Origin of the sequence: Aliidiomarina sp., from assembly GCF_022565475.1 — a bacterium.
In the GTDB taxonomy this organism is placed as follows: Bacteria; Pseudomonadota; Gammaproteobacteria; order Enterobacterales; family Alteromonadaceae; genus Aliidiomarina.
The window spans coordinates 57,672-115,342 of sequence record NZ_JAIUMR010000007.1; the positions used below are offsets into that span (position 1 = coordinate 57,672).

The window sequence follows — 57,671 nt, forward strand, 5'->3', positions numbered from 1 at the left end:
CAAATACCATCTAAGTGGAGAGGGCAAGAGCTTCACCGCCGAAGAGTTTGCCGATTATTTGGCAGAACTATGCGATCGCTATCCGATCGTGTCGATTGAAGACGGTCTTGATGAAAGTGATTGGGCTGGTTGGAAAACGCTTACGGAAAAACTGGGTGAGCGGGTGCAATTGGTTGGCGATGACTTGTTTGTCACGAACACGAAGATTTTACAGCGTGGTATCAGTGAAGGGATCGGTAACTCCATCCTGATCAAATTTAATCAGATCGGCAGTCTAACGGAAACCTTGAATGCTATTCGCATGGCGCGGGAAGCGGGTTTCACCGCGGTAATTTCGCACCGCTCGGGTGAAACGGAAGACGCGACCATCGCTGATTTAGCGGTTGGCACGGCTGCAGGGCAAATTAAAACCGGTAGTCTTTGTCGCTCAGATCGGGTGGCGAAATACAATCAATTGTTGCGTATTGAGTCGCAACTTGGTGATGTGGCTTATCGTGGTCTGCAAGAAGTAAAGGGCCAGTAAGGTCCCGATTGTGACGCGCCAAACCGATATATTTCCACAACTTGGCTATGGCGGTGATTATACCGAGCTGTGTAATGCGCTTTTCGAAGCGGAGTTGGTGTATTTGGCGCGCTCACAAGAAACTCGCTTTCAAACCCATGGTGCTGCGTTGCAGCGCCGTTTGGCTAGCGTTCCCCAATATGTGCGCAAAACTGCTGCGGCATTGCTCGAAGCACAGCTCGAGCCGGCTATTCCTCTCGCACTCGACGTTCAAAGTGCCTGTTGGCTTGCCAAGCAGCGCAGTAAGCCATGGCTACCGAGTGAGGCAAGTCGTGAGCTTGCCGCTTGGTTAAACAAACACGCAAAACTTGCTTTACCCTTACCTGTATTCGTCCTCGATGAAGCTACGCAAACCATAAGTATTCGTCTTGATTCAGTGGACCAGCTTGCACTTACACAAGAAAAACTGCATCTTAACTATTATGGTTGGTTCGGCCTTGATGGTGGTCATTTAGATGCAACGACAGACGGTGTCACTTTGCATCTTTTGAAGCCGACCAAAGCCGTATTGGCGGCTGCATGTGCTGGTCATCGCTGGCGAGCGGGCAATAAACTGCCGCCGCAGGCATTAGACTTGCGTAGCTTATTATTGTCAGCGTCGATTGATTGGCAGCGTTTAGGGGAGATTCGGCGATGCGCGTTGTAACCGCAATTCTAATACTATTGGTATTAGCGTTACAGTATCGGATTTGGTTTGGCCAGCACGGCGTCAAGGATTACCGAGAACTGCAAAATGATCTCGCCCGTCAGGAGCAAATTAACGCAACCTTGCAACAGCGAAACCAACTGATCGAAGCTGACATTAAAGATTTACGCAATGCTTTAGAGGCGGTTGAAGAACGGGCTCGCAACGAGCTTGGTTTCGTGCGTCCTGAGGAAACTTTCTTTCGACTCATCCCCATGCATGAAGAGGAAATTGATTGATGATAGGGATTATACCTGCTGCAGGTATAGGTCAGCGAATGGGAGCGGAGATTCCCAAGCAATATCTTCAATGTTGTGGAAAAACCATCTTAGATCAGAGTATTTTTGCGTTACTGCAAGATCCTCGTATTGAGCGTGTTTGGGTTGCTTTGCAGGACGAGGATCAATGGTGGTCAACCTCTCATTTTGCCGCCGATTCGCGAGTACAAGTGACACTTGGTGGCGCAACTCGCGCGCAATCTGTGCTTACCGCACTGCATGCAGCACAAGACTCTGGGGTTGCCGCTACAACATTGGCAGCAGTGCATGATGCGGCGCGGCCGGCATTGGCAGCAGAGGTGTTAGCGCGACTTCTTGATGCGGCCGAAGGGTCGCCAGAGTCGGGTGCATTATTGGCTTTACCGGTGCGTGATACAGTTAAGCAAGCAATGACGCAAAGCGCACAGAGCTCGAAGCCTGTTAGCGCGCAAACATTAGATCGGGAAAAGCTCTGGCTGGCGCAAACGCCACAGGTTTTCCAATTGGGGCGGTTAATACAAGCGCTCGAAGCTGGACTGGCGGAGAATGCCGCGCTGACTGATGAAAGTTCAGCACTGGAATTTTGCGGTGAAAAACCGTTACTCGTGATGGGTAGTCGCCAAGCCATGAAAGTGACTGACCCGGAAGATCTTGCCTTGGTCGAGTATTATTTAAAACAGTTAAATAGGTCTTTTATATGAACATGCGTATTGGTCAAGGCTTTGACGTGCACAAATTTGGTGGTGACGGACCAATTCGATTGGGCGGTATTAGCATCGACTGCGATCACGGGCTATTAGCGCATTCAGATGGCGATGTATTATTGCATGCCATTGCTGATGCACTTCTCGGTGCGATTGGTGGCGGTGATATCGGCGTTTGGTTTCCGGACAATGATCCGGAGTTTGCGGGTGCCGACAGTGGTCTACTGCTACAAAAAGTTTGGCAAGAGGTTTGCCTGCAGAACTATCAGCTCGTCAACATGGATGTTACTGTGATTTGCGAGAAGCCCAAAATAAACCCGCATCGTCAGGCGATACAAGAGCGCATCGCAACTCTCCTCGCTGTCGCTCCGCAGCAAATTAACGTGAAAGCAACGACCACAGAAGGACTCGGTTTTACGGGCCGAAAAGAAGGAATCGCGGCGATGGCCACGGTGCTTTTGGCAGGTGCGGTGGTATGATTTCATGGCCGCAGTTGCAACCTTCAACGACAATTTCTGGCACATATAAAGCGCAACCTAGTGATTTTAAGGTGCGTGAAATTCTCGGCTTCACACCAACGACTGACGCGAAAGGTCAGCATCACTGGTTGTATGTCCGCAAAACCCAGCTCACGACTGTCCAAGTCGCGAAGCTTATCGCCAAACTGGTGGACGTTCCGGTGCGCGAAGTCGGTTACTCTGGTCTGAAAGACAAAGTTGCTGTCACGGAACAATGGTTTTCGGTGCAGTTACCCGCATTATCGAACCCAGATTGGTTTGCACTGTTTGCTACAGCACTGGCAAATCATGGCCCACATTTCGCGGATGCCTCTGTTGAACTTGTTGAAGCACTGCGCAGTGGTAAGAAACTGCGCCGTGGCAGTCACAAGCAGAATCGTTTTGAAATCGTACTGAGCGCGGTGACCGATCTGGATGCCCTTATCCATCGTCTGCAAGCTAATACGATTTGGGTGCCAAACTACTATGGCGAACAACGTTTTGGTTTCGGCCAAGATAACATCCGCCAAGCTGAGCAGATGTTTGCCGGTAAACGAATTAAAGACCGCAATCTACGCAGTATTTTGCTGTCCTCGGCGCGGTCTTGGGTGTTCAATCATTACCTTGCTGAGCGCATGGCGTTGCATGGTAGTGACCTCATCGAGGGAGATGTATTTCTGCTTGCGGGCAGTCACTCCTATTTTACCGCTGATATGATTGATACGGTTATTCAACAACGCTTTGACGAAGGTGACATTCAGGTCAGTGGCCCCTTGGTTGGTGATGGTGACAGCCCTGCAACTGCGGCTGCACTGGCTTTTGAACGACAGATTGCCGAGCGTTTCCCAGCATTAGTGAACGGGTTAAAAGCAAGTCGCGTGAAGCCAGAACGACGTGCACTTTGGTTACAACCAACAGACTTAGAGGTCACGCCAGTGACAGCGGATTCTGTTTGCCTTGCCTTTACTTTACCCGCTGGTTGTTTTGCGACGAGTGTCTTGCAAGAGCTGGGCGATTTTCAAAGTCCGCCACGCAAGCATGGAGAAGAATGATGAAGATCCTTTTGAGTAACGATGACGGTGTGCGTGCGCCGGGCCTCGCAGCCTTACATCGAGAACTGAGTAAAATTGCTGATGTGGTTGTCATCGCGCCCGACCGCAATTGCTCGGGGGCGAGTAATTCGTTGACCTTGCATAATCCATTGCGAGTGGAACAACTTGAGAATGGCTTTTATTCGGTCAATGGCACGCCAACCGACTGTGTCCATATTGGCACGAACTCGCCACTTGGTGAGGAGCCGGATTTGGTTGTTTCGGGTATTAATGACGCCCCAAATATGGGGGATGACGTCATTTATTCTGGAACTGTCGCGGCAGCAACCGAAGGGCGTTTTATCGGTTTACCTGCGATTGCGGTATCCATGGGTGAGCACGGGCATGACTATTATGAAACCGCAGCACGGGTTGTCGCGGAACTCATTACACGGCTACAGAAGCAACCACTGCAGTCTGATTTTGTGTTGAATGTGAATGTACCTTACGTTGCCTACGAGCAGTTGAAAGGTTGGAAATTGACTCGCTTAGGGCGTCGCCACCGCGCCGAACATATGGTTCGCGGCAGCGACCCATGGGGGCGAGAAATATTTTGGTATGGGCCGGTCGGACCGCAACGTGACGATGGTCCGGGGACCGATTTTTCTGCTGTCCGAGACGGTTTTGTTTCGATTACACCATTGACGGTGGATATGACAGCACGCGATGATCAAGAGAAAGTTCAGGAGTGGTTAGATAAGTCCTTATGAAAGTTACCAATCACCAGGGTGTAGCGAAGCGACTAGCGGCAAAATTGCAAACGCTCGGAATCACTGATTCATTAGTTTTACAGGCAATTGCCACGACGCCGCGCCATGAATTTATGCCCGAGTCGTTAGCGCACCAAGCTTACGACAATACCGCTTTGCCAATCGGTAATGGACAGACGATTTCACAGCCCTACATGGTTGCGAAAATGACTGAATTAGTGCTTGCTGGCGCACCCAAGTCTGTGTTGGAGATCGGAACCGGCTCCGGTTATCAAACGGCAATTCTGGCGCAGTTGGTGGATAAAGTTTTCTCTGTCGAACGTATAAGTTCATTGCAGTATCAAGCTCAGCGTCGCTTGAAACGAATGGATTTGCATAATGTCGCATTGCGCCACGGTGACGGCTGGCAAGGGTGGGCGAGTAAAGCGCCGTTTGATGCCATTTTAGTCACTGCAGCAGCTGCTCGAGTGCCAGAATTACTATTGCAGCAATTAAACCCTGAAGGTGGTCGATTAATTATCCCTGTTGGTGAACAATCGCAGGAACTTTTGTTGATTCAGCGTCAAGGTGACGAGTTTCAGCAGCGCAGCGAGGGTGCGGTTAAATTTGTACCGCTCATTGCAGGAGATTTAGCTTGAAGATATTTACCGCCTTGTATGACAAAGCACTGATATGGTCTCGTCATCGGCGCGCACCTTCGATTCTTGCCGGAGTCAGCTTTGCAGAGTCGGTCATATTTCCAATCCCAGTTGATGTGATGCTCGCTCCAATGGCGATTGCTCAACCGAGTAAAGCTTATTATTTTGCGTTCCTTACCTCCCTCTTCTCTGTGCTTGGTGGTATTGCGGGCTATTTGCTTGGGCTTATAGCGTTTGAGCCGCTAGTTCTACCCGCACTCGAATATTTCGGCAACGTCGGTACCTTTGAAACGGCTCAGCAATGGTTTAATGATTGGGGTTTTTGGGTTATCTTCCTCGCTGGGTTTTCACCGATCCCCTATAAAGTATTCACGGTGACTGCAGGGGTCATGTCGATCGCATTTTTGCCTTTTGTCATTGCATCCATAATCGGTCGGAGCATGCGCTTTTTTCTTGTCGCTTGGTTGATGCGCTGGGGTGGTCCGATTATGGAGAAACATTTACGCCAGCATTTAGACACGATTGGCTGGGTTATTGTTGCTTTGGCTGTTATTGTATATTTATTAATACGTTAACACTGAAGCAAAGGAGTCTGCGTGCGGCGATATAGCAGCCAAAGTCCGACTAAACTGAACGGTATCTGCAAGCGATATCGCGAGTTTGCTTTGCTCGTTGCGGCTGTTACTTTGACGGGTTGTGGCAGCACGCCTAGTCCCGCACCGGTCGATCAAGTCTATCGTGGTTATAGTGTTCACGACTATGAACGCGCATCGCTGAGTGCTGACACGTATCAAGTTCAGCGCGGAGAAACGCTCTATTCAATCGCTTTTCGTGCCAATATGGATATGCGCGAAATTGCCCGTTTAAATAACCTACAAGAGCCCTATACCATTTTCGTCGGTCAGACGTTGCGTTTGCGGCCGGCACAGGGCGTTTCAGCACCTGCAACACGGACAGCAACTGGCGCTAACAATTCAGCTACAAATAGCACGAATGGTATAGTAAAACCTGTTGCCAGCGGTTCAGAGAACGAGTATGGTGTAACGAGCGAATCAGAAAAAACGACACCAAAACAGACCACTAGCACGGCAAATCAAACGCCCACTGCGGTGCCGCCAGCACCTCGGGTGGTGGCGACTCCGCCACAACAGCGACAGCAGGCTAGTGGCCAGATTCGGTGGCAATGGCCAACCCAAGCAAGCGTGGTTCGACGATTTAATAGTCAGGAACCGGGTGGTCGCGGCCTCGAATTTGCAGGGCAGCGTGGTGAAGCAATTTATGCTGCAGCTGCGGGTCGAGTTGTCTATGTTGGTTCCGCGTTACGAGGATACGGTCAGTTAATAATTCTGAAACATAATGATGATTATATTACTGCTTACGGTCATAACGATGAAATATTGGTGCGTGAGCAACAATGGATCGAAGCAGGGCAACACATAGCCACAATGGGAAGTAGTGGTAGGGATGATGTACGTTTGCGCTTTGAATTGCGTTTTCGTGGTGATTCGGTCAATCCGGAAAATTATTTGCCAAGAAATCGCTAAGTTAAGCACACGCGTTGGAGGGGTTGTAAATGCGAGACGAGCACCAGAACGAAGAAGAAAATGACGTCTCTGAAGACCTGGAATTTTCAGGAGACGCGACTGCGGATAGTAGCCGCGAAGAGATCGATGCGGAGCTTGAAGAAGCGCTTGCCAATAACTCAAAATATCAACGTAAGCTCGATGCAACTCAGCTTTATCTGAATGAAATTGGCTTTTCGCCACTGCTAACCGCAGAGGAAGAGGTTTATTTTTCACGTTTAGCGTTGAAAGGCGATGCGAAAGCACGTCAACGTATGATTGAAAGCAACCTTCGTCTCGTTGTGAAAATTGCTCGCCGCTATCAAAATCGGGGGTTGGCGTTACTCGATTTAATCGAAGAAGGAAATTTGGGTCTGATTCGAGCTGTTGAGAAATTCGATCCTGAACGCGGTTTTCGTTTTTCAACCTATGCCACGTGGTGGATCCGGCAAACCATCGAACGTGCGATTATGAATCAAACCCGCACCATCCGCTTACCCATTCACGTTGTTAAAGAACTGAATATTTACCTGCGTGCAGCGCGCGAATTAGCGCAAAAACTCGAGCACGAGCCAACCGCTGAAGATATCGCCCATAGCCTTGATTGCCCAGTCGCAGATGTGAATAAGATGCTCCGACTGAATGAGCGTATAGCGTCCGTAGATACACCCTTGTCTGGTGAAGGCGAGAAAGGGTTGTTGGATATTATTGCCGATGAAAGTGAAATCGGTCCGGAAGGTATTTTACAAGACGATGATTTACGCGAACGCTTGCTTGGTTGGCTTGATAGTTTGACGGCTAAACAAAAAGAAGTACTTGCACGCCGTTTTGGTTTGCTTGGCTATGAACCAGCGACGTTGGAAGATGTCGGTTCAGAGATTGGTTTAACACGTGAACGTGTTCGCCAAATTCAAGTTGAAGCATTGCGTCGATTGCGAGAGATGATGCAGCAACAAGGGTTGTCAAACGAATCAATATTTTCCGGAAATTGATCGCGAATTATCGGTGACATTAAACACTACAGGCGCTCAATCGAGCGCCTGTAGTCGTTTGAGTTCGTAAAGTAGCTCGAGTGCTTGTTTCGGACTCAGCTCGTCGGGGTTGACCTGCTGTAACCGCAACCACAATGGATGCTGATCTTGTTCAATCGGCAAGCCCAAACCAAGTTGTGTTTCGCTGGCTTCATCAAGGGATGGTTCCGGCGTTTCCTGATCGCGTTGTTCTAACTGACCAAGTTGAGCTTTGGCACGTTGTAGAACACGCTCAGGGATGCCGGCGAGCCTAGCCACTTGAATACCATAACTGCGACTCGCGGCGCCAGCTTTGAGATGATACAAGAAAGCCACTTGCTCGCCATTTTCTGTTGCGTCGACGTGACGATTTACCGTTGCAGGTAATAGGTCTGCAAGTGCGGTAAGTTCAAAATAATGGGTCGCAAAGAGTGTCATGGCGCCGGTTTCACCCAAAGCTTCCGCACATGCCCAGGCCAAAGCAAGGCCGTCATAGGTTGACGTTCCACGACCAATTTCATCCATTAAAACGAGGGAATGGCGTGTTGCATTGTGCAATATATTGGCTGTTTCAGTCATTTCGACCATAAACGTGGAGCGACCCGAAGCCAATTCATCAGCGGCACCGATCCGGGTGAAGATAGAGTCGATAGTGCCAAGCTGAGCACTCTCAGCAGGAACAAAACTTCCCGTATGCGCAAGGAGAGCGATCAAAGCAGTCTGGCGCATATAGGTGGACTTACCACCCATATTCGGGCCGGTAATGATCTGCAAGCGCTGGTCGTTTTGGAACACCGTATCATTGGCGATAAAGGGTTGATCAGAGACCTGTTCAACCACGGGGTGGCGTCCATGGCGAATAGTCAGGGAATCGCTGGTGTCAAACCTTGGCCGGCAATAATTTAACTGCAGAGCGCGTTCAGCAAAGCAGCAGAATACGTCTAGGCGAGCAAGTTGCGTTGCCATTTCCTGCAATGGACCGAGCGTTTCATTCAAGCGGCACAGCAACTGCTGATAAAGCTCTTTTTCTAATGCCAATGCGCGGCTTTGGCTCTGCAAAACCTGTTCCTCAAAGGTTTTGAGTTCCGGAATAATATAGCGCTCGGCATTTTTTAAGGTCTGGCGACGTTGGTAGTCGGCAGGTACTTTATCGGCTGCAAGTCGACTCATTTCGATGTAATAGCCATGTACCTTGTTAAAGCCGATTTTAAGAGAACTAATGCCGGTGCGTTCACGCTCTCTTTGTTCAAGGGCCTGCAATTGCTCGGTGCCACCGGCACTGAGCTGACGATAATGATCAAGCTCGTCATGGTAGCCATCGCGAATGACACCGCCATCACGAATCAACACCGGTGGGTTGTCCATGAGTGCGCGCTCAAGCTCTTCGTGCAATTGCTGAAAATCTGCGAAGGGTTGAAAGCGATGATCAATGCGGTAATCAAGGAAAAGTTGATTGAACTCTGGCAAGGCCGCTAGAGCGGCCCGTAACCGAGTTAAGTCACGCGGACGGGCACTGCCTAACGCCACACGAGACAAAATGCGTTCAATATCGCCGATATCCTTATATTTTGCAGCGATTGGTTGCCACGCGTTGGTTTCAATCAATGCTTCAACTTTATCTAATCGGTCATTAATGCGGGCATGATTGCGTAATGGTCGATGCAGCCAGCGTTGCAATAACCGGCTGCCCATTGCTGTTTGTGTCCGATCTAAGACCGCAGCGAGGGTGTGTTGTTTGCCGCCTTGCAAATTCTGCGTCAACTCTAAGTTTTTACGGGTGATACGATCCAGTGAGATTGCTTCGTCGCTCTGTTCTTGGCGAATGGCGCGAATATGCGGCAAACTTGCCCGTTGCGTATCCTTCATATATTGCAAAACACACCCTGCAGCAGCGATGCCGAGATGTTGGCTAGCGATACCAAACCCTTGTAGGTCATGGGTTTTGAACTGTCGGCATAAAGCATCAAAGGCGCTGTCGGGACTGAATTCCCATTCCGGACGCCGACGCGTTTTGCTGTGGCGTGGAGCAAGATCACCGATAGCCAGTGATTCTGCATGCAGCAACTCGGCCGGATTTAACCGTTCGAGCTCGCTGCGAACTGCATCCATACTGTGCAACTCGGCAATGACAAAGCGACCACTGGCAACATCGAGACTGGCAATCCCCCAATATTGAGGATCTTGACAGTGCAAAGCCACCAGAAGATTTTCTTGATCGGGTTCAAGTAAGGCTTCATCGGTAACTGTGCCTGGTGTCACAATACGCACAACTTTGCGCTCAACGGGACCCTTACTCGTGGCTGGATCGCCAACTTGTTCACATATTGCGACAGACTCGCCCATCTTAATTAAACGGGCTAAGTAGCCTTCAACCGCATGGTATGGGACACCTGCCATTGGAATCGGCTTGCCATTCGACTGACCGCGTTGGGTGAGAGAAATATCAAGCAGGTCAGCAGCTCGTTGCGCATCGTCGTAAAATAATTCGTAGAAGTCACCCATCCGATAAAACAGCAAAATATCGGGATGTTGTGCTTTAATCGCCAAGTATTGCTGCATCATTGGTGTATGCTGAGGAGCTGATTCTGCCATGAGTCCCTGTTATTCTTATGGTCGATGGAAAACGCTATGATCGCGTTTTCAAGCGGAAAATCCAAGTCTAAATCCTATAGGATCTGATATGAGTGCGCAAAAAATCCCCGCGATTGCCGATTCGGTCGGCCAACTTGCTAAATTATTGAATGAGCGCGATTGGCTTATGGTCACCGCCGAGTCATGCACGGGTGGCAGTGTGGCCGCTGCTTGTACCGATCGGCCGGGCAGTTCGACTTGGTTCCAAGGCAGTGTCGTTAGCTATAGTAATCAAGTAAAAACCGATGTGCTCGGTGTGCCAGATGTGGTCATTGAACAGCACGGGGCTGTTTCAACTCAGTGTGCCGAGGCAATGGCGCGCGGCGCTCAGCTTTTACTGCAAGCTGCAGTTGCGGTGAGCACGACGGGAATTGCTGGGCCTGATGGCGGCAGTCGGGCGAAACCGGTTGGAATGGTGTGTTTCGGCTTTGCGATCGGTAAACAGTTATACAGTGATACGCAGTACTTTAAGGGTGATCGGTCGCAGATTCGAGCCCAAGCAAGTGCCTATGCGCTTTCTAAACTGTCCTCGTATCTTATTGATAAATAAATTTTAATTATATTTTTTCGGATTTTTTTGTGCGAAATTGCCAAACAAGCTTGATACTGTATAGATAAACAGTATACTACTGAATATAAATTACAGGATTGTTAGCTTGGCAATGTTTGTTACGTGTTCAGTGTCAGTAGCACGCAAACGAAATCAATACCTTTCAATCACAGAATTAGCACAATGCGGAGCGTCAAATAATGAACGAGAATAAACAGAAAGCGCTAGCTGCGGCGCTCGGTCAAATTGAGCGGCAGTTTGGTAAAGGTGCGATTATGCGTTTAGGTGATAATCGTGCCATGGATATCGAAGCGATCTCAACTGGTTCTTTAAGTTTAGATATTGCGCTTGGCATTGGTGGTTTACCTTGTGGCCGTGTCATTGAAATTTATGGGCCAGAGTCGAGCGGTAAAACAACCTTAACACTGCAAGTGATTGCCGAAGCGCAGAAACAAGGTAAAACCTGTGCGTTCGTCGATGCGGAACACGCACTGGATCCTGTTTATGCAGAAAAACTTGGTGTGAAAGTTGACGAGTTGCTGGTTTCTCAACCGGATACAGGTGAGCAAGCGTTAGAGATCTGTGACATGTTGGTTCGTTCTGCTGCGGTTGATGTGATTATTGTCGACTCGGTAGCAGCGTTAACGCCGAAAGCAGAAATTGAAGGTGAAATGGGTGACTCGCACATGGGCCTGCAAGCTCGCCTGATGTCGCAAGCGCTGCGGAAACTAACCGCAAATATCAAAAAATCGAATACCATGTGTATTTTCATTAACCAAATTCGAATGAAAATCGGTGTGATGTTTGGTAACCCAGAAACCACAACCGGCGGTAATGCACTTAAATTCTACGCTTCGGTGCGTTTGGATATTCGCCGCACCGGCTCGTTGAAAGAAGGTGATGAAGTGGTGGGTAACGAGACTCGCGTTAAGGTGGTGAAGAATAAAGTTGCACCACCATTTAAAGAAGCGAATTTCCAAATTATGTACGGAACTGGTATTTCAAAAGAAGGTGAGTTGATCGATTTAGGTGTCAAACACAAACTCATTGATAAAGCGGGTGCCTGGTATAGCTACAAAGGCGACAAGATCGGTCAAGGTAAAGCGAACTCAATGAAGTTCTTGTCGGATAACCCAGCCATTTCAGGTGAAATTGAGAAACAGTTACGTGATCTGTTGTTATTAAAGCCAGTTATCGCTCAGGATGATCCGGCAGTCGCAGATGCAGCCGATACGGTAGAATAATCTCGGTTCATTCGCTGAGTAAGTTCTTTTTCAGAGCCACGAAACATTTTCTTAGCTGTTTCGTGGCTTTTCGCTTTTTTTAACGGCTGATAGAGCCTATTCCACTAGTTTGTTTATCTCGCTTGTGGCATGATTTTCACATTCTTTTAACTTTTGCTAAATAGAATATCATCATGCCTATTTCGACTGCATCGTTTCAACGTCTGCGCATGGAGCAAGTCATGCGTTCATCTTGGTCTATTCCGCTATTATTTCTTCTTTCACTGATCGTTTTGGCTTCTTGTACACCGAGAGATTCGGGGAACGAGGGCAATGACGTCAGTCAGCGCGTGGAACGATTAGAAAAGATTTATGATGACTATTTCCAAGCCAACCTTGCGTTGAACCCATTGCAAGCCACATTGATGGGTCAAGGTCATGAACACAGTCAGTTGCCGGATATCTTTAGTGCTGAACATCGTCAGCGTCAACACATGTTGGAAGAAGAGTTTTTGGCTGCAATCGAGCGTGTTGATATTAGCGGTTTTGCGGAAGATGATTATCTGACCTACCAACTTTTTCGCCGTGACCGATTAGTCAGCTTAGAAGCGATGAAGCACCCGGAACATTTATTGCCGATTAATCAGTTTTACAATGCACCAAGTCAATTGGCGATGCTTGGCTCAGGTACTAGTGCACAGCCATTTCAGACGGTTGCTGATTATTGGCAGTGGGCTGAACGGATGGAACAATTTCCGACCTTGTTTGCCGGTATTATTCGTAACTTGCGCGAAGGCCTTGATGAGGAAGTCATCTTTCCTGCAGTCGTCGTTCAGCGTTTACTGAATCAGATCGATGCGCACGCATTGGACGTCGATGATTATAGTTCAAGTCTATTTTGGCAGCCGATAGCGAATATTCCAGAACACTTTTCAGCAGAGGATAGAGAGGCGCTCAACACTGCTTATCAGTCATTATTACAGTCAGTGGTGTTGCCTGCTTACCAAGATTTGTCTGATTTTTTACGCAATGAGTATTTGCTGCACGCGCGTACCTCTACATTTGGTATTGGTACCTTACCCGGCGGCAAGGATTGGTACGATTTTGCCGTGCGTTTTCATACAACAACACAGCTGAGTGCAGAAGAAATTCATCAGATTGGCTTGCACGAAGTTGAGCGTTTACATCTAGCGATTACACAAGTGATGGCGGATGTTGGTTTCGAAGGTGATTTAGACGCCTTTTTTGCATTTACACGTGATGATCCGCAGTTTCATTACGCCAGTCGTGAAGCCATGCTGGACGACTATCGTGCTTTCGCTCGCGAAGTAGAAACGCGCACGGATCGCTTATTTTTTCCCGAGCGTTTACCTCGTGCAGATTACGAAATACGGAAAGTCGAGCGCTTTCGCGAGCAGAGTGCGAGCTCTGGTAGCTATTCGGTGCCTTCTGAAGATGGTTCACGGCCGGGTATTTTTTACTTGAATACGTATGACCTGTCAGCGCGTCCGACTTGGGCGAAAGGTGCGCTAACCTTGCACGAAGCCATTCCGGGTCATCACTATCAACTCGCGCTACAGCGAGAAATGGAACATTTACCGCCATTTCGGCGCTATGGGGTGGAGACAGCCTTTAATGAGGGGTGGGGCTTGTACGCTGAATCGCTTGGTGATGAGCTCGGTGTTTATGGTCCCTACGACCGCTATGGCCAATATGTAGCGGAACTGTGGCGCGCTATTCGCTTAGTGGTGGATACTGGTATTCATGCGAAAAACTGGTCGCGGCAAGAAGTGCTCGACTACATGTATGCAAATGCACCAGTACAAGAGGCACGAGCAGTCTCAGAAGCCGAACGCTTCATGGCGTTACCCGGTCAGGCGTTAGCGTATAAAATCGGTCAATTACAGATTCAAGCGTTACGTGATCAAGCTGAGGAAGCATTAGGTCAAGACTTCGATGTGCGGGAGTTTCACTGGCAAGTTCTTCGCCATGGTGCTTTACCGCTTGATTTACTGAGTCAGCAGATCGAGGCGTGGATTTCCGAAGAGCAAGCGAAAAGCAATGGATAGAAGCAAGCATGTTGAACACAGATTAACAGCGCAAGTGAACGCTGTTGTCGATTTAAACCGCATACATGAAGTGCTTGATGGTTGGTAAAGAGCCCCAAGGAGTTTTAGACATGTCGAGTACAAATAAACTGGTTGTTGGATTGGCGCTAGGTTCCGGTGCAGCGAGAGGCTGGGCGCATATTGGTGTGATCCGTGCGCTAGAAGAAATGGGCATTGATATTAACGTGGTGACCGGTACGTCTATCGGATCATTAGTTGGCGGTGCTTATGCAGCGGGTAAACTTGATGAGCTGGAAAAGTGGGTGCGGGGAATGGACCGTTGGGCGGTATTTAATTTGCTCGATTTTGGCTTCAATACGGGTGGGATGCTCGGTGGCGAGAAAGTGTTTAATCACGCCCGTGAACGATTTGGTGCAACGGATATCCAAAGATTGCATCGCCGCTATGCGGCAGTTGCGACTGATTTGTATACCGGAAAAGAAATTTGGTTGAAAAAAGGCGATTTGTTCTCGGTTGCGCGTGCAAGTTGTGCGATGCCGGGGCTTTTGGCACCGAAATCGTTTGATGGCCGCTGGTTGGTCGATGGCGCCCTGGTTAATCCAGTACCGGTTTCGCTAGCGCGCGCGTTGGAAGCAGACTTCGTGATTGCGGTGCACTTAAATTCTCAAGTTCATGTTGATGATAAAACACCTGCGGCGGATCAGTCACCGCAAAGTGGGCGCGATAAAAGCGCAAAGGAAGCCAAAGAAGCTAGTGACCAGAAATTTGACGATGACGATCAGAACGCATTTCAAAGCTTTCTGGCGCGCAGTGGCAACTTTATGTCCGATGTTCGCAAGAAGTTTAGTCGCGAGCCGAAATCGCCAAGCATGTTGGGCGTGATGGCGGGTTCGATTGATATCATGCAAGAACGTATTACCAAAGCAAGAATGGCCGGTGATCCTCCGGACATTCTGTTGCAACCCAAGCTGGGTGATATAGGTTTGCTGGAATTTGACCACGGAAGTGATGCGATTGATATTGGCTATGAGACAACGATTCGTCTTAAAGATTTGATTCTTGATGAACTGAGGATTATGAAAAAACGTCGAAATGGTGGCCCACGCCGCGACTAATCGCCGTAACATTACGGAACCACTGCAGGGGCATCGCTAGGCGCAATAAAAAAGGACAACCTTAGTCGGTTGTCCTTTTTCGTTGCGCTGAAGGGGTTATTCAGCGTTTTGCTTCATCTCATCTTCCATGTTTTCGAAGGTGTTTTGAATATCACGCTCGGGATCTTGGGTCAGCTTACTCACCAGCACGATAGCAATTGTCGCAAGGAGAACACCCGGGACCATTTCATATAAATGTGTACTTAACGGTGCGCCGTTAATCGGCACGTAAATCCAGAATAATACGGTCAGGGCACCGACCACCATGCCAGCTAACGCGCCCCAACGGTTCATGTACTTCCAGTAGAGACTAAGAATAATCAGTGGTCCGAATGCGGCGCCGAACCCAGCCCACGCATTGCCGACTAAGCCGAGAATAGTGTCACGCGGCACCCACGACAAGCCGATTGCCACCAAGGACACCAGTAGTACTGAAACTCGGCCAGCGAACACTTGAACTTTGTCGGAAGCCTCTTTGTGTAAGAAGCTTTTATAAAAGTCTTGAGTAAGCGCACTCGATGTCACCAATAATTGCGATGAAATTGTACTCATAATCGCTGCTAAAATTGCCGCCAAAAGGAATCCGCCTACCAATGGGTGGAAAAGAATTTGCGAGAGGACGATGAAGATCGTTTCGGCATTGGCCAAGGAACCGTCTGGGCTCATGTACGCATTACCAGTCAAACTACCACCATAGACTTGGACGTATGCCGCACCGGCGATACCGGTTAACATGGCGCCAATAATGGCGACAATCATCCACGTCATGCCAATCCGACGAGCGACCTTAAAGTCTCGAACGGATTTAATCGCCATAAAACGCACAATAATGTGCGGTTGACCAAAGTAACCAAGCCCCCACGCAAGCAGCGAAACCACGCCTAAAAAGGTTGCACCGTAAAATGGATCGAGCATGCCAGGGTTCAGGTTCTCGACTTGGCTCACGACCTCACTGGTACCGCCGAGCACAGAGAAGGCGACGAGCGGCACCATAACCAAAGCGATGAACATAATGCAGCCTTGAACGAAGTCGGTCATGCTGACTGCCAAAAAACCACCAATTAAAGTGTATGCAACCACCACACCGGCGGTTAATAGCAAGCCATAGTGATAATCCATACCAAATGCATTTTCGAACAAGGTGCCGCCAGCGACGAGCCCTGATGAGGTGTAAAGGGTAAAGAAAACAATGATGACCACTGCGGAGACAAGACGTAACAGGCGTGAGTTGTCTTGGAAGCGGTTTTCGAAGAAGTCAGGAATGGTAATCGAGTCTTTCGCCATGTAGGTATACATGCGTAAGCGCGGTGCAACGACACGGTAATTGATGTAAGCACCGGCGACGAGGCCGATTGCGATCCAAACTTCAGAGAAACCGGCGACAAAGAAGGCACCGGGAAGCCCCATCAGCATCCATCCACTCATGTCTGATGCGCCCGCGGAAAGGGCTGTCACGCCGGGGCCTAAACGGCGCCCGCCAAGCATGTAATCGGATAAATCGCTGGTTGACTTGTAATAGCCATAGACGCCAATGGCGAGCATTGCGACAAAATAAAGCGCAAGTGAAATCAGTGTTCCTGTTTCCAAAATGAAGACTCCTGTTGTGTGGCGTTTTTATTATCGTTTTCGCTAACGTTAGTATGTGGAGTTCAGAAGGTTTAGCAAGCGAATTGCTACAAAACTTTTGCTAAACAGCCCGAACCAAGGTTCGATATCGTTCTAACCGGCAACACGCTAACAAAATGTGTGCCTGTTCTCAAGGTCACACCGACTGGACGTCTAGTTATAACGCCGAAACGTCTTAACTCGACGACGTGCGGGTGTTCCGTTGTAGTTCTGAGGTTAACATCATTTCTGTATATTGTTCTTTCGGTGCATCAAAGACATCGGCAACGACACCATATTCGAGAATCCGACCATCTTCCATGATGATCACCTCATCAGCCATGTGGCGCACGATTTCCGGGCTTTGTGAAATAAAAATATACGACATCTTTAAATCGCGCTGTAAATCGAGCAACAGATTAATGATTTGAGCACGAACCGATGAGTCCAACGTCGCCAAGGCTTCATCGGCTACCAGTAGTTTAGGTTGTAAAATAATCGCCCGGGCAATACTGGCCCGCTGTTTTTGTCCTGTGGACATCATATGGGGATAGAACACCATGTGTTCAGCAAGCAAGCCAACCTGCTGTAGCGTACGCATGATTCGCTCTTGCCGTTGCCGCGCATTCAACTTGGTGTTGAAGAGTAATGGCTCTTCCAGCTGTCGACCTAAGGTCAAATGGGGGTTCAACGACGCATCGGCGTCCTGAAAAATCATCCGGATATGCTGAGCACGTTGCTGATAATTACCCGGTTGCAGCTCTTCGTCAGCAAATAGAATTCGGCCTGACGTCGGTGAGCTAGCGCCGCTGATAAGCGCTGCTAAGGTTGATTTTCCGGAACCATTGGTACCCATGATAGCCATGGTCTTGCCTTGTTCGAGTGTGAATGAAACACCGTCAAGGGCAACAAACTCTTTAACTTTAAATAAGCCTTCGCGTTGAGAGTAAACCTTGCGTAATTCTTCCACTTGCAATAATGCGCTCATATTAGTCCTCCAGATTAACCGGATGATGGCAAGCAAAGTGGTGATCACGGAGCTTGGTTTGACTGGGAAAGTTGATGCACTCAGGTTTTGCGTACGGACAGCGCGGGCCAAGGCGACAGCCAATCGGTAGATGCTGTAACGTCGGTTCAACGCCAGCTAAGGTTGGTAATTTTGTTCGCGGTTCGGACTCCGCTTGGCGATACAAGGATGTACTTAAAAGGGCCTCAGTATAGGGATGATGCGGTCGGGTTAATAATGCGTCCGCTGCACCAGATTCCATCAGCTGGCCACTGTAAATCATCGATATGCGTTCGGTTTGCGGCATGATTGCGCCCAGATCTTGGCTGATCATCAACATCGACATGCCGTAACGCGCATGGAATTGTGCAAGCAAGCGATAAATTTGCTGGCGAGTTGCTGGCTCCATGGTGGATGTGGGTTCGTCGGCAATGAGTAACTTCGGGCGATGGGCAATGGCGCTGGCAATCATGATTTTCTGTGCGGCGCCTTCGGAGAGTTCGTGGGCATAAGATTGCATCATGTCTGCGTGGTTTTTAATACCGACCCGATGCAGCAGGGTAATTACCTTTTGTTTGCGTTGACCACGCCGTTGCCACCAAGAACCGGTTAAATCACGGTCGAGAACCGCTTCACTGAGTTGTTCACCAATGGTGATATTCGGATCAAGATAGCTTTTTGCATCTTGGAAGATCATCGCAATATCAACACCGATGATGTTTCGGCGTTGCTGTGGGGTTAAATTGAGTAAATCAGTGCTTTCAAACCAAACACGATCGGCGGTGACTTGCCAGCGAGGACTTAAAAAGCCCATGATGGCGCGAGCAATCAGGCTTTTTCCGGAACCGGACTCGCCCACCAAGGTATGGATTTCACCTTCGTTAATTTGCAAATTCACACGATCCAGCACGTTGACGAGACCGGTACTCGTTTGCGTGCGAATGGTGAGGTTACGAATATCCAATAACATGGTTATTGCTCCAGCTGCTTTTGAATGGCTTGACGCAAGGTTTCGCCCACTAGGTTAACGCTGACGAGGGTCAAAAATAGGGCGAGCCCAGGAAGTGCCATGACCCAAGGTGTGACGTATGCAACTTCTAAGCTTTGGGCCAGCATGGATCCCCATTCAGGCGTGGGTGCTTGGGCGCCGAGGCGCAGGAAGCCCAATGCAGTAATATCAAAGATCGCGACCGAGAGTGCGATGGTGAACTGAATAACCAGTACCCGAACAATATTGGGGAAGAATACCATGGTCAGAAGATAAACATCGCTGACCCCATTCAAGCGGCTGGCGGTCACATAAGGCTTGCGCCGTTCATCATGAATGGCATTGCGGGTAACGTGCAAAAATTGCGGGATCATCACCAGACCAATGGCGAGTAGGGCATTGCTAAGGCCGGGGCCGGTAATGGCAATGACAACTAAAGCCAACAACAGTGAAGGAATTGACATCAAGACGTCGAGAATATGCTTTAACGTCGAACTTTTAACGCCAACGGTCATGGCCGCCACCGCACCAAGTAACATGCCAATTGTAGCGGAGATCAAAACGACTAGTAGAGGTAAGGCGAAGCTGTAACGAGCGCCATAGATGAGTCGCGTGATCATATCGCGACCGAGCTCATCGGTGCCAAGTAAAAAACGCACATCACCCGCTGTTGACCACGCGGGCGGCAGTGAGATGGCATCAATAAATTGTTGATTGGGTCCATACGGGGTCAGTAAGGGGCCGAAAACACTCAAGAAAATGATGAAACTCAGTAAGTAGAGTGCGCCCATCGCAAATGCATTGCGACGAAACTCGAGCCACACGCGTTCGAGCGGTGACGGCATCCGTTCTTCATAATACAAGTTAGGACGAGGCATAGAGATCTTTCCTCACTTGTGGGTAACGCCAGGCGTGAAAGAGGTTCAGGAGCACATGGCTAACAAGGATCAACAAGCCGATGATCAGCAAGCCCCCTTGAATGACTGGGTAATCGCGCTCGAAAATACTGCGTACTAACCAATTGCCTATACCGGGCCAAGAGAAAATCACTTCAACAATCAGTGTATTGGCGATTAAGAGGCTCATGAGACTACCCAGTTGGCGAATCACTTGTTGCATCGCATTGGGAATGGCATGGGACCAAACAACGCGTCGGGTGGACATCCCTTTTGCGTACGATGCGACAATATAATTTTTAGTTAAGACTTCGAGCATACTGTTTCGGGTGAGACGAATCAGTAGCATCATGGGCATTACGGCTAAAACAATGATGGGTAGAATCATGTGTTGCAGGGCACTCAAGTAGGCGCCGGAAAGATTATCGGGCTGGGCAAGTGCAATGTCGATCACGATCGAGCCGGTGACCGCCGGAATTTCATAGAGAGGATTAATTTGACCGGCGATTGGTGTTAAACCGAGATGCACGGCAATCACCAGGATTGCAAGCTGAGCAAGCCAAAACACAGGGACTGAATAGCCGGCAATACTGCAGCCAAGAATGAGTATATAGCTTGCTCGCCCAGGCTTAAGTGCGGCTAACACGCCGAAACTAACGCCGGGTATCCAAGCCAGTAATAAGACGAAAAAAATGACCTCGAAACTGGCGCCAAAACGAACTTTAAGCTGCTCAAAAACAGGCGCACCGTCTAATAATGAACGGCCCCAATCGCCGTGCAACAAATGTTGAACATAGGCGATGTACTGGGCAACGACGCCACGGTCGAACGCACGCGCTGCGAATGCGTCGGCATAGTCTGGATGGTCGGGGAATAGCCCGCTGCTATTGGTCATTGCCTCGCCGGTAAACCAATAACTCAGACAAAAAGTAAACAGCGTCAGCGCAAACACCGTAAAAATTAACAAGATGCATTGTCGCAGTAAGTAGCGAGTCATTAGTCGTGCTCCTTCGCGTTAGCCTGCTCGGGAGCTTGATCCGGCTTCAAGCGACGGGCGTGACGGAGCTCGATGCCGCCGAATGGCAGTAGCTCCAAGCCCTCAATGAAGTCACGACTGGCTTGAAAGCGGACTGAGTGCGCAATGGGTAAAAGCGGTACTTCGGTGGCCAGATATTCTTGTGCTTGTTGATAAAAATTTTGCCGAGTCGTCAGCAGCTCGGTGCGAATCGCTGCGTCGAGCAACTCGTCGAACATGGGATCGCACCATTGCGCACGGTTGTTGCCACTGAGTTTTGCCGAACAACTGAGTAGGGGGCGGAAAAAGTTGTCAGGATCAGCGTGATCTGCTGACCAACCGATTAACACGCTGTCGTGTAGGCCTTCAGCAAGACGCCGTCGAAAGGTACTCCACTCATAACTGACAATGGTGGCGCGGACACCAATGCGAGCAAGATCAGATTGGATTCGTTCGGCCATTAATCGTGCATTGGGATTATAAGCGCGTTGCACCGGTATCGCCCATATATCCATATTAAAGCCATCGGCATATCCTGCTTCTCGGAGCAGTTCACGCGCTAGTTCAGGATCATAAGTGTAGGCCTCAGGCAATGGATGATGCGCCCAAGAGGTATTCGGCAGAATAGAATCAGCTCGGACCGCATGTTCAAAATAGACCGCACGAAGAAGAGCATCTCGATCCACCGCGTGGGCTAAAGCTCGGCGAACTAAGGGATCATCAAACGGTGGTCGTTCCGTATTAAATGCCCAAAATGCAGTGTTCGGACTGACTGCAGCTTGTAATTTGATGTAATCGCGTTGTTGTAGCCATTCAACATCGCGAGCGGGCGGATAGGGTGAAATATCGCAATCCTGAGTGAGTAGCATGAGCATCCGCTTGTGATCACTTTGGGTGATCCGAAAGACCAGTTGCTCACTTGCCGCTGGCTCACGCCAATAGTTCTCATGGCGGCTATAACGGACTAAGACGTCTTTGCGAAATTCGCGAAACCGAAATGGGCCAGTACCGATCGGTAGTTGGTCAATTAGTTCAGGCGTGCCAGCGGCGAGCATCTGAGCGCCATATTCTGCCGACAAAATAATGGCAAAATCGGAGGCTAAGTTGGCCAAAAAGGAGCTGTCCCGCTGTTTTAAACGTATTTCAACGGTGCGTTCGTCAAGCGCGTCGACGGACTCGATTAAATTATGAATACCACTGGCGGTAAAAAATGGATAACCGCGCCCTGAGACATAATGGAAAGGGTGCGATGGCTCAAACCAGCGGCGAAAACTAAAGACGATGTCTTCAGATTGTAATGGGCGTGACGGGCTGAAATACGCAGTGTCGTGAAACTCGACGTCATCGCGCAGGGTGAATGTATAACGCAAGCCGCTTTCGTCGACGGACCAGCGTTCAGCTAGCGCTGGAACGTAACGATTGCTGCGGTGGTCATATTCAATAAGCCGGTCATACAATTGTGCTGCTGTCATATCGAGCGTTGTTCCCGACGTTACTAACTGCGGATTGAACGACTCTGGGTTTCCTTCAGCACAATAGAGTAGACCTTGGGCGTTCATGTTGGCTGCTTCTTGCGGATTGCAAGCGGTCAACGCTGGCAGCGTTAAGAGTGCTGCCACCATGGTCAGCCAACGCGCATTAGTCTTCACTTTGCGTGCCTTCTAGCAGCTGATACTTCTTCAAATAACCACGCAGCTGATGATAGGTTAGCTGTAGCGCTTCTGCGGTCTTTTTTTGATTAAACTGGCAGTGCTGCAGTGCTCGATTGAGCAACTCGATTTCGAATTCTTGTGCCACTTGCTTAAAGTCCAGCGGTTGACTGAAGTCTGTCGGAAAACTCGATGAGTTCTCAGGCGCCGTTGTTGCACTAGGGGGCGCCTCCGTCAACGGCGCACTTGCACCATTGGTCAGCGCAGGTGCTGCGGTCGATTTCGTGTTGGGTCGCCAAGGACTTTCAAACGGATTGAGGATAATCTCATTGACCGGCAGCTGGGCGCTGTTTAATCGGTAAAGACTGCGTTCGACCACATTTTTTAACTCGCGCACATTGCCTGGCCAATGGTAGCTCAACAGCGTTTCTCTTGCTTTGCTGGTGAACCCAGAGAAACAGTCGAGTTGCAGCTCGCGCGCCATTTGAATGGCAAAATGTTCGGCGAGTAAAATAATATCGTCTCGACGCTCGCGTAGTGGAGGCAGCGTAATGACGTCAAACGCGAGCCGGTCGAGCAAATCGGCACGAAACTTATTCTGCGCTGCAAGTGAGGGCAAATCTTCGTTCGTCGCCGCAATCAATCGAACATCGACTTTGACTGGACGGGTGCCACCAACGCGCTCGAACTCACCATATTCAATGACACGCAGCAACTTCTCTTGGACGAGTGGCGACGTCGTCGCCAGCTCATCGAGAAAGAGCGTACCTTTGTCTGCGCGCTCGAAGCGACCTTCATGGCGTTTGCTAGCGCCAGTAAATGCGCCCGATTCATGGCCAAACAATTCACTATCGAGCAGGTTGTCGTTGAGAGCCGCGCAATTAAGTTTTAAGTAGGGTTGGTCCCACCGCAATGAAAGGTAATGTAAGCGCGCCGCAATGAGCTCTTTACCGGTACCACGTTCGCCGATGATTAAGACTGGCTTATTTAATGGGGCAGCACGCGAGACCTGCTCTAAGACTTCGAGAAAGCTATTGGCCTCGCCGATAAGGTTTTCGTTATCACGAAACCTAGACATAGTTATGTTCCTGATTGGCTAATTTCACTAATTATTAGTCTAATTATTTAATTTTCACAAAAGTGATTTATGTATTACTTTTCTATTAAACTATAAAACGCACGTTTTTTCAGCTGGTTATGAAAAAATAAAAAGTTGGCATCGATTTTGTATATATATCAGTGACGCCACTGTTTGCAGTTTGTAGCGGGGCAGTCGACCAGAGTATGGTTGTTTCAACCGCAATGGATAGAGCCCGCAAGGGCAAACAGAAAACTTTTGTTACGAGGTACAAGTTATGGGTATTTTTTCACGCTTCACCGATATCGTAAATGCAAATTTAAATGCGTTACTCGATAAAGCCGAAGATCCACAGAAAATGGTGCGCCTGATCATTCAGGAAATGGAAGACACATTAGTGGAAGTTCGTTCCGTTTCAGCTAAAACTTTGTCAGAGAAAAAAGACTTAGTCCGTCAGTTGACTCGTTTAGAAAATGAAATCACTGAATGGGAACGTCGTGCTGAGTTAGCTTTAAGTAAGGACCGCGAAGATTTAGCGCGCCAAGCGTTGCTGGAAAAGAGCAAGTTGCAGGATACGCTGGATAGCTTACAAGCGGAAATTAACCGGGTCGATGATCACATCGAACGTTTAAGTGGTGAGATTGGCCAGCTACAAGAAAAGCTAGCTGATGCGAAAGCACGTCAGAAGTCAATTTTAATGCGTGAGCGCACCGTTAGTTCACGTCTTAACGTGAAGAAGACGTTAGACAGTGGCAAAGTTGACGATGCGCTGCATAAGTTTGAACGTTATGAAGCGAAAATCGATGATCTCGAGTCGCAAGTTGAAGCTTATGATATGGGTAAGAAGACTTTGGCTGACGAGTTCCGTTCGTTAGAGAGCGAGAATAAAGTGGATGCCGAACTAGAAGCTTTGAAAGCACGCTTAAAGAAAGATACTGCGAAAAAAGAAGACAAAGCATAAGATGTTAAACGTTGCCGCAAGGGTTGGTTGATCCTTGAATCACCAACCCTCTGCGAACCACGGCATGTGTCTGACTTGAGACAAGAATTAAAATGAGACAAGCATGACAAATATACAACATCACTTCGGTGATTTGACAGAGGTGGCACCATTTATGGACGTTGCAATTTTAGGCATGTTAATGACCCCCATCATTCTCTTTTTGATTTTCGTTGCGCCGATTTGGGTGATTCTCCATTACCGCAGCAAACGGAAACTGAATGAAGGGATGAGTAATGAAGATATGGATCGGGTGCGAGACTTGGCACGTCAGGCTGAAGAGATGCGTGATCGGATTCGAACCTTAGAAAGTTTATTAGACGCTGAGCACAGCAACTGGCGCAAAGAGTCACGTTAAGGAGACGACCATGAGTACTCCGAGAAAGCGAGAGCTATTAAGAGACGATACGCAAGGTAAGATCGGTGGCGTTTGCGCCGGCATCGCCAACTATTTTGGTTGGGAGCTTTGGGTCGTTCGAATTATTGCAGTGACGGCGTTGATATTGGCAACGAAAGTGACCTTTGTGGCATACGTGATAGCCTGGGTTGTCCTCGATAAACAATCGAAAGTAAAAAAGTCAGCGGCGAGTTATAGCGATGAAGAACAAACCATTCGTGAGGAAACGCGAATTGAACGGACTTCAGATGGCCGCACGATCGAAGTGAAAACCCGGGTGTGGGAAGCGGGAAAAGCACCGCATCAAGCCATGGATGATATTGAGCTTGAATTTGCTCGGATGGAAAAGACTTTACGCACAATGGAAACTTATGTGACATCGTCTGAATTTAGAGTACTTCAGGAATTTAAGTCACTGTAGAATTTTGCTTCTTACTTATAATTGAAGCCGACGCTCAGAACTGGGCGTCGGCTTTTTTGTGTTCAGCGTCGATTACCGATGTTGGTGATTTATGGAAAGAAAACCTTACAGATTTCGGTGGTACGAACAGTTGCCGATGATTGCCGCCTACGCTCGCTCTACCGTAAGCTTGCTTGCATCAAAATAAGAATAACAACATTGGAACAACAAGGTATGAAGGCAATGAAACCGTTACATCTGGAATCCTTAGTGATTCATGGCGGCGATGCACAACAGGATCCACATGGTGCATTGGTGAGTCCGCTGTATCAAACGTCAACGTTCGTTTTCCCTGATGCGGAAACCGGCGGGCGTCGTTTTGCGGGTGAAGAAGCGGGCTATATCTACAGTCGCCTCGGTAATCCAACCGTGAACCTTTTGGAGCAGCGTGTCGCCGCGTTAGAGGGTATGGAAGCAGGTGCAGCAGCCGCAACCGGAATGGGCGCTGTCGCAGCGGCGACGATGGCTTTTTTAAAGGCCGGTGACCATGTGATCGCTTCAGACTGTATTTATGGCTGCAGCTTTGCGCTGTTTTCGCACCTTTTTGAGCGGTTCGGTGTAAAGGTGTCATTTGTCGACCTCAGTGACTCCAAAGCTTTCGCCGCAGCGTTCCGAGCCAATACCAAACTCGTTTTTTTAGAAACCCCCGCAAACCCGCATTTAAAGCTCATTGATTTAAGCTCAGTAGGCGAAATTTGTGCCCGTCACCCCGACGTTCGTCTGATTGTCGATAACACCTTTATGACGCCGTTATTGCAGCGGCCGGGAGACTTTGGTGCGCACCTCGTGGTACACAGCGCCACTAAGTACCTCAATGGTCACGGTGATGTTGTCGCAGGTGTCATTACCGGTAGCCAAGAAGACATACATTTAATCAAGATGACGACGTTGAAAGACATGGGGGCGACCATGTCGCCGCACGATGCATGGCTGATTACGCGTGGTCTAAAAACACTTGCGTTGCGAATGCAACGTCATTGCGAAAGTGCAACGGTTGTGGCCGACTTTTTAGTTAAACATCCGGCGATTGAAAAGGTTTACTTTCCCGGACTGAATGATCATCCTGGCCACGAATTAATTGGCACTCAGATGAAATCTGCTGGCGCTGTTATTGCATTTGAATTGCGCGGTGGTTATCAAGCGGGTGTGCAGCTACTGAATCGCCTGAACATGATTCGTGTGGCGGTAAGTTTAGGCGACGCCGAGTCATTGATTCAGCATCCTGCGTCGATGACGCATTCGCCGTTAACACCTGAAGCGCGCGAGCAAGCAGGGATTACGGACGGTCTTATTCGTATCAGTGTAGGGCTAGAGCAGGTCGACGATATTATCGCCGACTTATCGCAAAGTCTTAGCCAACTAAAACATTCAACCGCCAGCGCCAACGGCGCAAGCGTATCGGAGGTTGCACAAGTATGAGTAAAAAAGAAAGTAAATACGTCTCGAAACAGCCGGACAGTGACGGCATTATTCACTGGACGGCGGAAGAAAATCAGATCTGGCATGATCTCGTTGCCCGTCAACTTGAGATCATTCCCGGCAAAGCTTGTGACGAGTATATGGAAGGCCTGCGTTTACTTGATATGCCCAATGATAGAATCCCGCAATTACACGAGATCAATAAAGTGTTGCAGGAGACGACCGGCTGGCAAGTTGCGCAAGTACCTGCGTTAATTCCGTTCGACGAATTCTTCCGTTTGTTAGCAAATAAACAATTCCCGGTGGCGACGTTTATTCGTTCACGTGAAGAATTTGATTATTTGCAGGAGCCGGATATTTTCCACGAGATTTTTGGCCATTGTCCGTTGCTGACGAATCCAGCATTTGCGCACTTTACGCACCAATATGGCAAGCTCGGTTATGCTGCAAGCCCGAAAGAACGGGTTTATTTAGCTCGTTTGTACTGGTTTACTGTTGAATTTGGCTTACTTAAAACTGCCGATGGCTTGCGTATTTATGGCGGCGGAATTCTGTCATCACCCGGTGAGACCCGCTATGCATTAGAAAGTGATAAGCCTGAACGCAAGCCGTTACGGCCGTTAGATGCCCTGCGTACGCCGTATCGGATCGACATCATGCAGCCGGTGTATTACACCCTCGATAGTGTCGATCAGCTATTCGAAATTGCAGATATGGACATGATGGCTCTGGTTGAAGAAGCGATGGAGCTTGGTCTGTTTGAGCCTAAGTTTCCGCCGAAGAACGCAGCTTAAATTTTTACCTTTAACAAACATAGAAATTGGAAATAGAAATGTCAGATTTATCAACAATGAAATGTGAAGCTTGCCGCGCTGACGCCCCGAAAGTGAGTGACGATGAGTTGGCCAGCTTAATTCGTGAGATCCCTGATTGGGCTGCGATTGTGCGCGATGACGTCATGCAGCTTGAGCGTGTCTATAAATTCAAAAACTTCAAACAAGCACTCGCGTTCACCAATAAATTGGCTGAGCTTGCTGAAGCTGAGTTCCATCACCCAGGAATTTTTCTGGAGTGGGGTAAAGTCACCGTGACTTGGTGGACTCACGCCATTGGTGGCTTGCATAAGAACGACTTTATCATGGCCGCCAAAACGGATGCCTTGCTAAACGACTAAGGCTATTCATCACGTCAAACATGCATGAAATTCGAGAGACAGCATGTCACTGCGGTGGCCTGCTGTCTTTTTTCGTAGTAGCCCTGTATAATTTTATTTACAGTGCAGTATAGCTGCGATGCTTATGATGGTACCCCGATGCGTTTGGAAATTACTTGTCGTGATCGTTTAGGCCTATGCCAAGATGTGTTGACGATTCTGCGTGAGAATGAAATCGACTTGAAGGGCATTGAAGTTGATCCAGTAGGGAAAATATACCTCAGTTTCCCTGATATTGAATTCAGTGATTTTCAATTAGTGATGTCGAAAATCCGTCGTATCCCCAATGTTGAAGACGTTAAAACCATTCCCTATATGCCCACTGAACGTGAGCACTACGAATTCAACTTACTTTTGAGTACGTTACCGAATCCTGTGTTTTCTTTGGATTCACGCGGCCGTTTTGATGTAGTTAATTCAGCCGCTGCGGCGTTACTCGATGCGGATAAAGATGCATTGAAAGGTGCTCCAGCCAATGAATATGTTGGCAGTTTTAATTTGACTAAATGGCTCGACAAGCAAGCACAAGAGGCCAGTATTGAGTATCTTCAGCTCGGTAGTGCGAACTATCGAGCGACGCTGTTGCCAATTTGGGTGAATGATGCCGATGGCACGCCCAATTTTGCGGGTGCGGTGATTCACTGTCAGTCTGAGCCGCTACCGTTGCGCGTTCGCGACGGTGAGCAACAATCGCCATTCAGCCAGATACTTACTCAGCACGCGGCAATGAAACGTTTATTGAAAGATGCTGAGCGCATGGCACAACTCGATGTTCCGTTATTAATTGAGGGCGAAACTGGGGTTGGTAAAGAACTGATTGCACGTGCTTGCCACGAAGCTGGAAATCGCAGTCAACAGCCATTTCTGGCGGTCAACTGTGGTGCCTTACCTGATAATGTCGCCGAAGGAGAGCTGTTTGGCTATGGTGCTGGGGTATTTCCTCATCATCCCCAAGGTAAGAAGGGCATTTTCGAACAAGCGCAAGGCGGCACGGTTTTACTCGACTCTGTGGGTGATATGTCACCGGAGTTGCAAGCTAAGTTACTACGTTTTCTCGAAGACGGCCGTTTCCGCCGGATTGGCGAGGAACAAATGGTTCGGGTCGACGTGCGCTTAGTTTGCTTGTCACGTGGTGATTTATTTGAGCGCGTTGAAACCGGTGGATTTCGCGAAGATCTCTTTTATCGCTTAAACGTGTTGTCACTGCAATTACCACCACTGCGCGACCGCAAGGGTGACGTTACCTTGCTTGCCGAACATTTTCTGCACAAATACAGCCAGCAATTACAGCGTTCACCCGTTCGCTTAACACCAAGTTGCCGTGATTATTTAGCTAGTTACACGTGGCCGGGTAATATTCGGCAGCTCGAAAATACCTTGTTTCGTTCCATTTCCATGCTCGAAAAAGAAGTCCTCGAGCCGAATGATATCAAGTTACCGGAAATGTCGGTGGTCAATGATCAGTTAGCCATTGATATTGAAGACGGCGGATTAGAAGACGCGGTTAAGCGTTTTGAAAGTACGTTATTGCGGCGACTCTATCCCAGTTATCCATCTACCCGCCAGCTGGCGCGCAAGTTAGGATTAAGTCATACCGCGATCGCAAACAAGTTGCGAGACTATGGCATTGGCAAACAACGTAAACGTTAAACCCATTCGCTAAGAAAAAGCGGTGTACAGTTTTAGATACACCGCTCCTGCGCTATCGTAAAGAAAGGTTTACATTTAACTCGCGCAATGCCTTGTGGACTAAGGATGTAAACTAAAGATTACAGCTGGTTTCTTTTTGTTCGGCGATGAATCCGCTCGCGGACACTGGCCTTACTTGGAACATTAACGCTATAACAGAGTCGGAATTTTACATCTGCCCACTAGAGGCAACGTTATTGGTGCATGCACGGGTAACGTACAACTGAAGAATAGAGAGAGGAAGTAATTATGACTGACCATATCAATCCATTGGGTACTGACGGTTTTGAATTTGTTGAATATACCGCAGCAGACCAAAAGGGCATTGATGCTCTGAAACAACTCTTCGTGCAATTAGGCTTTACTGAAGTCGCAAAACACCGTCGTAAAGACGTGTGGTTATACAAGCAAAATGACATCAACTTTATCGTCAACGGACAACCGTCCTCGCATGCTGAGGCGTTCGCGCGCGAGCACGGCCCGAGCGTGTGCGGTATGGCGTTTCGCGTCAAAGACGCAAACCACGCGATGGCGCATGCCATGGCTAATGGTGCGAAAGAGTTTAAAGCGGATGTTGGCGCTATGGAGCTTAACATTCCAGCGATCTATGGTATCGGTGAGAGCGCGTTGTATTTCGTTGACCGCTACGGCAAGCAATCGATCTATGATGTTGACTTCCGTTTTTATGACAACTGGGAAGAGAGCATGAATAGCTTCCAAGTGGGCATGGACTATGTCGACCACCTCACGCATAACGTCTTCCGTGGCAACATGGACCTGTGGGCCGGTTTTTACGAGCGCATCGGTAACTTCCGCGAAATTCGTTATTTTGATATCGAAGGCAAGCTGACTGGATTAGTGAGCCGTGCGATGACGTCACCGTGTGGCAAGATTCGCATTCCAATTAATGAGTCACATGACGATAAGTCACAGATTGAAGAGTATCTGAAAGACTACAACGGTGAAGGTATTCAGCATATCGCGTTATCGACCGACGATATCTATACAACGGTGCGGACGTTGCGTGAACGGGGCATGGAGTTTATGCCAACGCCGGATACTTATTACGACAAAATCGACGAGCGCGTTGAAGGCCACTCTGAAAATGTCGATGACTTGCGTGATTTACGTATTTTGATTGACGGTGCGCCAATGAAAGATGGCATTCTGTTACAAATCTTTACCAAAACCGTTATCGGTCCTGTGTTCTTCGAGATCATCAGTCGGAAAGGTAACGAAGGCTTTGGTGAAGGTAACTTCAAGGCCTTGTTCGAGTCGATCGAAGAAGACCAAATTCGTCGTGGAGTATTAACTGATGCGTAAATGGATCTCATTTCCGAAGCAGGTGGGTACGGCTTCGCGCCAAGCTCATGCTGACTTTCCGGAAGAGGCGATCTACGAGCGTGAAGCCGGCCGAAGTGGTTTCTTCGGCCCCGCCACACATTTCCATCACACCCATGCACCAACCGGTTGGAGCAATTGGGAAGGACCATTGCGTCCGCGTTGCTTTGACTTCAATAAACTGACGGGTGTGGACTCAGCTTCGCCTTGGATTGCCGAAAACTTATTGTTCAATGCACACTGCAAATTCCGCATTTGGCACCTTCATGAGCCGATGAAAAAGCTGGCGCGGAATGCCGACGGTGATGATTTATTGTTCGTTCACGAAGGCGCTGGCGAGTTATTTTGTGACTATGGCCATTTGACCTTGCGTGACGGTGACTATGTGGTAATTCCGCGCTCGACCAACTGGCGGATTGAGCCAACGGCACCGATGCAATTGGTGATGATTGAAGCCACAAATGGCTCGTATCAGTTACCCGAGAAGGGCTTGGTTGGAAATCACGCAATTTTTGACCCTGCGTGTTTAGATGTGCCTGAGATTGATGATGCGTTTAAGGCGCAGTACAGCGAAGACGAGTGGCAAGTTGAAGTCAAACGTCATGGTCAAGTCTCGGTCGTAACATTCCCGTATAACCCGTTGGACGCTGTCGGTTGGCACGGTGATTTAGCGCCGGTACGGATTAATTGGCGCGAGTTTCGGCCATTGATGAGTCATCGTTATCACTTACCACCATCAGCGCACACAACCTTTGTGGCTGACCGTTTTGTGGTCTGTACCTTTGTGCCACGTCCGATTGAAAGCGATCCGGGTGCGCTGAAAGTACCGTTCTACCACAATAATGACGACTACGATGAAGTGTTGTTTTATCACGCAGGTGACTTCTTTAGCCGTGACAACATTGATCGTGGTATGGTCACTTTCCATCCGGCCGGCTTTACCCATGGACCACATCCAAAGGCGTTTAAAGCAGGGCAGGAATACAAGAAGAAATTCACTGACGAAGTCGCTGTGATGTTAGATACGCGTGATGCGTTGGAAGTTGGCGAAGCCGCAAACGCGGTGGAGAACCCTGACTACGTCTACAGCTGGCAGGAGAAAAAATAATGAAGTTAGCGACTTATCGTGATGGCAGCCGCGATGGCAAGCTCGTCATCGTTAGCCGCGATTTAACGCGCGCGATCGCAGTTCCGGAAATTGCGCGGACGTTGCAGTCTGCACTCGATAATTGGGAACAACTGCAGCCGCGCCTGAATAAGGTTTATAACGCATTAAATGAGGGAACGTTAGAAGACGAATTCGCATTTGACGAAACCGCTTGTGCGAGCCCATTACCACGCGCTTATCATTGGGCCGACGGCAGTGCGTATGTTAATCATGTCGAATTAGTCCGCAAAGCACGTGGTGCTGAAATGCCGCCCAGTTTCTGGGAAGATCCGCTCATGTACCAAGGTGGCTCGGATGCATTTATTGGCCCGCGTGAAGACATTCCATTGGGTTCAGAAAGTTGGGGTATCGACTTTGAAGGTGAAGTTGCGGTCGTGACGGGTGATGTACCCATGGGCACCCAAGCTGCAGACGCGCGGTCGTATGTACGCTTATTAATGCTCGTTAACGATGTCTCTCTACGTGGCTTAATTCCAAACGAGTTGGCAAAAGGCTTTGGTTTCTACAACTCCAAGCCAAGTTCAGTGTTCTCGCCAGTTGCGGTAACTCCGGACGAACTGGGTGGCGCATGGCAAGAAGGGAAAGTGCATTTGCCACTGCGTTCGACCTATAACGGTGCGTTGTTCGGTTATCCGAATGCGGGTGAAGACATGACCTTCAATTTTGATCGCCTGATCCAGCATGCGGCCATGACGCGTCCGCTATGTGCCGGTACGATTATCGGCTCCGGTACAGTATCGAATAAGCAGGGTACGGATCACGGTAGTGCTGTGAGTGAAGGCGGTGTCGGCTATAGTTGTATTGCTGAAGTACGCATGATCGAAACCATTCGCGATGGCAAACCAAGCACCGCTTTCATGAAATTTGGTGACACCATTCGAATTGAAATGCTCGATACCGATGGCCACAGTATTTTCGGTGCGATCGACCAACAGGTCGTTGAGTACAAAGGACCGAAGGCGTGATCCCGAAACTCTATGGCTACTGGCGTTCGTCGGCGAGCTATCGCGTTCGGATCACTTTGGCACTGAAGGGTATCGACTATGAGTATGTGCCGGTGCATTTGCTGCGCGATGGTGGCGAACAAAAATCCGTCGCTTATCAAACGTTGAACCCGGCCCAACTCGTACCGACCTTGGAGATTGTTGATGCGGTGGCGAATCAGCCACTAAAACTAAATCAATCCTTGGCGATTATTGAGTACTTAGATGTGCGCTTTCCAGAGCCCAAGTTAATTCCGGACGATCCAGTGCAAGCTGCGGTGGTGCGTATGCTGGCCTTGGATATGGCGGCGGATTTACAGCCAGTGACGAATTTGCGCATTTTGCAAGCACTGACGACAACCTTTGGGTTGCCGGAAAGTGCCAAGGGTGAATGGATTCAGCTCTGGGTCACACGCACGTTTGCCGCATTCGAGAAGCGTCTACGTGATACTGCGGGTAGGTATTGTGTCGGTGACACCGTGACGTTAGCCGATGTTTGCTTGATGCCTCAGGTTTACAATGCTCAGCGCTTTAAGGTCGACTTAACACCGTATCCGACCTTGCTACGTGTCGTTGAAAATCTCGAAGCACTGCCTGCGTTTCATGCTGCAGCGCCAGAACAGCAGTCCGATGCCAACACTTAACGCAAATATCGTGAACATTACCTAAGAATCGCCCAGCATGACTTATCATTGCTGGGCGTTTTTGCTTTAATAAAGTGTTTCGATTCTATTGAATAACCGAACACCAAATCCTGTGTCAGGCTTTGTAAACAAGGAAACGATAATGAAAAGACAACTTGCAGTTGCGATAAGCGCAGCATTTTTTGCTGCTGCCTGTGCGAGTAGCGGAGCAGGGCAGCAGGCCGCTGATGCCGCATGGTATACCAGCGAAACATTAACACCGAACACAGTGCCGGTTGGCCTCGGTCCACAGGCGACTGACGGTAATTTCCACATGACGCAAATCATGGCAGATCCGGACTGGTTAGGTCGTTTCCCGGAGCAAGCCTATTGGTCATGGGACGGTCGCAGTGTATTGTTTAATCGCAAACGCGAAGGCAGCCCGCAGCGTGATCTTTACCTGCGAGGATTGACTGCGGGTGGTAACGGTGAACAAGTTGCGCTGGCGGAATTACATGCCCATGCTTATCGCAATGCGGTCCAGAACGCAGATCGTAGCCTGCGTGCCTATGTATTTGAGCGCAATATTTTTCTACTTGATAACACCAATGGTGATGTCCGTCAGCTTACTCGTGACACACAGAACAAGACAGATTTACAGTTTTTAGCTGACGGCCGGCTTAGTTTCCGTAGTGGTAACGACTTTTATGCGATGAACTTGAGCACGGGCTACACTGAGTTGGTGTTGTCATTACAAACTCAAGACGAGCCAAAAGCTTTGGAAGAGCCCAAAGATATTTTGGCGCAAGAAGAAGTGGACTTAATCGTGTATAACCAAGTCCAGCGTCGAATTCGTGAAGAACGGTTTCAAGATCAACGCGCCTTGGTTGCGGCCAACGCAGCTGTGGCTCCAGCACCGATTTATTTAGGACGTGGGGTTCAAGTTGCAGAAGTCAGTTTGTCTCCGACCGCGGATCGTGCGTTGGTTGCAGTAACACAACCGCAAAGTTGGCGTGGTGACGGTGATTTAATGCCACGTTACGTGACAGAAAGTGGTCGTATCGAGAATCAAGATGTTCGTCGTCGAGTCGCTGATGCCAAACCGGTTAATCACACTTTATACCTAATCGATATTGCTTCTGGTGAAAAGACTGAGCTGAGCTACGACACCTTGCCGGGTTTTGACGAAGATGTTTTGAAGTCGGTGCGGGAAGAGAATTACGCGGCAGAAGGCAAGACTTACGTGAGCGAACCGAAGCCGCGCGCGATTGAAGTGATGGCGCGTTGGTCTGCTCAGGACGGTAATATTAACTGGAAAGCCGACGGTTCTGCGGTCGCCATCATGCTGCGTGCATGGGACAACAAAGACCGCTGGATCGCAACAGTCGATTTTGCTGAAGGTCAATTAGTGAGTCAGCACCGTCTCCACGATGAAGCGTGGATTAATCGTGATTTCAATGCGTTTAATTGGTTGCCGAATCAAAACGCGTTGTGGTACCTGTCGGAAGAGAGCAACTATTCGCATTTATATGTGAAAAACCTCGACAACAATCGCGTCAGTCAGCTTACTTCGGGTCGCTACCTCGTCGATCAAGTGACTTTGAATGCAGCTGGCGATACTTTCTATTTTCAAGCGAACAAACCACATCCGGGGATCTTTGAAATTTATCGGGTACCTGTTAGCGGTGGTGAGGTTGAACAGTTAACTGACCTCGGCGGCATGACCTCGTATCAGCTTAGTCCCAACGAAGATCGTTTGTTGCTGACGCATTCGAGCGTTCATCAGCCACCTGAGGTGTATGTGCAAGACGCCCAACCGAATGTGGCGGCAATGCGTTTAACCGAAACCGTGTCTGCTGAGTTTGTCGCAAAACCTTGGCCACTGCCGGAGATCGTGCCGGTTCCGTCGAGCCATGTGGACGATCCAATCTATAGTCGTGTTTATGTCCCCGCTGATTTTGACGCTGAGCGCGCAGAGCAATACCCTGCGGTGGTGTTCATTCACGGTGCCGGTTATTTGCAGAATGCCCATGCAGGTTGGTCAAATTACTTCCGTGAATTTATGTTCCATAGCAAGCTGACGGAACAAGGCTATGTGGTACTTGATCTCGATTTCCGCGGCTCTGCGGGGTACGGTCGTGATTGGCGCACAGCGGTTTATCGTCAAATGGGCTGGCCTGAAGTTGAAGACTTAGTCGACGTCGTCAACTGGTTAGGTGAGCACCGCAATGTCGACGTTGAGCGTGTCGGCACTTATGGTGGCTCTTACGGCGGCTTCTTGACCTTTATGTCGCTGTTTAATGAACCAGGTTTATTCAAAGCCGGTGCAGCATTGCGTCCAGTGACCGATTGGGCCCATTACAATACCGGCTACACCTCAAATATCTTGAATTTACCGCAAGACGATATGATTGCTTATCGTCGCAGTTCACCCATTTACTTTGCCGAAGGGCTGGAAGATGCGCTGTTGATCAGCGCACCAATGGTTGATGACAATGTGTTCTTTCAAGACTCGGTGCGTTTGGTGCAGCGGTTGATTGAGTTAGAGAAAGAGAACTTTGAAACGGCAATCTTTCCTGTTGAACCGCACGGTTTCGTGCAGCCTTCAAGTTGGCTTGATCAATATCGTCGTATCTACAAATTATTTGAAGATAACCTGAAGTAATTGCTACGAAGGTATGATTAAAATAGGGCAGCGTGAAGCTGCCCTATTTTTTTGCCAAGGAAACTGTCGATCATGTCAAGCTTGTCCGCTGCTGACCAACGATTAATGCGACTCTTGAAAATCAGTATGATTACCGGTGTCTGTTTATTAGTGCTCGGTCATATCGTGCTCAGCGCCACATTTCTGAATGACAACATTGATCACCGTGGTTACATGCTCGGCGCTGGGATGAGCGCGATCGGTATTATTTTATCGCTGCCGACGAAAATCTACCTGACTATTTTGTTAATGGAATACGAAGAGAAAAACAAAGCAGAGCAATCTGACCCGAGCGAGAGCGGCACGGGTCAGTGATGCGCTTTATTTTTTGATAAAATCAATCGGTTTACGGCGCAGGCCGGGAACTGCCAAAGCGCCACCAATGGCGCCACCTAGATGCGTTAAATAGGCTACTTCTGCACCCAGCCAATCTTGATAGCCACTATTCATGGTCATATCAACGACGAGTTTGACAACCACCGCTGCCAATACTGCGAAGCCAAGCTTATTGCCTTGCTTGGTCATCACCACACCGGCATAAACAGCAATGCCATGGAGCACCCCTGACAAGCCAACAAAGAGATATTCCTGACTGACTGCAACGGGAACAATGGTGGCGAAAAGGGCGCTGATGACCATGACGTTGACTAGCAGTCTGCCTTGTAATTGCTGACGAAAAATAACGGCCAACAAGAGCAATGCAGCAAGGTTGAGCAGAAGGTGTTGCAAATTTAAATGCACAAGATGTGTGGTAAATATTCGCCACGGTTGTGCCAGTAAGCCGTTTTCACTGAGCATGAGGTACGTGTGCCAGTGCGGCTGAAATTGAATGAGCAAACAAATTAGTGCAATCGCTACAGGAGCGATGAGAAAACGAAAAGGTATAGATTGCTGCATTCGATATCCTGTAAACGTTGCGAATTTTCCTAAGCTTCGTATGATACCCTTAATCATCCATAAATCGCAAAACGAGCTGTTGTTATGAAATTAGTGAAAAATAGCCCATCAATGATTTCCAAGCCGATGTGGCTCAGTCTTATTGCCAGTGCCGTATGGCTTTCTGCTTGTACGCCAGCGCCGGAAACCACCACGAATATCGCAGATCCGGAAGCTGCGACCGGGCGCAACGTGAATGAGGTGGCCTATGCACACAACTTTATGGTCTCAGCGGCCAATCCCTATGCTACAGAGGCGGGATTAGAGATATTACGTCAAGGCGGCACGGCCATTGACGCGGCGGTTGCCGTGCAAGCCATGTTGACCTTAGTGGAGCCACAGTCTTCGGGCATCGGTGGCGGTGCGTTTATGCTGTATTGGGACAACAGCAGTCAGCAGCTGTATAGCCTTGACGCTCGTGAAACGGCGCCGATGGCGGCAACAGCAGATTTATTTCTTGACGATCAAGGGCGGCCGCCGAGCTATTTAGAGGCTTTGGTGGGCGGCCGCTCAGTGGGGACGCCGGGAGTGATGCGTGGTTTAGAAGCGGCGCATCAACGCTGGGGAACCCAACAATGGGGTGATTTGTTTACCAGTACAATTGAGCGTGCAGAGGAAGGTTTTATTGTCACACCGCGTTTAGCTCAGCTCGTCGAAATGGAGTTAAATCCGGGCCTCACTCAGCTCGGTGCTGCGCGTGATTACTTCTGGCCGAATGGTCAACCGCTGCAGGCAAATAGTCGCAAGCAGAATCCGGAATTAGCGGAAACCCTGCGCGCCATTGCCGAGCAAGGTGCGGATGCCTTGCATCAAGGGCCAATAGCAGAAGCTATTGTAGCCGCGGTGCAAAACAGTGAAGTACAGCCTGGATTGTTAACGCTGGACGATCTTGCCAGTTATCAGCCGGTGTGGCGGGAGCCAGTTTGCGGTAGCTACCGTGTTTTCGAGATTTGCAGTATGGGACCACCCAGTTCAGGCGGTATTACCATGTTACAAATTATGGCGTTACTCGAGCCGTTCGACCTGCATACGCTTGAGGTTAATGGCGAAGAAGCCTTGCACTTTTTTACGCAAGCGTCACGTTTAGCCTTTGCCGATCGTAATCGTTATATCGCCGATGCAGACTTCATGGAAGTGCCGATTTCAGCGCTGCTCAACCGCGACTACTTAGACAGTCGCGTGGCGTATATCGGTGGCACCGACATGGGTCATGCCTTACCGGGCTCACTCGAGGACCTGTTGCGTGCCGACGACCAGTCGCCAGAATTTCCAAATACGAGCCATTTTAGTATTGTTGACCAATATGGCAATGCAGTTTCGGTGACCACCACCATTGAGTTTGGTTTTGGCTCAGGGGTGATGACCAATGGCTTCCTACTGAATAATCAGCTCACAGATTTCTCGTGGGTGCCGGAAGTCGACGGTGAACCGGTGGCCAACCGCGTCGAACCGGGGAAACGCCCGCGTAGTTCAATGGCTCCGGCCATTGTTTTTGACGAAGCGGGGCAGGTTTTACATGTGGTCGGCTCGCCAGGTGGCCCGCGGATTATTAATTATGTCACGCAAACCATGATTGCTTTGTTAGATTGGAACTTAGACATGCAGGCGGCGATAGACTTGCCAAAAATTACCAACTTGAATGGCGCTACGGCGCTGGAACGGGGTACTAATCTAGAGCGTTTGTTACCGCTCTTTGAAGCCCGCGGCCATGATGTTGAAGTGCGCGACCTGAATAGTGGATTACACGGTATCTCAATCCGCGATGGTCGTTTAGAAGGCGGCGCCGATCCGCGGCGAGAGGGCACAGCAAAAGGAGATAGTGATGAGTGATACGATTTTTACGAAGATTATCAACCGTGAAATACCGGCCGACATCGTCTACGAAGACGAATTAGCGTTGGCATTTAAGGATATTAATCCACAGGCACCATTTCACTGTTTGATTATTCCGAAAAAAGCGATTGCGACGGTGAACGACATTGGCAAAGGCGATCGTGAAATTGTCGGCCACTTGTACTTTGTTGCCGGTGAAATTGCGCGTGAGCATGGTTTCGCTAATGAAGGTTATCGCGTGGTCATGAACTGTAATGAGTTCGGTGGCCAAACCGTTTACCATATTCATGTTCACTTGTTGGCCGGTAAACCGATGGGGTGGCCGCCTTATCAGGACAAATTGAAACGAACCAATCCGATAGAAGCCTAATTGCAGAACCTTAGGCCCCGAAAGAGAAAACCCCAAGTCCAATGACTTGGGGTTTTTGCGGGATTAGTCGATCGCTCTTAAAATCAATCCTTTCAGATACCAACCTTCGGGATAATGAATATGTACCGGGTGATCTGCCGATTGTTGCGTCCAAGCGACGATTTGCAGGTCGCGATTGGCGTCGAGACAGGCGTCGGCAACAACCTTCTGAAAAAGGTCAGAACTTAACAGCCCAGAACACGAAAACGTTAGCAGTACGCCACCCGGTGCTAAAATTTTCGCCGCTAAACGGTTAATATCTTTATACCCGCGACAAGCCCGATTTAAACTCGCTTTTGAGTCAACAAATTTGGGTGGGTCGAGCACGATAACATCAAAGGTTTCGCCTTGTTCAGCATAGGTGCGGAGCTGTTCGAATACATCGGCTTTGACATGTTTTACGTTCGCCTGTTCAAGGCCGTTCAACGCAAGATTGGTCACTGAGGTGTCAAGTGCTGACTGTGACACATCGACATTAACAACCTCTTTAGCACCGGCCGCCGCTGCGTAGAGTCCAAAACCACCCGTGTAGGCAAAACAGTTCAATACGCGCTTGCCTGCCGCATACGTTTGTATTGCTTTGCGGGCATCACGTTGGTCTAAGTAGTAACCGGTCTTATGACCAGAAACAACGTCAACAGCCAGTTTTAAACCATGTTCAGTAATGACGATGGGTTTGGACGGTATGTCACCGATGCGGGCTCCGGTCGCCAAAGGAAGACCTTCTTTCTTTCGTACATCAACGTCGGAGCGCTCGTAGGCTGTACAATCCGGATAAAGCTCCGCGAGCACCGCGAACAAGGTTTCTTGATGATACAGAGCGCCGGCTGTCAACAACTGACACACCAATGTATCGACGTAACGGTCAATGGTGATACCCGGTAGCCCGTCAGACTCGCCCGCTATCAATCGATAGGCATTAGTTTGCTGACCGACCAATACATCGCGAGCCGCCTGTGCGGCTACGATGCGTTGCTTGAAAAATTCGCTGTCGATGACCACTGCTGGATCAAACGTCCACACGCGAGCGCGAATCTGTGAATGCGGTGAATAGGCGGCACGGCCGAGAAACTCGCCTTTGTCGCTGACGACGTCCACCGTGCTGCCGAGCGTAGGCTTGCCTTGTACTTTCGCTACGGCACCGCTAAAGATCCACGGGTGGCGGCGACGCAACGACTTTTCACGACCAGTCTTAATGACAATGCGATCTGCCATTACATCACCCGCTGGCCAGGTTGAGCGCCGTCCTGAGGATTCAAAATGTAGATTTCACTGCCACCTGGGCCGGCCGCCAAAACCATGCCTTCGCTCATACCAAAGCGCATTTTCCGTGGTTTGAGGTTAGCGACCATCACAGTGAGTTGACCAATCAGTTGTTCCGGCTGATAAGCTGCCTTAATACCGGCAAAAACTTGACGTTTTTGGTCACCAATATCCAAGGTTAATTTCAGGAGTTTATCCGCGCCTTCGACGTGCTCTGCGTTCTCGATGCGAGCAACGCGGAGGTCAACTTTAGCAAAATCGTCAAACTCGATTTCGGCTGCAATGGGTTCAATATTCACTTTGGCTTGCGCCACAGCGGCTGGCGTGGCGGCTGCACTGTTATTTTCTTTTGATGCTTCAAGCATGGCTTCAATTTTCTCAGTCGGTACGCGTTGCATTAACGCTTTGAATTTATTGATGTTATGACTAGTGAGCGTTTGCTGTACGCTGTCCCAAGTGAATTTGTCATTGAGGAATGCTTGGGCATCGTTTGATAACGCCGGAACCACAGGGGTTAAATAAATCATTAATAAGCGGAAGAGGTGAATGCCCATGGAGCAGACATCATGCACTTCATTTGCTTTGCTTTCGTCTTTGGCGAGCTGCCACGGCTCTTTGTCGGCAATGTATTCATTGGCGCAATCGGCAAGCTTCATGATATCGCGCATGGCCTTGGCAAACTCGCGATTTTCATAGGCGCTCGCAATATCGTCAGCAGCCGCTTGGAAGTCGCGCAGCATGGCTTCGTCATCGATGCGTGGTGACAGTTGGCCGGCAAATTTCTTGCTGATAAAGCCGGCGCAGCGGCTGGCAATATTAACGACTTTGCCAACCAGGTCAGCGTTCACCCGTTGGGCGAAATCAGTCAAGTTTAAATCCAAATCATCAATGCGGCTGCTCAGCTTAGCCGCGAAGTAATAACGCAAATACTCTGGATCTAAATGATCAAGATAAGTCCGCGCCATGATGAAAGTGCCTTTTGACTTCGACATTTTGGTGCCGTTCACGGTAATAAACCCATGTGCCCATACGCTCGTCGGCTGACGGAAGTTTGCACCTTTCAACATAGCCGGCCAGAAAAGGCTATGGAAGTAGATAATATCTTTGCCAATAAAGTGATAGACCTCGGCGTCGCTGTCAACACGCCAGAAGTCGTCGAAATTCAAGTCGTCACGTTGTTCGCAATAGTTTTTGAAGCTGCTCATGTAGCCGATCGGTGCGTCCAACCAGACATAGAAATATTTGCCTGGCGCGTCTGGAATTTCAAAGCCAAAGTAAGGCTTATCACGACTAATGTCCCACTGCTGCAGCCCTTGCTCGAACCACTCATTGAGTTTGTTGGCCATTTCCGGTTGCAACGAGCCTGAACGAGTCCACGCTTTGAGCATATCGCCAAAGGCCGGCAGGTCGAAAAAATAGTGCTCAGATTCACGTAACTCGGGAACCGCACCGCTAACCGCTGAACGTGGGTTCTTCAGATCAGTGGGCGAGTAGGTCGCACCACAAACGTCACAGTTATCGCCATATTGGTCTTCGGCACCGCAATCAGGGCACGTACCCTTAACAAAGCGATCTGGCAAAAACATTTCTTTCTCTGGATCATAGAGCTGCTCGATGACTCGAGTGTGAATATACCCACTGTCACGTAAACGGGTATAAATGAGGTTCGCCAGTTCGCGATTCTCAGGACTATGGGTTGAATAATAATTATCGAAAGACACGGCGAAATCAGCGAAGTCACGTTGGTGCGCGACATTCATTTCTTCGATCATCGCTTCGGGTGTCATCCCGAGTTGCTGAGCTTTCAGCATAATTGGCGTGCCGTGGGCATCATCGGCGCAGACGAAATGACACTCGTTGCCATACAGGCGTTGAAAACGCACCCAAATATCCGCTTGGATATAACCGAGGAGATGGCCGATATGAATTGGGCCGTTCGCATAGGGCAGTGCATTAGTAACTAAAATGCGACGCGAATTCTTAGTCTGCGCTGTGGTCGAGGTATCTGCCATAGTATCTACCGTGTGTCCTGTAAATAGAGCTTGCCGATCGTCTGTCGCGGCGGTAAACGCGAGCCGAATGGATAAGCTGAAATTCAATAACGAAAACGTGCGCCATGATAACGGAATTTTGCTGACTTTTCATCAGTTCAGCGTAGCTTATAAGGCTATTAATCACTATGATGATAGTTATTCAATGATACATTCCTACGGATTCTGTTAAATGCCGAATTCGTTGTTCACGACTAGATAGGAAGCCGAACATGTCCACAGCTGTATTGGCGGCATGCCAAGCATTACGTAGCGATATCTTCCCGCACGGATTTCGTCCCGAATGGATTTCCCTTGATAACCAGCACGCGACTTTAACCTTACCATTTGCGGCGAAATCTGCCGCGTTTGAATTGCTTCAGCAATTGCGTTCTGATTACCCGCAATTCAATGATCTCCATTGGTCGGTGCGCATTGACGTCGAGGCGTTACCGGCGAAAACCGCTACGGTTCCGCAGGGCTCAAGCGCACCGCACGTAAAGAATGTCATTGCTATAGCTTCCGGTAAAGGCGGTGTGGGTAAGTCCGCTGTGACCTTAAATTTGGCCTTGGCACTGAAAGCGCAGGGCGCGCGCGTGGGTATTTTGGACGGTGATATTTACGGACCGTCGTTGCCGACTATGTTTGGTAATCACACCGAGAAGCTCACGTTCACACCAAATCGGAAAATGCTGCCAGTAAATTGTTGGGGTATCGAAGGTAACTCGCTCGGTTACTTGGTTGACACAGAGGCGGCTGCAATTTGGCGCGGACCCATGGCGAGCCGGGCGATTGAGCAGTTATTGTTCGATACGCAATGGTCGAAACTGGATTATTTATTGATTGATTTACCGCCGGGAACGGGGGATATTCAATTAACCTTGTCACAAAAATTCCCGTTAACTGCCGCTGTCGTGGTAACAACGCCGCAAAATATTGCCTTGGCTGATGCACAGAAAGGCATCGCTATGTTTAATAAAGTGGATGTGCCTGTGGTCGGTTTGTTGGAAAATATGAGCTACTATGAATGTACGGAATGTGGTCATCAAGCGCATATTTTTGGCTCGCAAGGAGGTGATGATTTGGCAGCGAAATACCAAGTGCCCGTCATCGGTCATTGGCCGTTAACCACAGCATTACGAGAAAGCCTCGATGAAGGTATACCCTTGTCGCAATCGCAACCAGAGCATCCCTTGTTGGCCATCATGGCGACGACTGCACAGCAATTGGCAGCGAATGCATGGGAATTATTAACTGAGCTTCCAACAGAATAACAAAAAGGACAAACAGGCATGCGACTAACGGATGGCCAAATAGAACAATACCTTGCCGACGGCCTTATCGGCATCGATCCTGCGCCGAACCCGAAAGACATCACCGGTGTCACGGTCGATATCCATTTAGGCGATAGTTTTCGCGTTTTGCAAGATCATGCCGCGCCGTATATCGACATCAGCGGTCCGCGTGAGGAAATCGATCTTGCTATTCAACGGGTCATGAGTGACGAAATAAAATTGGCCCCGGGTGATGCGTTCTTTATTCATCCAGGCGAGTTTGCATTGGCCGTGACGCATGAGTCAGTGACATTGCCGGCAGACATTGTGGGTTGGCTTGATGGGCGTTCGTCACTTGCGCGTTTGGGGCTGATGGTGCATGTGACTGCACACCGGATTGATCCAGGTTGGTCAGGGCAAATTGTCCTCGAGTTTTTTAATAGCGGCAAACTGCCATTAGCGTTGCGGCCTTTAATGAAGATAGGCGCGTTAAGCTTCGAAACTTTGGGTGAGCCTTGCTTACGTCCTTACAGTCGACGGCTTGACGCGAAGTATAAAGATCAACGTGGCGCTGTTGCCAGTCGCATTAGTGCCGATAAGAATAGATAAGTATGTTTTTTTCCACAGGGAATTATATAAGGAATGCGGCAACTAGCCTTTCACGACTATCGCCGAACCATATTAAGGCGAGCTATATTAGGAATGTTGGCAATTGGGATTATTGTCAGCTTAACCTCTGTGGTGCCGCTGTATAAACAAAGCCAGACTTATATTGATCGTTTGCATTACGCCTATGCCGGTGCGCAATCCCAAGCTATTCATTATCAAATTTTGCGCTATCAAGACATCGCCAGTCAATTTGCCTCGCGTACGGAAATTCGTTATCGATTGGAATTATTGAATCGCGGTGAGATTGATTTGCAAAACGCGCGTGCTTTCAGCGAACCTCGTCTTGCTGATGCGATCCGAATTACACCCGACGTTGTAGCATCCCTGCGCTTGAGCCGACAGGGTGAGATTGTTAGTCAACATGTGTTTACTGCAGAACCGAATTTGCAGCGCTTCTTAGAGACTTCATTGACGTCTTTTCGTCTTGACCAAATAGAATTTTATCCAGCTACGGACAGCGATACTGTAACAATGAAAGATCTTCTGATCAGTGTGCCAGCTCCCATTCGGGATGATGAAGGGGAGTTGATTGGTACCGATTTGCTAGCTTTCTCGACGGTTGGATTTCACGCGATTGCTAATCAGTTGACGAAGTTCGGTTCCCAGATGCAATTGTTTGTTATTCGCGGTTCTGGAGATCGTGTTTTTCATGTTAACACACCGAATCTTGATGATGAGACGGTGATTGAAATTATTACTGGCTCTGATTTACCGTTTCCAACATCGGTGCTGATGGCTGGCGTTCTCACACCGACTGTCTACCAAAATGGTGACTCACACACGCTATTTTTGGTAGGGATCCCTAATAGTGATTGGCAGTTGGTGATTAGTGCAGCTAACGCGGAGTTATATAAAGAACACTACACCACAATTATCCTGGTCAGTGCGGTTTTGTTCATTGCAATTATATTCGGTGTTTGGGCAGTACGGCGGACGATCCGCCCCGTTATTAATGATCTTACTGAGTTAGGTAACGAACTGACTTTAAAAAACCGTCAGCTTGAGCTTGCCGGTCAAGTTGTTGATCATACCCATGAAGCGATTGTTATTACCGATGTCGATTTGAACATTCAACGCGCCAACCAAGCGTTTTTACGTTTAATTGGAATGCTGAATCAGCCGATTCAGGGAATGCACCTGAAAGATTTAATGCTCATTGAAAAGCTTCCAATCCAGTTAGAACAAAAGATTAGCCGAACTTTACAGCTTAAAAATACGTGGCAAGGTGAACTCTGGTATCAGGCGCGCGATGGTCGTTCTATTCCAGCTTTGCAGAGCATAAGTACGATTCGCGATAATCAGGGTCAAATTGTTCAATTAATCCATATTTTCAATGATATAACTCAACAGAAAATAACAGAAAACCTCATTTTGCGGAAAGCAGAAACCGATCAGTTAACGGGCTTGGTTAATCGCGATGGTTTACTGAAAGGGCTCCAACAACGCGTTGCAGCATTACAACACGAAGAGACGATTGCAGTTTTGTTTCTCGACTTAGACAAGTTTAAGCCAGTAAACGACACCTATGGCCATCAGATTGGCGATACGCTTCTGCAAGCCGTTGCCGCGCGTTTACTTGACTTGGTGCGGAAATCGGATTTAGTCGCTCGGCCGGGTGGCGATGAGTTTGTCGTTGTATTGCAGGGCCCTGCGGTGCATCAACGCGCGACTCAGTTGGCCAACGATATCGTTTCTAAGCTCGGTGAACCCTTCGCGGTTGAAGAATTGAGGATTCATGTTGGAGCATCTGTTGGTGTGGCATTTTATCCGGAACATGCTGCCACAGCGGATGAACTTCTGAAGCAGGCCGACATGGCGATGTATGCAGCAAAACAGGCGGGTAGAAACTGTGTGCAGATCGCTGATGCATCAGGATGATCATTAAAAACTCCCCAGCGTTGGCATAAGCGATGCACTGGGGACTTATTTAATTAAGGATTATGCCGGTCAAACCATTCAACAATGCGTTCGAGACGATCGACTAGGTTGATCGGTCGGCCACTCCGGCTAAGGCCATGCCCCTCACGGTCATAGACAACTAATTCGACGTCAACATCATTCGCTTTTAATGCATAAAACCATTCCTCACCTTGGCCAATCGGCGTAATGTGGTCATGATTACTATGAATAATTAACGTTGGTGTTTTTACGCGATCTGCATACTTTAGCGGCGAGCGTCCCCAATAATAGTCGAAGTTCTGCCAAATTGTTCCACCAAACTCTTCCATCATGGACAACGGCGGGAATGCTTGTGTACCCGCTTCGGAAATCCAGTTACTGACGCTACGTTGGGTAACGGCTGCACGAAAACGCTCAGTTTGCGTAGTCGCCCAATTAGTCAAAAAGCCACCGTGGCTGCCACCGGTAATATATTGGCGCTCCGGGTCGAGCCAATTGAAACGATCGAGGGCGGCGTCGAGCGCATAGATGTTGTCCCGGTAATCGGCACCACCATAATCAAGACGAACTTGACTCGCATGATCATGACCGTAGCCTGAGCTACCGCGGTAATTAACGAACACAACCGCATAGCCACGCGCGCTGAGAAGCTGCATCTCAGGGAACCATTGATGTCCCCACATCCCACCTGGACCACCTTTGATGTTCAGGACTACTGGATACGATTCGCCTTCCTGACGGTTTAGCGGCGGCAGGAAGAACACATCGAGGCGGTCGCCGTGTTCATTTTCTGTCGCAAATACTTGGTACCGTTGCAAGGCAGTTGTGTTCAGATAATCCCGATTGAACTGGGCAATGACTGCCGTTTCCCGATCACGCAAGCTGGCGATTGAATGCGCTCGCATGACTTGGGGCGGGATTACTTCGTTATGAGCGATAAATGCAACTGTGCCATTCTCAGCAAAGACCACGTCACTGAATGAATAGCCTTCACCCGCGACTTGGCTATAGCCACCGACATCTAAGTCAACACGAAAGAGTGGCCGGCTACCGCGGTCATCCGCGGTAAACCATAACGAGCCGAGCGCCGCTTGTAAACCACTCGGGCTGTGATCCATCCGATCTGCAAGAGTGCGAAAGCTATCGTTGCGCAAATCATAGAGATGCAAAGCCGGTGCAGCATAATTACTTTCGCGGTAGACATAAGCGATACTGTTGTTGCCGGTCCATACTGGATTTGAAGCATGTCCTTGAGGGCTTGCGAGCTCGTTTTCTTGGTCGCCACAACGGACAAAAATTGACGATGAGAAGTAGCCTTCACGGGCAAGCGGATGGCGGTTACTTGCAAACGCAATGCAGGCGCCGTTTGGTGAGTAACTGGCGCTGCCTTCATGCCATTCGGAATCGCCCGTTACGGACGTCAGCTTTTGCTCAGCAAAGCTATAGGTCCAAAGGCCGCTGCGATTCTCATTCAGGTAACCACCCTGACGTTTGTACACCGCATCCGTGATGACGGTGACGTCGGGTTTGTCTTCTTTCTCAGCTTTAGTGAGTGGATCGGTAACGGCCGGATCCAGTGAGATCGACAAGAGAAGTTCATCGCCGTCTGGACGCCATTGCACGCTTTGAATTGAGCCTTGCTCGAGCCGCAACAACTCCTGAGCCTCACCACCTTGCATCGAAAGTTGATAGAGCGCAGTGCCATTCTCTCGACCAGAACGGAAGAGGAGCGTCTGGCCGTCCGGACTAAACTGTGGCGCAAAATCGCTTTGACTGCGCGTCAACTGCACCGGCTCAGCGCCGTCTCGGCTCATCCAAAGCGTGTTGTGACGACTGCGCTTGTCATCTGCGACAGTGGTTTTGACGAAAACCATAGTGCGGCCATCGGGGGTGATTTGCACGTCACTGACGTTGACGAATTTATAGTAGTCCGCAGCACTCAGGCCGGGCTGTTCGCCAGCGACTGCAGCGAAACTTAAAACAAAACTGGCACCTAACCAAGGCAACAGGCGATACGTATTTTTCAAGCGCATGTCATTCTCCTATCGTAATGGCCGAGCATGGGCAGCTGCGCGGAAGATCGAATTCATTAGCAACACATGCTGACCCTCAAGGTAGGCGCGGAAATTCGGCTCTTGCGTAAAGCTAATAACCATACCGCGGCCATGCGGCTGCACCATGACTAATGGTTTGTGGGCAATCTGCTCATGGTTTTCTGGCCACATAAAGCCACTGGCAAGTACATCGTCTTTACCAGCGTAATTGACCACGTTGCGGCCATCGGTAATGCGTAGTGGCGTGTAAATATCACTACCAATAAACATGGCGTGTAATTGCTCATGAACGCCTGCGGTTAGCCAATGTTCCTGATCGACGTTGGCACGGGCGATCACACCGGACACCCAATCAGGGCCTGCATCTGGATCACGAAGGTAACGGAGGTGGTCATCATGGTCATGGATGAGATTACCGGCAACCCGAGTTCCCGATGGTTTCTCGGCGATATTATCAACCTGAGCCTTCTTCTCCAACGCACTGTTTAATAATGGTTGTTCGCCGGAAATGGCGAAGCGCGTCGCGTTACCGAGGGTAATTAACACGCCACCGCGCTGAATCCAGTTGCGCAGATTTTCCCGGCCGCGTTCGCCAAGAGCCTGTTCATAGCTGCCGCCAGAGGTAGCCGGTAGAATTAGTACGTTATAGTGACTTAAATCTGACCACGCTAAGCGATCAGGTCTAATCGCGGTAACTGGATAGTTAAATTCGCGTTCAATAATAAAACGCGTACTGCCGGCGCTGAGCACATTTGTCGGTGTGTCCCACGCGAGGGCAATATTCGGTGCAAACATGCGTTGTACATTCGCTGAACCGACGTTTGGACCGTCTTGCATCCAACTCCGCTCGAGCCCATCAACATGAGCACCACTGGCTTGTGCCAGTTCACTGAGAATGGCGCTCAGATTTTCCGGGTTACCCGCGCGAGGAATAATCAAACTGCCGGCCGGATAGTCAGTGCCATTGGCGTGTTTAAAACCACGATCGGCGCTGCGAACTAATAGTCCTTCACGTAGCGCCGCGGTGAGCAGGCGACCACTGTTCATGTCGCCCCAAGCCACCGCAAATCCGAAAGCGGCATCGGGATTATTCACACGCCCAGGCTGAATTCGCTCACTACCGACAGCGACCGTGTCGACTCGGGGAACTTGAGCGCAAATGTCCATATCGACGTTAAATAATAACGGTAATGACCAGGCGGTGACGTCGTAAATCTGGTCGGGTAGATTATTCGCACGTAGACGCTCTTGTTCAGCGATAAAGTCTTCGTCCATTGGAACATGTACATCGAGCAGGGTGCGGATCAAATGATAGGAAGGTTGTGCTGCTTCGACCACGAAGGCACCTGATGAATAGCGACCATTACAGGCGCGGAAATCGCTTTGCGCTTGCTTAACTTCAATGCCTTGTTCAGCTAATAACGCCATTAATTTTCGATTGCCGGCGAGATCGCGCTGATTGGGGAATATGTAGCTGCGATCGTCGCCACGACTTCCTTTATCAATACCACTCTTGCGGTAATCGTAGAAGCGAGTAAGGAGCTCCTGACGACGTTGGGATGCAGTTTCGATCGTCGCCATAAAGGCGACAAAGTTCTGCTGCACACCATCTGCATAGGTCAAAATCTCACCTTCATGAGTACGGAAATGGTGACCACGGGCAGAACCCATTTCATAGGTCATTGAGAGACTGCCATGATAAAGCGGCCAGCTGGCACCGTAGCCAGGGTAAAAGGCGTCGAAAATTTCACGGGTAAAGTAGTCGTAGCCAAATTGGTCAAACCAATCGGCGTTGTTTTCACCGACCCAGTTCAAGCCTTCGCGTTGTTCGCTGGTAATAAACGGATTAAACGGGTGCGCTTCAGGTGTGAAATAGTAGGGTAAATCGCCGCCCATTTCATGGGAGTCGACAAAAATGAGCGGGAACGTTTGCAGTAATGCGGCAATGCGACCGCGGGTTTCCGGCTGGGTTAACGCGATCCAATCTCGGTTCATATCAAACAGGTAGTGATTGGTGCGCCCATTAGGCCAAGGCTCGTTATGTTCCGCAGAGATGCGGTCTGTCGATGGCTCAAGTCCGATGGTTGCATAATAGCGGCTGACAAAACGGCCACGGCCATCCGGGTTTTGTAATGGGTCGAGATACACTAGGGTATTGTGCATGATGTTTTGCGTTCGCCCATCACGCGCCGCTAACAGATGATAGGCAGTGACCATTGCCGCTTCCGCTGGTGAAATTTCATTGCCATGGACACTACTGGCAATCCAAACACTCGCGGGAAGGTCATTCATGAGCTGTCGAGCTTGACGCTCGTTGGTTTGGCGTGGATCGGCTAAACGGCGCATTCCCGCTTCGATTTCGTCCAAGCGAGCGATGTTGTCGCGGCTGCCAATCACTGCATAAAACAAAGGCCGCCCTTGCCATGTTTCACCGTAGGGTACTAATTTCACCTGCTCGGGATGGGCTTGTTGTAATGCTTCAAAATACGCACGTATTTGCTCTGGTGACGAGACACGACTGCCCGCATGGTAATCTAAGACCTCATAAATAGAGGGTGTGCCTTGATGATCGGCGTTTGGCCATGCTGGAACCGTGTCGGCGGCCACAGGGGTAATGGTAAGCGCTGAGACCAACGCCATGGATAAAAGCGACAGTCGATGACGTCGGTTACTGAATAAGTTCATCTGCATGACCAAAATGCTCCGTTAGCATGTCCTCACTGGGACTTTTCTTCTAATGTGTCAATCGTACGAATGATTGCGTCTAATAGGGTTGTCTCATCATGACGATGAGGAATCTCGGAATCAGGTTTTGCTCCGGTAATTACCGGTATAGCAATGGCTCGTTCTGCTTGATAACTCACCGTAGAGGTATCGCCGGCAGCACTAATAATGGCGTCTACCGGCTGAAAGCCAAGTTGTCGATGAAGCCATTGCATGCGTGTTGACAAAGGGAGTTGCCCAGCGGGACTCGGTTCAGCAACCAGATTATCAACAAATATGACGCGAGCTGATGAATTCTCGATTGTTTGTGCTATTTCCTCGACTAGTAACGGCGGTAATACCGAAGTTAGGAAACTTCCAGGCCCAAGAATAATGTAGTCACTTTGGGTTAAGTGTAATAAAGCCTCAGGTGTGGCTTTGACGTTCGGAAATAAACTCAGACGCTTGGGCATAGCGTTTAATTTATCGACACGAAATTCGCCAAAACAGGTCAGTTCATTTTCCAGTTCTGCAACGAGGTCTGTGGGTGTTTCTGACATGGGTAAAATTCGACTCGCTACTTTTAAGAGCCGACTGAGCAATTCGATACCATCGACCGGACGAGCCGATAATTCATCCAAACAATAAAGTAAGAGATTTCCGAGACTATGGCCTTCCAACCCGGTCTGTTTTTCGAAACGAAAATTTAAAACTTCAGCGGCGAGAGGCTGACTTGCGAGTTGTGACATGCAATTACGAATGTCACCCCATGCGATGCAGTGTTGATCAGCGCGCAGGCGCCCTGTAGAACCGCCATTATCGCTGGTTGCGACGATGCCGACGAGGCGCTTCTTCATGAAAGTGAGTGTCGCTAGCAAGCGACCAAGCCCATGTCCACCGCCTATCGCAGTAATGCGGAGCTCGCGATAGATTGGATGTTTTAGTTGATTGGTGGCCATTCCGTTTGGTTTCCGTTTTTGATGCCAACAAAAAAATTCTTTCCACTATAAAGGCTGCCCCCTAAACTGTGAAATAAATTCCGGAATATTTAAGAAAATGATGCACTTTTCTGGCAAGATAGGCTGAGTTAGAGAAGGAAACTTGCATGCCTGCAGACGCGGAAACAATCACGACGAGCAAATTTAGCCGTTGGAGCCTGTGGCTTTATAACGGCCTTTTATATTTATTACTACCATTTATCTTGCTGCACTTTTGGCGTCAAGGTCGCCGAAACAAAGCCTATCGCGCGCGGATCCAAGAGCGGTTTGGGAAACAGCCTATCGCCAGTAATTACCAGGGCTGTGTTATTTTTCATTGCGTCTCAGTGGGTGAATTTTTAGCTGCTAAGCCTCTTATTTCTGCTTTTCTCGAGTCAGCCAATGGCACGCCTGTTGCTGTTACCTGTATGACGCCTACTGCTTCCGAGTTGATTAAGGAGACGTTCGGCGATCGGGTTTATCATTGTTACTTACCACTCGACACAAGCGCGGCGATGCGTCGATTTATCCGAGGATTGCAGCCCAAGGCTTTAGTCATTTTAGAAACTGAACTTTGGCCGAACCTGATGTTTCAGTGTCAACGCGCAAAAGTGCCGACGTTATTAGTCAACGGGCGTATGTCGGAGCGCTCAGCCGCTGGTTATAAACGACTCGATTGGTTGTTTGCCCAGACTTGGGGAGCATTGCGTTATTGCGGGATTCAAACGGAATCACAGGCGTCGCGCTTTGTGGCCATCGGTGTTGCCAAGGACAGAGTGCAGACAGTGGGGAATTTGAAATTTGATTTACAGATCCCAGACGCGCAGCGTGAACAAATTCAATCATATCAAAATTTGCTCGCTGACCGTCTGATCATCACAGCTGGGAGTACCCACGCTGGTGAAGAGACTGTGATTCTCCAAGCATTTAAAAAGGTTCAGCAGAGTTACCCGAATGCGCTGCTTATCCTCGTGCCGCGCCATCAAGAACGTTTTGACGAAGTCGCAGAGTTGATTCAAGAGCAAGGCTTTTCATTCGTACGCCGCAGGCAGGGGCAACCCGTCCTTGCGGAAACGCAGGTTTGGCTTGCCGATACCATGGGTGAATTGATGCTCTGGTATGGTTTAGCGCGCATCGCATTTGTCGGTGGTAGTTTAATTACGCGTGGTGGCCATAATCCGCTGGAGCCATTGGTGTTTGGCGTTCCTATCGTATCCGGCCGACATGTGTTCAATTTTCAAGATATCTATAACGAACTGGATCGTTTGCAAGCCGTTCGTTGGGTTCAGGATAGTGATTCTTTAGCGAGTACACTGATTGGCTTAATGGCGACCCCAGAAACAGCGCGACGTTTGAGTCAAGAAGCGCAGCAGTTGTTTTCTGATCATCAAGGGGCGACACGGCGATATTTAGCGACTATCCATCAAGTCTGTGAAGGGAGGCATGGATGAAAAATGCACCAACATTCTCAGCTCAAAATGCTCGGCTGCAAAGCGCAGACGGTGCCGTGGTATTAGTCAACACTGACGAAATTTCTGCTGACACGTCCGTAACGACGATCAAAACTTGGTTTGATCCTGCGTACTGGCAGCAAAAAAATGCAGTGGTCGGCACGAGTCATGGCCGCAATACGGTTTACTTTGTGATGGCGAATGCCCGTCATTGGGTGCTTCGCCACTATTATCGCGGTGGCTTGCCAGGCAAACTCTGGAAAGATCAATTCTTGTACTTAGGTGAAGCACGAAGTCGGAGCTTCGCCGAGTTTCAGTTACTTCAGCACATGCGTGGATTGGGGCTACCTGTACCGACTCCGGTCGCGGCACACGTGCAACGAAGCGGGTTGTATTATCGCGCAGATTTATTGATTGAACGGATCGTCAATAGCCAAGACTTATTTAAAGCGCTGCAACATGCTGAATTAAGCGATGCCACTTGGCACCGGATCGGCTTCACTGTTGCTGCGTTTCATCGTCATCATGTCTTTCACAGCGATCTCAATTGTCACAATATTCTCTTACAGACACAGAATGAACGAGAGCAGGTGCATTTGATTGACTTTGATCGTTGCCGAATTCGGCAGCCGGGCGCTTGGCAACAAGAAAATTTGCAGCGGTTGCAACGTTCCTTGATTAAAGAACGCAAGACCATTCAGGACGAACATGGGAACGCATTTTATTATCATGACTCTAATTGGCAAATGCTTTTGGAGGGTTATCGTGAAGGGATGTCGGTTAATGAGATAGCCAAAACGCCAACGAAAACAGGATACGAGTGAGATGAAAGTAAGGTTGCTGAATGGGCTTATCGCCATTGTCGCAGTGTCTGCATTCGGCCTGGCTGATGCTGTAGAGCAAGATCTGCAGACACAGACGTTGTGTTTAGTCGCAGCTGAAACCGTTAAAATTAAGGCAGAACTCGCGACTGAACCTAAATCACGTGAACGCGGATTAATGGAAAGAGAGAGTTTACCAGCAGAGTCAGGTATGTTGTTTGTCTATCCACAAAATGGGATGCGAGCTTTTTGGATGTATAAAACACGCATTCCACTCGATATTGCCTATATTGGCTCCAACGGCCGCATACAAGAAATTTATAGTATGGAGCCGTGTCGCAGTATTTTTCCTGCGCGTTGCCCAAACTATCCATCACAACAACCACTGCGAATGGCTTTGGAAGTCAATCAAGGAAAGTTTGCCGAGTGGGGCGTTGAGATTGGTGACATGGTTTTCACAGATGATTGCGAAACGCCGCTGCAACCCTTGCCGGCGACCTAAAGAGAGATAACCATGAGCAGATATTTGAAAATTACGCTAATCCTTTTCAGTTTGAGTTTGCTTGCTGCGTGCGCGAGCACCACAGATGGCGAACCGACTCGACGTGGGGAGCAAACCCGAGTTCCTGCGCTTACTGAGTTAACCGAAGAGAGTGCCGCACAATGGTTGCGTTCAGGGCAGACACTCAACAGTGAAATTCAACGTTGGTGGGGAACTCCTTCGTCGCAAGGACGCAGCGGCGATGTGTTGTGGGACAACTATACTTGGGTTGGCCAAAGTGGCAAGGGGGATGGCAGCACCCGGATGTTATCGTTGACCTTAAATTATAACTTGCAGGGCATTTTGCAAGACTATGATTTACGGATTCACGAGTTTCCGGCCTATGCACGTCCTTGAGTCATTGGTCGCAAGGGGGCAGCAGCTAATCCGTTAACGGCTGGACTTTTGCGGCTAAGTCCAGAAGACTTTGCCCAGCAATCCACATTAACTAAAGGTTTTCTATGTCTAAATTAACGCTACTCTCAGCGAGCATTGCTTTAGCGCTTGGACTTAGCGCATGCAGTGACGCAGTTCAGAATCAACCAAACGACTCCCGTATAGCTGCCGAAAATGCCGTTTCGGCAGAGCAAACGCGTTTGGTTTCAGGTATTGAACTTGAGAATATGGACCGGTCGGTAAGTCCACGCGATAATTTTTTCCGTTACGTTAATGGCGGCTGGTTAGAAAAAACTGAAATTCCGGCTGATCGGGCACGCTGGGGAAGCTTCGATGAACTGCGCGAGCAGGCTGAAGCCCACGTACTCGAGATCGTCATGGAGTTTGCTAAGCAACACGGTGAACCGGGATCTGATGTACAGAAAATTGGTGACCTGTATCGCTCATACATGGACGAGGAAACGATTGAAGCGCTCGGATTAACGCCGTTAGCCGATGATTTCGAAAGAATTCAGGGGTTAACCTCGCATGCACAGATGGCCGAATTCTGGGGACAACAACAACGCCTACGTACGGCTGTTCCGTTTTCAGTTGGCGTCGGTCAAGACCAAATGCAATCCGACCAATATATTACCTCGATTAGTCAATCGGGTCTTGGTCTGCCAGACCGTGACTATTATTTGGCAGATGACGAACGCAATCAGGCATTAAGACAGTCTTATATTGCGTTCATTGAACAGTTATGGTCGGCTGCAGGTTGGGAGCAAGGCGCTTCAGCTGCACAAACCATTTTGCGGATAGAGACTGCGCTGGCCGAGAAGCAATGGACGCGGATTCAAAATCGTGACCGTTTAGCCTCGTATAATAAAATGACCTTAACGGAGCTGGCGGAGCAAGCACCAGGACTTGACTGGCACGCGATGTTCAACGCTGCTGGTCTGGATATTGCGGAAGTTGTCGTTCGTCAGCCGGATTATTTAGCGGCCGTTGCCGAGCTTTATCAATCCATTGAATTGGCAGATTGGCAGACTTATATGAAGTTTCATACCCTGCGCAGTGCCGCCGGCACCTTAAGTCGTGAATTTGCCGATATTAGCTTTGATTTCTATGGTCGTGTATTACAAGGTCTTGAAGCCGAGCGCTCACGTGAGCGTCGTGCAGTTAGTACGGTTGAAAGTGTCCTCGGTTTCATGGTTGGACAGGAATATGTGCGTCGTCATTTCAAGCCGGAAGCGCAAGAGCGAATGGCGGAAATGGTTGACAACATTCTGGTTGCGTTTGGCGAAGCAATTGATGACCTAGAATGGATGACGGCAGAAACCAAGCAAGAAGCCCATGCAAAACTTGCGACCTTTACGACAAAAATAGGTTTTCCAGAAAAATGGCGCGATTATGATTGCGTCGACATTGTTGCCGATGATTTGTTTGGAAACTTGCGTCGTGCTGGGTCCTGCGAATATGACCGGATGATTGGCCGTCTCGGCCAAGACGTAGATCCCTATGACTGGGGCATGACACCGCAAACAGTCAATGCGTATTATCGCTCAACAATGAATGAGATTGTGTTCCCCGCAGCAATTTTGCAACCTCCGTTTTTCAACGTCGATGCGGATGACGCGATTAATTACGGTGCGATCGGTGCTGTGATTGGCCACGAAATTACACATGGTTTTGATGACCAAGGACGCCGTTCCGATGGTGATGGTAATCTGCGTGATTGGTGGGGTGAGCAAGACGAGCGCCAATTCCGTGAGCGTGCCGATTTGATGATCGAACAGTTTAGTAGCTTTAATCCAATTGATGATCTCTACCTGCAAGGCGCTCTGAGTTTAGGTGAA

General features: G+C 49.1%; 52 protein-coding genes (2 of these 52 cut by a window edge). 38 read left to right on the forward strand and 14 right to left on the reverse strand.

Going from position 1 to position 57,671, the window contains the following annotated elements:
- The 11 genes in view from eno to rpoS are tightly spaced (at most 29 nt apart) and all read left to right on the forward strand, a layout consistent with a single transcriptional unit that may run on beyond the window.
- Positions 1 to 523: the 3' portion of a phosphopyruvate hydratase gene (gene eno / locus LAT77_RS07620; RefSeq protein ID WP_290563964.1), read on the forward strand. 767 nt of this gene lie to the left of the window's left edge; only the last 523 of its 1,290 coding nucleotides appear in the window; the start codon falls outside the window, past its left edge; it ends in the stop codon at positions 521 to 523.
- Positions 524 to 533: 10 nt separating this feature from the next.
- Entirely contained in the window at positions 534 to 1,208 is a 675-nt protein-coding gene (locus LAT77_RS07625) for a hypothetical protein (RefSeq protein ID WP_290563965.1), read from the forward strand.
- Complete coding sequence (ftsB, locus tag LAT77_RS07630) at positions 1,196 to 1,486, forward strand: cell division protein FtsB (protein WP_290563966.1); 291 nt, start codon at positions 1,196 to 1,198, stop codon at positions 1,484 to 1,486. Before LAT77_RS07625 ends, ftsB begins: the two co-directional genes overlap by 13 nt.
- Positions 1,486 to 2,205: a 2-C-methyl-D-erythritol 4-phosphate cytidylyltransferase gene (gene ispD, locus LAT77_RS07635; protein WP_290563967.1), complete on the forward strand. Its 720-nt coding sequence runs from the start codon at positions 1,486 to 1,488 to the stop codon at positions 2,203 to 2,205. Before ftsB ends, ispD begins: the two co-directional genes overlap by 1 nt.
- Positions 2,206 to 2,207: 2 nt before the next feature.
- The gene (gene ispF / locus LAT77_RS07640) at positions 2,208 to 2,687 is read left to right on the forward strand and encodes a 2-C-methyl-D-erythritol 2,4-cyclodiphosphate synthase (RefSeq protein WP_290564052.1); all 480 of its coding nucleotides are present in this window, start codon (positions 2,208 to 2,210) and stop codon (positions 2,685 to 2,687) included.
- Positions 2,684 to 3,757, forward strand: coding sequence for a tRNA pseudouridine(13) synthase TruD (gene truD / locus LAT77_RS07645; protein WP_290563968.1), 1,074 nt, complete (start codon positions 2,684 to 2,686; stop codon positions 3,755 to 3,757). Before ispF ends, truD begins: the two co-directional genes overlap by 4 nt.
- Positions 3,754 to 4,506, forward strand: coding sequence for a 5'/3'-nucleotidase SurE (gene surE, locus LAT77_RS07650; RefSeq protein ID WP_290563969.1), 753 nt, complete (start codon positions 3,754 to 3,756; stop codon positions 4,504 to 4,506). Before truD ends, surE begins: the two co-directional genes overlap by 4 nt.
- On the forward strand, positions 4,503 to 5,144 hold the full coding sequence (locus tag LAT77_RS07655) for a protein-L-isoaspartate(D-aspartate) O-methyltransferase (RefSeq protein WP_290563970.1): 642 nt from the start codon (positions 4,503 to 4,505) through the stop codon (positions 5,142 to 5,144). The genes surE and LAT77_RS07655 overlap by 4 nt, the downstream gene beginning before the upstream one ends.
- Positions 5,141 to 5,719, forward strand: a complete 579-nt coding sequence (locus LAT77_RS07660; protein ID WP_290563971.1) for a YqaA family protein — start codon at positions 5,141 to 5,143, stop codon at positions 5,717 to 5,719. Before LAT77_RS07655 ends, LAT77_RS07660 begins: the two co-directional genes overlap by 4 nt.
- 21 nt (positions 5,720 to 5,740) lie before the next feature.
- Complete coding sequence (locus LAT77_RS07665) at positions 5,741 to 6,688, forward strand: peptidoglycan DD-metalloendopeptidase family protein (RefSeq protein WP_290563972.1); 948 nt, start codon at positions 5,741 to 5,743, stop codon at positions 6,686 to 6,688.
- Positions 6,689 to 6,717: 29 nt separating this feature from the next.
- A complete protein-coding gene (gene rpoS, locus LAT77_RS07670) occupies positions 6,718 to 7,698 on the forward strand; it encodes an RNA polymerase sigma factor RpoS (protein WP_290563973.1) in 981 nt (326 codons plus the stop codon).
- 36 nt (positions 7,699 to 7,734) lie between these two features.
- On the opposite strand, the gene mutS is transcribed toward rpoS, so the two are convergent.
- A complete protein-coding gene (mutS, locus tag LAT77_RS07675) occupies positions 7,735 to 10,308 on the reverse strand; it encodes a DNA mismatch repair protein MutS (protein WP_290563974.1) in 2,574 nt (857 codons plus the stop codon).
- 88 nt (positions 10,309 to 10,396) lie between these two features.
- On the opposite strand from mutS, the gene LAT77_RS07680 reads away from it, so the two are divergent.
- The 4 genes from LAT77_RS07680 to rssA all read left to right on the forward strand — a co-directional run bounded on the left by LAT77_RS07680 (position 10,397) and on the right by rssA (position 15,304).
- A complete protein-coding gene (locus LAT77_RS07680; RefSeq protein ID WP_290563975.1) occupies positions 10,397 to 10,897 on the forward strand; it encodes a CinA family protein in 501 nt (166 codons plus the stop codon).
- Positions 10,898 to 11,097: 200 nt separating this feature from the next.
- Positions 11,098 to 12,141 (forward strand): recombinase RecA, encoded by a 1,044-nt coding sequence (gene recA, locus LAT77_RS07685; RefSeq protein WP_290563976.1) that lies wholly within the window; start codon positions 11,098 to 11,100, stop codon positions 12,139 to 12,141.
- Between the two features lie 173 nt (positions 12,142 to 12,314).
- Positions 12,315 to 14,189, forward strand: coding sequence for a DUF885 family protein (locus LAT77_RS07690; RefSeq protein WP_290563977.1), 1,875 nt, complete (start codon positions 12,315 to 12,317; stop codon positions 14,187 to 14,189).
- Positions 14,190 to 14,299: 110 nt separating this feature from the next.
- Positions 14,300 to 15,304 carry a patatin-like phospholipase RssA gene (rssA, locus tag LAT77_RS07695; RefSeq protein ID WP_290563978.1) on the forward strand — a complete coding sequence of 335 codons (1,005 nt, stop codon included), beginning with the start codon at positions 14,300 to 14,302 and terminating at the stop codon, positions 15,302 to 15,304.
- Between the two features lie 96 nt (positions 15,305 to 15,400).
- On the opposite strand, the gene putP is transcribed toward rssA, so the two are convergent.
- From putP to pspF, 7 genes are all read right to left on the reverse strand, one after another.
- Entirely contained in the window at positions 15,401 to 16,930 is a 1,530-nt protein-coding gene (putP, locus tag LAT77_RS07700) for a sodium/proline symporter PutP (RefSeq protein ID WP_290563979.1), read from the reverse strand.
- 214 nt (positions 16,931 to 17,144) lie between these two features.
- Entirely contained in the window at positions 17,145 to 17,936 is a 792-nt protein-coding gene (locus LAT77_RS07705) for an ATP-binding cassette domain-containing protein (protein ID WP_290563980.1), read from the reverse strand.
- 1 nt (position 17,937) lies between these two features.
- Positions 17,938 to 18,924, reverse strand: coding sequence for an oligopeptide/dipeptide ABC transporter ATP-binding protein (locus tag LAT77_RS07710; RefSeq protein ID WP_290563981.1), 987 nt, complete (start codon positions 18,922 to 18,924; stop codon positions 17,938 to 17,940).
- A gap of 2 nt (positions 18,925 to 18,926) precedes the next feature.
- Entirely contained in the window at positions 18,927 to 19,820 is an 894-nt protein-coding gene (locus tag LAT77_RS07715) for an ABC transporter permease subunit (RefSeq protein WP_290563982.1), read from the reverse strand.
- On the reverse strand, positions 19,807 to 20,835 hold the full coding sequence (locus tag LAT77_RS07720; RefSeq protein WP_290563983.1) for an ABC transporter permease: 1,029 nt from the start codon (positions 20,833 to 20,835) through the stop codon (positions 19,807 to 19,809). The genes LAT77_RS07715 and LAT77_RS07720 overlap by 14 nt, the downstream gene beginning before the upstream one ends.
- Positions 20,835 to 22,502 (reverse strand): ABC transporter substrate-binding protein, encoded by a 1,668-nt coding sequence (locus LAT77_RS07725; protein ID WP_290563984.1) that lies wholly within the window; start codon positions 22,500 to 22,502, stop codon positions 20,835 to 20,837. The genes LAT77_RS07720 and LAT77_RS07725 overlap by 1 nt, the downstream gene beginning before the upstream one ends.
- Positions 22,492 to 23,580 (reverse strand): phage shock protein operon transcriptional activator, encoded by a 1,089-nt coding sequence (gene pspF / locus LAT77_RS07730; protein WP_290563985.1) that lies wholly within the window; start codon positions 23,578 to 23,580, stop codon positions 22,492 to 22,494. Before pspF ends, LAT77_RS07725 begins: the two co-directional genes overlap by 11 nt.
- A 277-nt stretch (positions 23,581 to 23,857) precedes the next feature.
- On the opposite strand from pspF, the gene pspA reads away from it, so the two are divergent.
- The 13 genes from pspA (at position 23,858) to LAT77_RS07795 (ending at position 36,892) form a co-directional block, all read left to right on the forward strand.
- Complete coding sequence (pspA, locus tag LAT77_RS07735; RefSeq protein ID WP_290563986.1) at positions 23,858 to 24,541, forward strand: phage shock protein PspA; 684 nt, start codon at positions 23,858 to 23,860, stop codon at positions 24,539 to 24,541.
- Positions 24,542 to 24,695: 154 nt separating this feature from the next.
- Positions 24,696 to 24,938 carry an envelope stress response membrane protein PspB gene (pspB, locus tag LAT77_RS07740; protein WP_290564053.1) on the forward strand — a complete coding sequence of 81 codons (243 nt, stop codon included), beginning with the start codon at positions 24,696 to 24,698 and terminating at the stop codon, positions 24,936 to 24,938.
- A 10-nt stretch (positions 24,939 to 24,948) separates the two neighbouring features.
- A complete protein-coding gene (gene pspC / locus LAT77_RS07745) occupies positions 24,949 to 25,398 on the forward strand; it encodes an envelope stress response membrane protein PspC (protein WP_290563987.1) in 450 nt (149 codons plus the stop codon).
- 222 nt (positions 25,399 to 25,620) lie between these two features.
- Positions 25,621 to 26,856, forward strand: coding sequence for a methionine gamma-lyase (megL, locus tag LAT77_RS07750; protein WP_290563988.1), 1,236 nt, complete (start codon positions 25,621 to 25,623; stop codon positions 26,854 to 26,856).
- Entirely contained in the window at positions 26,853 to 27,650 is a 798-nt protein-coding gene (phhA, locus tag LAT77_RS07755; RefSeq protein ID WP_290563989.1) for a phenylalanine 4-monooxygenase, read from the forward strand. Before megL ends, phhA begins: the two co-directional genes overlap by 4 nt.
- A gap of 38 nt (positions 27,651 to 27,688) precedes the next feature.
- Positions 27,689 to 28,030: a 4a-hydroxytetrahydrobiopterin dehydratase gene (locus LAT77_RS07760; protein ID WP_290563990.1), complete on the forward strand. Its 342-nt coding sequence runs from the start codon at positions 27,689 to 27,691 to the stop codon at positions 28,028 to 28,030.
- Between the two features lie 138 nt (positions 28,031 to 28,168).
- A complete protein-coding gene (gene tyrR / locus LAT77_RS07765) occupies positions 28,169 to 29,719 on the forward strand; it encodes a transcriptional regulator TyrR (protein WP_290563991.1) in 1,551 nt (516 codons plus the stop codon).
- Positions 29,720 to 30,007: 288 nt separating this feature from the next.
- A complete protein-coding gene (gene hppD / locus LAT77_RS07770) occupies positions 30,008 to 31,081 on the forward strand; it encodes a 4-hydroxyphenylpyruvate dioxygenase (RefSeq protein ID WP_290563992.1) in 1,074 nt (357 codons plus the stop codon).
- Positions 31,074 to 32,207: a homogentisate 1,2-dioxygenase gene (locus tag LAT77_RS07775; RefSeq protein WP_290563993.1), complete on the forward strand. Its 1,134-nt coding sequence runs from the start codon at positions 31,074 to 31,076 to the stop codon at positions 32,205 to 32,207. Before hppD ends, LAT77_RS07775 begins: the two co-directional genes overlap by 8 nt.
- Entirely contained in the window at positions 32,207 to 33,232 is a 1,026-nt protein-coding gene (locus LAT77_RS07780; RefSeq protein ID WP_290563994.1) for a fumarylacetoacetate hydrolase family protein, read from the forward strand. The genes LAT77_RS07775 and LAT77_RS07780 overlap by 1 nt, the downstream gene beginning before the upstream one ends.
- Positions 33,229 to 33,894 carry a maleylacetoacetate isomerase gene (gene maiA, locus LAT77_RS07785; RefSeq protein ID WP_290563995.1) on the forward strand — a complete coding sequence of 222 codons (666 nt, stop codon included), beginning with the start codon at positions 33,229 to 33,231 and terminating at the stop codon, positions 33,892 to 33,894. The genes LAT77_RS07780 and maiA overlap by 4 nt, the downstream gene beginning before the upstream one ends.
- A 142-nt stretch (positions 33,895 to 34,036) precedes the next feature.
- A complete protein-coding gene (locus LAT77_RS07790; RefSeq protein ID WP_290563996.1) occupies positions 34,037 to 36,538 on the forward strand; it encodes a prolyl oligopeptidase family serine peptidase in 2,502 nt (833 codons plus the stop codon).
- Between the two features lie 72 nt (positions 36,539 to 36,610).
- The gene (locus tag LAT77_RS07795) at positions 36,611 to 36,892 is read left to right on the forward strand and encodes a hypothetical protein (protein WP_290563997.1); all 282 of its coding nucleotides are present in this window, start codon (positions 36,611 to 36,613) and stop codon (positions 36,890 to 36,892) included.
- 6 nt (positions 36,893 to 36,898) lie between these two features.
- On the opposite strand, the gene rrtA is transcribed toward LAT77_RS07795, so the two are convergent.
- Complete coding sequence (rrtA, locus tag LAT77_RS07800; protein ID WP_290563998.1) at positions 36,899 to 37,474, reverse strand: rhombosortase; 576 nt, start codon at positions 37,472 to 37,474, stop codon at positions 36,899 to 36,901.
- A gap of 84 nt (positions 37,475 to 37,558) precedes the next feature.
- On the opposite strand from rrtA, the gene ggt reads away from it, so the two are divergent.
- Positions 37,559 to 39,343 (forward strand): gamma-glutamyltransferase, encoded by a 1,785-nt coding sequence (gene ggt, locus LAT77_RS07805; protein ID WP_290563999.1) that lies wholly within the window; start codon positions 37,559 to 37,561, stop codon positions 39,341 to 39,343.
- On the forward strand, positions 39,336 to 39,716 hold the full coding sequence (locus tag LAT77_RS07810; RefSeq protein WP_290564000.1) for a histidine triad nucleotide-binding protein: 381 nt from the start codon (positions 39,336 to 39,338) through the stop codon (positions 39,714 to 39,716). The genes ggt and LAT77_RS07810 overlap by 8 nt, the downstream gene beginning before the upstream one ends.
- A 63-nt stretch (positions 39,717 to 39,779) precedes the next feature.
- Here the strand turns inward: LAT77_RS07810 and LAT77_RS07815 are convergent, their stop codons facing one another.
- Both LAT77_RS07815 and metG read right to left on the reverse strand, forming a co-directional pair.
- Entirely contained in the window at positions 39,780 to 40,970 is a 1,191-nt protein-coding gene (locus LAT77_RS07815) for a class I SAM-dependent methyltransferase (protein ID WP_290564001.1), read from the reverse strand.
- The gene (metG, locus tag LAT77_RS07820) at positions 40,970 to 43,030 is read right to left on the reverse strand and encodes a methionine--tRNA ligase (RefSeq protein ID WP_290564002.1); all 2,061 of its coding nucleotides are present in this window, start codon (positions 43,028 to 43,030) and stop codon (positions 40,970 to 40,972) included. The genes LAT77_RS07815 and metG overlap by 1 nt, the downstream gene beginning before the upstream one ends.
- A 251-nt stretch (positions 43,031 to 43,281) precedes the next feature.
- On the opposite strand from metG, the gene apbC reads away from it, so the two are divergent.
- From apbC to LAT77_RS07835, 3 genes are all read left to right on the forward strand, one after another.
- Complete coding sequence (gene apbC / locus LAT77_RS07825; RefSeq protein ID WP_290564003.1) at positions 43,282 to 44,322, forward strand: iron-sulfur cluster carrier protein ApbC; 1,041 nt, start codon at positions 43,282 to 43,284, stop codon at positions 44,320 to 44,322.
- A gap of 18 nt (positions 44,323 to 44,340) precedes the next feature.
- A complete protein-coding gene (gene dcd, locus LAT77_RS07830) occupies positions 44,341 to 44,931 on the forward strand; it encodes a dCTP deaminase (RefSeq protein ID WP_290564004.1) in 591 nt (196 codons plus the stop codon).
- Positions 44,932 to 45,024: 93 nt separating this feature from the next.
- Positions 45,025 to 46,869, forward strand: a complete 1,845-nt coding sequence (locus LAT77_RS07835; protein ID WP_290564005.1) for a diguanylate cyclase — start codon at positions 45,025 to 45,027, stop codon at positions 46,867 to 46,869.
- 53 nt (positions 46,870 to 46,922) lie between these two features.
- On the opposite strand, the gene LAT77_RS07840 is transcribed toward LAT77_RS07835, so the two are convergent.
- Genes LAT77_RS07840 through yvcK form a run of 3 tightly spaced genes read right to left on the reverse strand, consistent with a single transcriptional unit; the run spans position 46,923 to position 52,606 of the window.
- Entirely contained in the window at positions 46,923 to 48,923 is a 2,001-nt protein-coding gene (locus LAT77_RS07840) for a S9 family peptidase (RefSeq protein ID WP_290564006.1), read from the reverse strand.
- A gap of 9 nt (positions 48,924 to 48,932) precedes the next feature.
- Positions 48,933 to 51,635: a M14 family zinc carboxypeptidase gene (locus tag LAT77_RS07845; RefSeq protein ID WP_290564007.1), complete on the reverse strand. Its 2,703-nt coding sequence runs from the start codon at positions 51,633 to 51,635 to the stop codon at positions 48,933 to 48,935.
- Between the two features lie 26 nt (positions 51,636 to 51,661).
- Entirely contained in the window at positions 51,662 to 52,606 is a 945-nt protein-coding gene (yvcK, locus tag LAT77_RS07850) for a uridine diphosphate-N-acetylglucosamine-binding protein YvcK (RefSeq protein WP_290564008.1), read from the reverse strand.
- A 146-nt stretch (positions 52,607 to 52,752) separates the two neighbouring features.
- On the opposite strand from yvcK, the gene waaA reads away from it, so the two are divergent.
- From waaA to LAT77_RS07875, 5 genes are all read left to right on the forward strand, one after another.
- Complete coding sequence (gene waaA, locus LAT77_RS07855) at positions 52,753 to 54,075, forward strand: lipid IV(A) 3-deoxy-D-manno-octulosonic acid transferase (protein WP_290564009.1); 1,323 nt, start codon at positions 52,753 to 52,755, stop codon at positions 54,073 to 54,075.
- Positions 54,072 to 54,899: a 3-deoxy-D-manno-octulosonic acid kinase gene (locus LAT77_RS07860; protein ID WP_290564010.1), complete on the forward strand. Its 828-nt coding sequence runs from the start codon at positions 54,072 to 54,074 to the stop codon at positions 54,897 to 54,899. The genes waaA and LAT77_RS07860 overlap by 4 nt, the downstream gene beginning before the upstream one ends.
- A gap of 1 nt (position 54,900) precedes the next feature.
- The gene (locus LAT77_RS07865; protein ID WP_290564011.1) at positions 54,901 to 55,398 is read left to right on the forward strand and encodes a DUF192 domain-containing protein; all 498 of its coding nucleotides are present in this window, start codon (positions 54,901 to 54,903) and stop codon (positions 55,396 to 55,398) included.
- A gap of 12 nt (positions 55,399 to 55,410) precedes the next feature.
- Positions 55,411 to 55,794, forward strand: a complete 384-nt coding sequence (locus LAT77_RS07870; protein WP_290564012.1) for a hypothetical protein — start codon at positions 55,411 to 55,413, stop codon at positions 55,792 to 55,794.
- Between the two features lie 104 nt (positions 55,795 to 55,898).
- Positions 55,899 to 57,671, forward strand: the 5' portion of a protein-coding gene (locus tag LAT77_RS07875; RefSeq protein ID WP_290564013.1) for a M13 family metallopeptidase. It continues 309 nt past the right edge of the window; 1,773 of the gene's 2,082 nt are visible here — the first part of the coding sequence; it begins with the start codon at positions 55,899 to 55,901; its stop codon lies beyond the right edge, outside the window.

What these genes read in the sequence shown, in the direction of transcription:
- ftsB (WP_290563966.1), top strand. Translation starts at nt 1,196, where the DNA reads ATGCGCGTTGTAACCGCAATTCTAATACTATTGGTATTAGCGTTACAG.
- ispD (WP_290563967.1), top strand. Translation starts at nt 1,486, where the DNA reads ATGATAGGGATTATACCTGCTGCAGGTATAGGTCAGCGAATGGGAGCG.
- ispF (WP_290564052.1), top strand. Translation starts at nt 2,208, where the DNA reads ATGCGTATTGGTCAAGGCTTTGACGTGCACAAATTTGGTGGTGACGGA.
- truD (WP_290563968.1), top strand. Translation starts at nt 2,684, where the DNA reads ATGATTTCATGGCCGCAGTTGCAACCTTCAACGACAATTTCTGGCACA.
- surE (WP_290563969.1), top strand. Translation starts at nt 3,754, where the DNA reads ATGATGAAGATCCTTTTGAGTAACGATGACGGTGTGCGTGCGCCGGGC.
- LAT77_RS07655 (WP_290563970.1), top strand. Translation starts at nt 4,503, where the DNA reads ATGAAAGTTACCAATCACCAGGGTGTAGCGAAGCGACTAGCGGCAAAA.
- rpoS (WP_290563973.1), top strand. Translation starts at nt 6,718, where the DNA reads ATGCGAGACGAGCACCAGAACGAAGAAGAAAATGACGTCTCTGAAGAC.
- mutS (WP_290563974.1), bottom strand. Translation starts at nt 10,308, where the DNA reads ATGGCAGAATCAGCTCCTCAGCATACACCAATGATGCAGCAATACTTG.
- LAT77_RS07680 (WP_290563975.1), top strand. Translation starts at nt 10,397, where the DNA reads ATGAGTGCGCAAAAAATCCCCGCGATTGCCGATTCGGTCGGCCAACTT.
- recA (WP_290563976.1), top strand. Translation starts at nt 11,098, where the DNA reads ATGAACGAGAATAAACAGAAAGCGCTAGCTGCGGCGCTCGGTCAAATT.
- LAT77_RS07690 (WP_290563977.1), top strand. Translation starts at nt 12,315, where the DNA reads ATGCCTATTTCGACTGCATCGTTTCAACGTCTGCGCATGGAGCAAGTC.
- rssA (WP_290563978.1), top strand. Translation starts at nt 14,300, where the DNA reads ATGTCGAGTACAAATAAACTGGTTGTTGGATTGGCGCTAGGTTCCGGT.
- LAT77_RS07705 (WP_290563980.1), bottom strand. Translation starts at nt 17,936, where the DNA reads ATGAGCGCATTATTGCAAGTGGAAGAATTACGCAAGGTTTACTCTCAA.
- LAT77_RS07710 (WP_290563981.1), bottom strand. Translation starts at nt 18,924, where the DNA reads ATGTTATTGGATATTCGTAACCTCACCATTCGCACGCAAACGAGTACC.
- LAT77_RS07715 (WP_290563982.1), bottom strand. Translation starts at nt 19,820, where the DNA reads ATGCCTCGTCCTAACTTGTATTATGAAGAACGGATGCCGTCACCGCTC.
- LAT77_RS07720 (WP_290563983.1), bottom strand. Translation starts at nt 20,835, where the DNA reads ATGACTCGCTACTTACTGCGACAATGCATCTTGTTAATTTTTACGGTG.
- pspF (WP_290563985.1), bottom strand. Translation starts at nt 23,580, where the DNA reads ATGTCTAGGTTTCGTGATAACGAAAACCTTATCGGCGAGGCCAATAGC.
- pspA (WP_290563986.1), top strand. Translation starts at nt 23,858, where the DNA reads ATGGGTATTTTTTCACGCTTCACCGATATCGTAAATGCAAATTTAAAT.
- pspB (WP_290564053.1), top strand. Translation starts at nt 24,696, where the DNA reads ATGGACGTTGCAATTTTAGGCATGTTAATGACCCCCATCATTCTCTTT.
- pspC (WP_290563987.1), top strand. Translation starts at nt 24,949, where the DNA reads ATGAGTACTCCGAGAAAGCGAGAGCTATTAAGAGACGATACGCAAGGT.
- megL (WP_290563988.1), top strand. Translation starts at nt 25,621, where the DNA reads ATGAAACCGTTACATCTGGAATCCTTAGTGATTCATGGCGGCGATGCA.
- phhA (WP_290563989.1), top strand. Translation starts at nt 26,853, where the DNA reads ATGAGTAAAAAAGAAAGTAAATACGTCTCGAAACAGCCGGACAGTGAC.
- LAT77_RS07760 (WP_290563990.1), top strand. Translation starts at nt 27,689, where the DNA reads ATGTCAGATTTATCAACAATGAAATGTGAAGCTTGCCGCGCTGACGCC.
- tyrR (WP_290563991.1), top strand. Translation starts at nt 28,169, where the DNA reads ATGCGTTTGGAAATTACTTGTCGTGATCGTTTAGGCCTATGCCAAGAT.
- hppD (WP_290563992.1), top strand. Translation starts at nt 30,008, where the DNA reads ATGACTGACCATATCAATCCATTGGGTACTGACGGTTTTGAATTTGTT.
- LAT77_RS07775 (WP_290563993.1), top strand. Translation starts at nt 31,074, where the DNA reads ATGCGTAAATGGATCTCATTTCCGAAGCAGGTGGGTACGGCTTCGCGC.
- LAT77_RS07780 (WP_290563994.1), top strand. Translation starts at nt 32,207, where the DNA reads ATGAAGTTAGCGACTTATCGTGATGGCAGCCGCGATGGCAAGCTCGTC.
- LAT77_RS07790 (WP_290563996.1), top strand. Translation starts at nt 34,037, where the DNA reads ATGAAAAGACAACTTGCAGTTGCGATAAGCGCAGCATTTTTTGCTGCT.
- LAT77_RS07795 (WP_290563997.1), top strand. Translation starts at nt 36,611, where the DNA reads ATGTCAAGCTTGTCCGCTGCTGACCAACGATTAATGCGACTCTTGAAA.
- rrtA (WP_290563998.1), bottom strand. Translation starts at nt 37,474, where the DNA reads ATGCAGCAATCTATACCTTTTCGTTTTCTCATCGCTCCTGTAGCGATT.
- ggt (WP_290563999.1), top strand. Translation starts at nt 37,559, where the DNA reads ATGAAATTAGTGAAAAATAGCCCATCAATGATTTCCAAGCCGATGTGG.
- LAT77_RS07810 (WP_290564000.1), top strand. Translation starts at nt 39,336, where the DNA reads ATGAGTGATACGATTTTTACGAAGATTATCAACCGTGAAATACCGGCC.
- LAT77_RS07815 (WP_290564001.1), bottom strand. Translation starts at nt 40,970, where the DNA reads ATGGCAGATCGCATTGTCATTAAGACTGGTCGTGAAAAGTCGTTGCGT.
- metG (WP_290564002.1), bottom strand. Translation starts at nt 43,030, where the DNA reads ATGGCAGATACCTCGACCACAGCGCAGACTAAGAATTCGCGTCGCATT.
- apbC (WP_290564003.1), top strand. Translation starts at nt 43,282, where the DNA reads ATGTCCACAGCTGTATTGGCGGCATGCCAAGCATTACGTAGCGATATC.
- dcd (WP_290564004.1), top strand. Translation starts at nt 44,341, where the DNA reads ATGCGACTAACGGATGGCCAAATAGAACAATACCTTGCCGACGGCCTT.
- LAT77_RS07835 (WP_290564005.1), top strand. Translation starts at nt 45,025, where the DNA reads ATGTTGGCAATTGGGATTATTGTCAGCTTAACCTCTGTGGTGCCGCTG.
- LAT77_RS07840 (WP_290564006.1), bottom strand. Translation starts at nt 48,923, where the DNA reads ATGCGCTTGAAAAATACGTATCGCCTGTTGCCTTGGTTAGGTGCCAGT.
- LAT77_RS07845 (WP_290564007.1), bottom strand. Translation starts at nt 51,635, where the DNA reads ATGCAGATGAACTTATTCAGTAACCGACGTCATCGACTGTCGCTTTTA.
- yvcK (WP_290564008.1), bottom strand. Translation starts at nt 52,606, where the DNA reads ATGGCCACCAATCAACTAAAACATCCAATCTATCGCGAGCTCCGCATT.
- waaA (WP_290564009.1), top strand. Translation starts at nt 52,753, where the DNA reads ATGCCTGCAGACGCGGAAACAATCACGACGAGCAAATTTAGCCGTTGG.
- LAT77_RS07860 (WP_290564010.1), top strand. Translation starts at nt 54,072, where the DNA reads ATGAAAAATGCACCAACATTCTCAGCTCAAAATGCTCGGCTGCAAAGC.
- LAT77_RS07865 (WP_290564011.1), top strand. Translation starts at nt 54,901, where the DNA reads ATGAAAGTAAGGTTGCTGAATGGGCTTATCGCCATTGTCGCAGTGTCT.
- LAT77_RS07870 (WP_290564012.1), top strand. Translation starts at nt 55,411, where the DNA reads ATGAGCAGATATTTGAAAATTACGCTAATCCTTTTCAGTTTGAGTTTG.